50 protein-coding genes (2 of these 50 cut by a window edge) are annotated in these 57,115 nt (G+C 71.7%); 22 read left to right on the top strand and 28 right to left on the bottom strand.

The window, feature by feature from the left end; genetic code table 11:
- Together NR112_RS14365 and NR112_RS14370 are read right to left on the bottom strand one after the other, a co-directional pair.
- A protein-coding gene (locus tag NR112_RS14365; RefSeq protein WP_256794989.1) for an HNH endonuclease signature motif containing protein crosses the window boundary here: on the bottom strand, positions 1-105 show its 5' end (the start). Its footprint begins 495 nt before the window's first position; 105 of the gene's 600 nt are visible here — the first part of the coding sequence; its start codon is at positions 103-105; the stop codon falls past the left edge of the window.
- Complete coding sequence (locus NR112_RS14370; RefSeq protein WP_256794990.1) at positions 27-971, bottom strand: DUF222 domain-containing protein; 945 nt, start codon at positions 969-971, stop codon at positions 27-29. Before NR112_RS14370 ends, NR112_RS14365 begins: the two co-directional genes overlap by 79 nt.
- A gap of 144 nt (positions 972-1,115) precedes the next feature.
- On the opposite strand from NR112_RS14370, the gene NR112_RS14375 reads away from it, so the two are divergent.
- A complete protein-coding gene (locus NR112_RS14375) occupies positions 1,116-1,991 on the top strand; it encodes a phosphatase PAP2 family protein (protein ID WP_256794991.1) in 876 nt (291 codons plus the stop codon).
- On the opposite strand, the gene NR112_RS14380 is transcribed toward NR112_RS14375, so the two are convergent.
- The 4 genes from NR112_RS14380 to NR112_RS14395 form a co-directional block, all read right to left on the bottom strand.
- Entirely contained in the window at positions 1,992-2,900 is a 909-nt protein-coding gene (locus tag NR112_RS14380) for a carbohydrate ABC transporter permease (protein WP_256794992.1), read from the bottom strand. It lies immediately after the preceding gene.
- Complete coding sequence (locus NR112_RS14385) at positions 2,897-4,021, bottom strand: carbohydrate ABC transporter permease (RefSeq protein ID WP_256794993.1); 1,125 nt, start codon at positions 4,019-4,021, stop codon at positions 2,897-2,899. Before NR112_RS14385 ends, NR112_RS14380 begins: the two co-directional genes overlap by 4 nt.
- A gap of 82 nt (positions 4,022-4,103) precedes the next feature.
- Positions 4,104-5,357, bottom strand: coding sequence for an extracellular solute-binding protein (locus NR112_RS14390; protein WP_256794994.1), 1,254 nt, complete (start codon positions 5,355-5,357; stop codon positions 4,104-4,106).
- A gap of 50 nt (positions 5,358-5,407) precedes the next feature.
- Positions 5,408-6,532 carry a substrate-binding domain-containing protein gene (locus tag NR112_RS14395; RefSeq protein ID WP_256794995.1) on the bottom strand — a complete coding sequence of 375 codons (1,125 nt, stop codon included), beginning with the start codon at positions 6,530-6,532 and terminating at the stop codon, positions 5,408-5,410.
- 217 nt (positions 6,533-6,749) lie between these two features.
- Between NR112_RS14395 and NR112_RS14400 the strand changes: the two genes are divergently transcribed.
- Positions 6,750-8,861 (top strand): glycogen debranching N-terminal domain-containing protein, encoded by a 2,112-nt coding sequence (locus NR112_RS14400; RefSeq protein ID WP_256794996.1) that lies wholly within the window; start codon positions 6,750-6,752, stop codon positions 8,859-8,861.
- A gap of 46 nt (positions 8,862-8,907) precedes the next feature.
- Positions 8,908-10,593: an FAD-dependent oxidoreductase gene (locus NR112_RS14405; protein ID WP_256794997.1), complete on the top strand. Its 1,686-nt coding sequence runs from the start codon at positions 8,908-8,910 to the stop codon at positions 10,591-10,593.
- Positions 10,594-10,615: 22 nt separating this feature from the next.
- On the opposite strand, the gene NR112_RS14410 is transcribed toward NR112_RS14405, so the two are convergent.
- From NR112_RS14410 to NR112_RS14430, 5 genes are all read right to left on the bottom strand, one after another.
- Positions 10,616-10,909 (bottom strand): hypothetical protein, encoded by a 294-nt coding sequence (locus NR112_RS14410; protein ID WP_256794998.1) that lies wholly within the window; start codon positions 10,907-10,909, stop codon positions 10,616-10,618.
- 89 nt (positions 10,910-10,998) lie between these two features.
- On the bottom strand, positions 10,999-11,622 hold the full coding sequence (locus NR112_RS14415; protein ID WP_256794999.1) for an FMN-binding negative transcriptional regulator: 624 nt from the start codon (positions 11,620-11,622) through the stop codon (positions 10,999-11,001).
- Between the two features lie 86 nt (positions 11,623-11,708).
- Complete coding sequence (locus tag NR112_RS14420; protein ID WP_256795000.1) at positions 11,709-11,981, bottom strand: hypothetical protein; 273 nt, start codon at positions 11,979-11,981, stop codon at positions 11,709-11,711.
- Positions 11,978-12,847, bottom strand: a complete 870-nt coding sequence (locus tag NR112_RS14425) for a DUF4097 family beta strand repeat-containing protein (RefSeq protein ID WP_256795001.1) — start codon at positions 12,845-12,847, stop codon at positions 11,978-11,980. Before NR112_RS14425 ends, NR112_RS14420 begins: the two co-directional genes overlap by 4 nt.
- An 80-nt stretch (positions 12,848-12,927) precedes the next feature.
- Entirely contained in the window at positions 12,928-13,488 is a 561-nt protein-coding gene (locus tag NR112_RS14430) for a toxin-antitoxin system HicB family antitoxin (RefSeq protein WP_256795002.1), read from the bottom strand.
- A 106-nt stretch (positions 13,489-13,594) separates the two neighbouring features.
- Here NR112_RS14430 and NR112_RS14435 point away from each other — a divergent pair, with 106 nt between their 5' ends.
- Together NR112_RS14435 and NR112_RS14440 are read left to right on the top strand one after the other, a co-directional pair.
- The gene (locus tag NR112_RS14435) at positions 13,595-14,911 is read left to right on the top strand and encodes an MBL fold metallo-hydrolase (RefSeq protein WP_256795003.1); all 1,317 of its coding nucleotides are present in this window, start codon (positions 13,595-13,597) and stop codon (positions 14,909-14,911) included.
- Between the two features lie 103 nt (positions 14,912-15,014).
- Positions 15,015-16,112, top strand: a complete 1,098-nt coding sequence (locus tag NR112_RS14440) for an MBL fold metallo-hydrolase (RefSeq protein ID WP_256795004.1) — start codon at positions 15,015-15,017, stop codon at positions 16,110-16,112.
- Between the two features lie 27 nt (positions 16,113-16,139).
- Here the strand turns inward: NR112_RS14440 and NR112_RS14445 are convergent, their stop codons facing one another.
- The 4 genes from NR112_RS14445 to NR112_RS14460 form a co-directional block, all read right to left on the bottom strand.
- Positions 16,140-16,634: a GtrA family protein gene (locus tag NR112_RS14445; protein ID WP_256795005.1), complete on the bottom strand. Its 495-nt coding sequence runs from the start codon at positions 16,632-16,634 to the stop codon at positions 16,140-16,142.
- A 23-nt stretch (positions 16,635-16,657) separates the two neighbouring features.
- Complete coding sequence (locus tag NR112_RS14450) at positions 16,658-18,700, bottom strand: glycosyltransferase family 39 protein (RefSeq protein WP_256795006.1); 2,043 nt, start codon at positions 18,698-18,700, stop codon at positions 16,658-16,660.
- A 189-nt stretch (positions 18,701-18,889) separates the two neighbouring features.
- Positions 18,890-20,632: a HAMP domain-containing sensor histidine kinase gene (locus tag NR112_RS14455; protein WP_306217196.1), complete on the bottom strand. Its 1,743-nt coding sequence runs from the start codon at positions 20,630-20,632 to the stop codon at positions 18,890-18,892.
- A complete protein-coding gene (locus NR112_RS14460) occupies positions 20,610-21,347 on the bottom strand; it encodes a response regulator transcription factor (RefSeq protein WP_256795007.1) in 738 nt (245 codons plus the stop codon). The genes NR112_RS14455 and NR112_RS14460 overlap by 23 nt, the downstream gene beginning before the upstream one ends.
- Before the next feature lie 140 nt (positions 21,348-21,487).
- Between NR112_RS14460 and NR112_RS14465 the strand changes: the two genes are divergently transcribed.
- On the top strand, positions 21,488-22,270 hold the full coding sequence (locus NR112_RS14465; protein WP_256795008.1) for a hypothetical protein: 783 nt from the start codon (positions 21,488-21,490) through the stop codon (positions 22,268-22,270).
- Here NR112_RS14465 and NR112_RS14470 read toward each other — a convergent pair whose 3' ends face one another.
- A complete protein-coding gene (locus NR112_RS14470) occupies positions 22,271-25,465 on the bottom strand; it encodes a response regulator (RefSeq protein ID WP_256795009.1) in 3,195 nt (1,064 codons plus the stop codon). It lies immediately after the preceding gene.
- A gap of 162 nt (positions 25,466-25,627) precedes the next feature.
- On the opposite strand from NR112_RS14470, the gene NR112_RS14475 reads away from it, so the two are divergent.
- The 3 genes from NR112_RS14475 to NR112_RS14485 all read left to right on the top strand — a co-directional run bounded on the left by NR112_RS14475 (position 25,628) and on the right by NR112_RS14485 (position 29,985).
- Positions 25,628-26,377: a VIT family protein gene (locus NR112_RS14475; RefSeq protein ID WP_256795010.1), complete on the top strand. Its 750-nt coding sequence runs from the start codon at positions 25,628-25,630 to the stop codon at positions 26,375-26,377.
- A gap of 244 nt (positions 26,378-26,621) precedes the next feature.
- A complete protein-coding gene (locus NR112_RS14480; protein WP_256795011.1) occupies positions 26,622-28,808 on the top strand; it encodes a DEAD/DEAH box helicase in 2,187 nt (728 codons plus the stop codon).
- Positions 28,809-28,935: 127 nt separating this feature from the next.
- Entirely contained in the window at positions 28,936-29,985 is a 1,050-nt protein-coding gene (locus NR112_RS14485; protein ID WP_374512467.1) for a zinc-dependent alcohol dehydrogenase family protein, read from the top strand.
- A 13-nt stretch (positions 29,986-29,998) separates the two neighbouring features.
- Here NR112_RS14485 and NR112_RS14490 read toward each other — a convergent pair whose 3' ends face one another.
- Positions 29,999-30,499, bottom strand: a complete 501-nt coding sequence (locus NR112_RS14490; RefSeq protein ID WP_256795012.1) for a GNAT family N-acetyltransferase — start codon at positions 30,497-30,499, stop codon at positions 29,999-30,001.
- Between the two features lie 10 nt (positions 30,500-30,509).
- A complete protein-coding gene (locus NR112_RS14495; protein WP_256795013.1) occupies positions 30,510-32,552 on the bottom strand; it encodes an NAD(+) synthase in 2,043 nt (680 codons plus the stop codon).
- Between the two features lie 138 nt (positions 32,553-32,690).
- Between NR112_RS14495 and NR112_RS14500 the strand changes: the two genes are divergently transcribed.
- Positions 32,691-33,119, top strand: coding sequence for a pyridoxamine 5'-phosphate oxidase family protein (locus NR112_RS14500; RefSeq protein WP_256795014.1), 429 nt, complete (start codon positions 32,691-32,693; stop codon positions 33,117-33,119).
- A 146-nt stretch (positions 33,120-33,265) separates the two neighbouring features.
- Here the strand turns inward: NR112_RS14500 and NR112_RS14505 are convergent, their stop codons facing one another.
- Complete coding sequence (locus tag NR112_RS14505) at positions 33,266-34,459, bottom strand: glycine C-acetyltransferase (RefSeq protein WP_256795015.1); 1,194 nt, start codon at positions 34,457-34,459, stop codon at positions 33,266-33,268.
- 143 nt (positions 34,460-34,602) lie between these two features.
- Between NR112_RS14505 and NR112_RS14510 the strand changes: the two genes are divergently transcribed.
- The 4 genes from NR112_RS14510 (at position 34,603) to NR112_RS14525 (ending at position 39,468) form a co-directional block, all read left to right on the top strand.
- A complete protein-coding gene (locus NR112_RS14510; protein WP_256795016.1) occupies positions 34,603-35,094 on the top strand; it encodes a pyridoxamine 5'-phosphate oxidase family protein in 492 nt (163 codons plus the stop codon).
- Positions 35,095-35,201: 107 nt separating this feature from the next.
- Entirely contained in the window at positions 35,202-35,438 is a 237-nt protein-coding gene (locus tag NR112_RS14515) for an SCO4226 family nickel-binding protein (RefSeq protein ID WP_256795017.1), read from the top strand.
- Between the two features lie 127 nt (positions 35,439-35,565).
- A complete protein-coding gene (locus tag NR112_RS14520; RefSeq protein ID WP_256795018.1) occupies positions 35,566-36,393 on the top strand; it encodes a caspase family protein in 828 nt (275 codons plus the stop codon).
- 3 nt (positions 36,394-36,396) lie between these two features.
- Positions 36,397-39,468, top strand: coding sequence for a CHAT domain-containing protein (locus tag NR112_RS14525; RefSeq protein WP_256795019.1), 3,072 nt, complete (start codon positions 36,397-36,399; stop codon positions 39,466-39,468).
- On the opposite strand, the gene NR112_RS14530 is transcribed toward NR112_RS14525, so the two are convergent.
- Positions 39,458-40,027: a dihydrofolate reductase family protein gene (locus tag NR112_RS14530; RefSeq protein WP_256795020.1), complete on the bottom strand. Its 570-nt coding sequence runs from the start codon at positions 40,025-40,027 to the stop codon at positions 39,458-39,460. The genes NR112_RS14525 and NR112_RS14530 overlap by 11 nt on opposite strands.
- Positions 40,028-40,170: 143 nt before the next feature.
- On the opposite strand from NR112_RS14530, the gene NR112_RS14535 reads away from it, so the two are divergent.
- Positions 40,171-40,551 (top strand): hypothetical protein, encoded by a 381-nt coding sequence (locus NR112_RS14535; protein ID WP_256795021.1) that lies wholly within the window; start codon positions 40,171-40,173, stop codon positions 40,549-40,551.
- A gap of 19 nt (positions 40,552-40,570) precedes the next feature.
- On the opposite strand, the gene NR112_RS14540 is transcribed toward NR112_RS14535, so the two are convergent.
- The 3 genes from NR112_RS14540 to tdh are packed head-to-tail and all read right to left on the bottom strand — an operon-like array spanning position 40,571 to position 42,631.
- Entirely contained in the window at positions 40,571-40,948 is a 378-nt protein-coding gene (locus tag NR112_RS14540) for a YrdB family protein (protein WP_256795022.1), read from the bottom strand.
- A complete protein-coding gene (locus tag NR112_RS14545; RefSeq protein ID WP_256795023.1) occupies positions 40,945-41,592 on the bottom strand; it encodes an alpha/beta fold hydrolase in 648 nt (215 codons plus the stop codon). The genes NR112_RS14540 and NR112_RS14545 overlap by 4 nt, the downstream gene beginning before the upstream one ends.
- A 1-nt stretch (position 41,593) precedes the next feature.
- Complete coding sequence (gene tdh / locus NR112_RS14550) at positions 41,594-42,631, bottom strand: L-threonine 3-dehydrogenase (RefSeq protein ID WP_256795024.1); 1,038 nt, start codon at positions 42,629-42,631, stop codon at positions 41,594-41,596.
- 32 nt (positions 42,632-42,663) lie between these two features.
- Here tdh and NR112_RS14555 point away from each other — a divergent pair, with 32 nt between their 5' ends.
- On the top strand, positions 42,664-43,164 hold the full coding sequence (locus tag NR112_RS14555) for a transcriptional repressor (protein ID WP_256795025.1): 501 nt from the start codon (positions 42,664-42,666) through the stop codon (positions 43,162-43,164).
- Between the two features lie 7 nt (positions 43,165-43,171).
- On the opposite strand, the gene NR112_RS14560 is transcribed toward NR112_RS14555, so the two are convergent.
- From NR112_RS14560 to NR112_RS14575, 4 genes are read right to left on the bottom strand one after another with little or no spacing between them, the layout of a single operon-like run.
- Complete coding sequence (locus tag NR112_RS14560; RefSeq protein WP_256795026.1) at positions 43,172-45,373, bottom strand: alpha-galactosidase; 2,202 nt, start codon at positions 45,371-45,373, stop codon at positions 43,172-43,174.
- Position 45,374: 1 nt separating this feature from the next.
- Positions 45,375-46,292 (bottom strand): carbohydrate ABC transporter permease, encoded by a 918-nt coding sequence (locus tag NR112_RS14565; protein ID WP_256795027.1) that lies wholly within the window; start codon positions 46,290-46,292, stop codon positions 45,375-45,377.
- 1 nt (position 46,293) lies between these two features.
- The gene (locus NR112_RS14570; RefSeq protein WP_256795028.1) at positions 46,294-47,187 is read right to left on the bottom strand and encodes a carbohydrate ABC transporter permease; all 894 of its coding nucleotides are present in this window, start codon (positions 47,185-47,187) and stop codon (positions 46,294-46,296) included.
- Positions 47,188-47,203: 16 nt separating this feature from the next.
- Positions 47,204-48,556, bottom strand: coding sequence for an ABC transporter substrate-binding protein (locus NR112_RS14575; protein WP_256795029.1), 1,353 nt, complete (start codon positions 48,554-48,556; stop codon positions 47,204-47,206).
- Positions 48,557-48,918: 362 nt separating this feature from the next.
- Between NR112_RS14575 and NR112_RS14580 the strand changes: the two genes are divergently transcribed.
- The 6 genes from NR112_RS14580 to NR112_RS14605 are packed head-to-tail and all read left to right on the top strand — an operon-like array spanning position 48,919 to position 56,794.
- The gene (locus tag NR112_RS14580; protein ID WP_256795030.1) at positions 48,919-50,916 is read left to right on the top strand and encodes a beta-galactosidase; all 1,998 of its coding nucleotides are present in this window, start codon (positions 48,919-48,921) and stop codon (positions 50,914-50,916) included.
- Between the two features lie 2 nt (positions 50,917-50,918).
- Positions 50,919-51,695 (top strand): DeoR/GlpR family DNA-binding transcription regulator, encoded by a 777-nt coding sequence (locus NR112_RS14585; RefSeq protein WP_256795031.1) that lies wholly within the window; start codon positions 50,919-50,921, stop codon positions 51,693-51,695.
- The gene (gene galT / locus NR112_RS14590) at positions 51,695-52,822 is read left to right on the top strand and encodes a galactose-1-phosphate uridylyltransferase (protein ID WP_256795076.1); all 1,128 of its coding nucleotides are present in this window, start codon (positions 51,695-51,697) and stop codon (positions 52,820-52,822) included. Before NR112_RS14585 ends, galT begins: the two co-directional genes overlap by 1 nt.
- The gene (gene galK / locus NR112_RS14595) at positions 52,819-54,003 is read left to right on the top strand and encodes a galactokinase (protein ID WP_256795032.1); all 1,185 of its coding nucleotides are present in this window, start codon (positions 52,819-52,821) and stop codon (positions 54,001-54,003) included. The genes galT and galK overlap by 4 nt, the downstream gene beginning before the upstream one ends.
- 26 nt (positions 54,004-54,029) lie before the next feature.
- Entirely contained in the window at positions 54,030-55,358 is a 1,329-nt protein-coding gene (locus tag NR112_RS14600) for an MFS transporter (protein ID WP_256795033.1), read from the top strand.
- On the top strand, positions 55,355-56,794 hold the full coding sequence (locus NR112_RS14605) for an aminotransferase class V-fold PLP-dependent enzyme (RefSeq protein WP_256795034.1): 1,440 nt from the start codon (positions 55,355-55,357) through the stop codon (positions 56,792-56,794). The genes NR112_RS14600 and NR112_RS14605 overlap by 4 nt, the downstream gene beginning before the upstream one ends.
- Before the next feature lie 72 nt (positions 56,795-56,866).
- Here NR112_RS14605 and NR112_RS14610 read toward each other — a convergent pair whose 3' ends face one another.
- Positions 56,867-57,115, bottom strand: partial view of a superoxide dismutase gene (locus NR112_RS14610; RefSeq protein WP_256795035.1) — the final stretch only. Its footprint extends 372 nt past the window's final position; 249 of the gene's 621 nt are visible here — the last part of the coding sequence; the start codon falls outside the window, past its right edge; its stop codon occupies positions 56,867-56,869.

The following is a 57,115-nucleotide window of genomic DNA, read 5'->3' on the forward strand; positions in this document are numbered from 1 at the left end:
GACCGGGGTCAGGGTCCCGTCACAGGTCAGCTGGTTCGTGATGTGTTGGGGCAGGCGGGGGCGGCCGGTGAGCCAGCCGCCGTCGGTGTCGAGGTGGACCTGCACCCGGTACCGGGCCCGCCGGGCTGCACCACCGGAACGGCCCGCACCGTCGGCGCTGCTTGTGGCGGCGTCGAGGGAGCGGGTGGCGAGCACGATGAGGGCGTCGGCCCAGGTGACGCGGGGCCGGCCGCCGTCGACCTCGGTCCAGCTCGGGTGCAGCACGTCGCCGTTGAGCAGCTGCCGGTCGGGCTCGACTCCCTCGGGGGACCCATGGTGCTGAGGGTGTGGAAGAGGTGGTCCTTGGCCTCGGCGAGGGCGGACTCGACGAGGGCGCCGACCTCGGCCGGGGCGTCGTAGCGCAGCCGGAACCGCCCGTCGGCGTCCAGGCCCATGGACAGGTGGGCCGGTTCGACCGGCTCCGCCCTCACCGGTCCCACGTCGCTGATGGTGGCCTCGCCGGGCAGGGCGCGGCCGCGGTCGTCGACGCTGTCGGGTTGGAGGGTGAAGTCGTAGCGGGTGACGGTGCGCTGCAGCTGGGTCACCGTCGCGTGCTGGGCGAACTGCGCGACCGTGGTGTCGAACGCGGCCGGGGTGTGCCGGGCCACGACCGCGGCCGGGGTGTGCCGGGCCACGACCGCGGCCTGGTCCAGGCTGATCCGTCCCTCCCGCAACGCCGCGACGGTCGCGGGCAGCTCCGCGGCGCGGCGCGCGAGCAGCACCATCGCGCCCGCCTGGCCCCGCGAGAGCCCGGCGCGGAGCATCAGCCAGTGCTCCGGCGACCGCAGCCCGGCGGCCTGCCAGGACCCGTCGGCCAGGACCGCGACGACGAGGTCGACGAACCGGGCGTGCGCGTCGTGCAGGTCGGCGGCCAGGGACGCGACGTGGTCCCAGTCCTGCTCGATCTGCTGCGTGCTCCGGCTCTGCTCCATATCCTTGATCGTACAGGTGTTCGAACAACCGGACAAGACTTGTCCACATGAAAACGTCTGTCCCGCAATGGTTTACGTCTCAACGTGACGCGCCGGACGGCATACCTCTGCGGCTGGACGGCCGCTCGTGGGTAAGGATGGGGCATGCCAGAGCCCACGCGCCCGCAGACCCCCGACGACACCATCGGGGCGCGCGACCTCACCACCTGGCACACCCGCTTCGGCCGGTGGCTCGTCGCCCTCTTCGCCGGCCTGGCCCGCGTCTCACGCCCGGCCGCACGGCGCGTCGCCTCGTGGTCCTCCGCCCACATCGCTTTCGTCGTCTTCTCCGTCATCGCGCTCATCGTCATGGTCGCCCTCGTCGAGGGCATCGAGACCATCTACGAGGGTGTCGTCGGGCGCGACGGGTTGACCGCCGTCGACCAGCCGGTCCTCGATTCGGCGATCACGCTCCGCTCCCCCGGGCTCGACTCCGCCGTCACGGCCTTCACCGATGTCGGCGGTCCGGTCGGCATGCCGATCCTCGCCCTCGTCGCCGTGGCGATCATCACGTGGCGTCGTCGCCGGTGGACGCCGATCGTCCTCACCGTCATCGCCGCGGCCGGGTCACTCGCCATGACGATCGTCGGCAAGAACTTTGTCGACCGCGCCCGCCCACCGGCTTCGCTCGCCGTGCCACCGCTCGAGATCTCGCCGTCGTTCCCGAGCGGCCACACCCTCAACGCGACCGTGCTGACGACGATCGTCGTCTACCTCGTCCTCATCGAGACGACAGCAGCCTGGCAGCGGGCTCTCGCGATCACGCTCGGCACGATCTTCGTCCTCACGATGGGGCTCTCCCGTGTCTTCCTCGGGCACCACTGGCTCACCGACGTGCTCGCCGGCTGGCTCATCGGCCTGGCCTGGGCCCTCGCCGTCATCACCGCGCACCGCCTCTGGCTCACCCTGCGCGAGCGACCCGAGACGGCGCGCGGCGACGCCACCGACGCCCCCGACGCCCCCGACACCGCTGTCGCGTGACTACTCCTTGACGGCGCCCTCGAGCGAGCCGGAGATGATCCGCTTCTGGAAGACGAAGAACATCAACGCCACCGGGATCGTCATGAGCACCGCCGCGGCGAGCTTGAGCGGGTAGCGGTTGCCCGCGCCCAGCGCTCCCGTGAGGAGCCCGGCGACACCGGTGGTCAGGGTGTTCGTCTCGGGCGAGGCCCGCGACACGAGGAAGTGCGGCAGCTCGTTCCACGACGACTGGAACGCGATGATCGTGATGGTGATGAGCGCCGGCTTCGCGACGGGCAGCACGACCGACCAGAAGGTCCGGAAGACGCCGGCCCCGTCGAGCTTGGCGGCCTCCTCGAGGCTGACCGGGATCGACTCGAAGAAGTTCTTCATGATGAAGACGCCGGCCGCGTCGGCGACGAGCGGCAGGATCATGCCGCTGTACGTGTCGTACATCCCGAGCTGCTTGATGATGAGGAACTTCGGGATGAGCAGCACGACGCCCGGCACCGCCAGCGTCACGACGATCGCCAGGGTCACCGCCCCGCGGCCGCGGAACCGCAGGCGCGCCAACGCATACCCGGCGAGCGAGTCGAAGAAGACGCGTCCCGCGGTGACGAAGAGCGCGACGACCACCGAGTTGGTGAACCACAGCCCGAAGTCCTGCTGGAAGAGCTGCTGGTAGGCCGCCGTCGTGAAGTTCGACGGGATGGGGTTGAGCGGGTTCGCCGTCGCGTCCGAGTCGGTCTTGAAGCTCGTGCCGATCTGGATGATGAACGGGAAGAGGTAGAGCAGCGCGAAGACCGTCAGCGCCGAGTAGCCGAGGGCCTTGAGGATCGCCGTCCGGGTCGCGTGCGGCCGCGGAGCAGCCTTCGGCGTCTCGGGGTCGGGGGCGCCGACGTGGCGGTCGGTCAGGGTGGTCTGGCTCATGTCGTCGGTCCCGTCGTCGACGTCGGGTGCTGGGGTGGTGCGGCGATGGGCTGGCTGCGGAGCCGCCCGAAGAAGCCGCGAGTGCTGGCGTCGCGGTCACGCAGGACGAGCGACTGGATCGCGGTGAAGACGATGATGATCCCGAAGAGCACGAACGACATGGCCGTGCCGGATCCCCACTGCCCGTTGTTGATCGACTGGTCGTAGCTGAGGAAGGCCGGGGTCAGGGTCGTCTTGCCCGGGTTGCCCTTGCTCATGATGTAGACCTGATCGAAGACCTGCCAGGTCCCGATCAACCCGAGCGTCAGCACCGTGAACAGGGTCGGGCGCAGGAGCGGGATCGTGATCGACCGCATCGTCCGCCACCGTGACGCGCCGTCGATCGACGCGGCCTCGTAGACGTCGGCCGAGATGTTCTGCAGCCCCGCGAGGAAGAGGAGCATGTAGCCGCCGGCCGACACCCAGATGACGAGCGCGATGATCGTCAGCATGGCCACGGACGGGCCGGAGAGCCAGTCCCACCAGGTCAGCCCGAGGAAGTCGCGCGACGTCAGCGCCGCCGGACCAGCGCCGTCGGCGCCACCGCCGATCCCGACCCAGCCGAGCATGATGTGGAGGACACCGCGGGGGTCGGCGAACCACTGGGGACCGTCGATGCCGAAGATCCCGAGCAGGGCGTTGACCGAGCCGCCGCCGGCGAAGAGGAAGAGGAAGACGGACGCGATCGCGACCGAGCTCGTCACCGAGGGGAAGTAGTACGAGGTGCGGAAGAAGCTGAGCCCCTTGAGCCGCCGCTGGTTGAGCAGTAGCGCGAGAGCGAGCGCGAGCACTGTCTGGATCGGCACGACGATGAGCACGTAGTAGAAGTTGTTGCGCAGCGACGTCGCGAAGTCGCTCCGCGTCAGGGAGTCCTCGGTGAGCAGCTGTCGGTAGTTGTCGGCGCCGACGAAGGAGACGCCCGAGCTGAGCGGTGATCCGCGGCCGTTCCAGTCGCTGACACTCACCCAGAAGGCGATGACGATCGGTGCGACGAGGAACAGCCCGAGGACGATGATGACGGGGCTGACGAAGAGCCAGCCCGAGCGGGTCTCTGACGCGCGTGCGGATCCGCCTCTGCGCATGGTGGTGCCCTCCTGGTCAGAGGAGCGGCGTGGGGGCCGGGATGGGGGCCGGCCGCCACGCCGGGGGTGGGGTCGGGAGGACTTACTTGAGGACGGCGTCGCCGTTCTTCTGGAGGCGGGCCAGCATGGCCTTCGGGTCGGCGCCCGGGAGGCCCTGCAGCTGCGTGTCGAAGTCCTTGAGCACGGGGTCCATGCCGGCGACGGTGACCGGGCCCTGGGCGTACTCCGCTCCGGCGAGGAACGCGGCCTCGTCGGGGAAGGCGGCCTTGTAGCCGTCGCCTGCTGACTTGAGCGACGGCATGACGCCGAGGCCCTTCGCGAGCGCGAGAGCCGGCTCGGCGGTCGAGAGGTACTTGACGAGGTCGACGGCCGCGGCCTGGTTCTTGCTCGCGGAGGCGACGCCGTAGCACTGCGTGAACGACAGCGTGCCCTTGCCCTTGGGGCCCTCGGGCAGCTCGAAGGCCTTCCACTTGAGGTCGGGGAAGTCGTTCTTGACGGCGCCCTTGATCCAGTTGCCCTCGATCGTCATGGCGGCCTTGCCCTTGCCGATGGCCTCGCCGCCCCAGCCCGAGTCGACGCCCTTCGGATAGGCGGTGGAGCCGCTCGCCAGCAGCTTCTGCACCTCCTGAAGACCGGCGAGGTTCTCGGGGGTGTCGGCCGTCATCTGGGTCTGGTCGGCGTTCGTGATCCAGCCGCCGGCCTGCTTCATGAAGGCGCCGATGCGGTCACGCGTGTCGCCGATGACGAGGCCCTTGACCCCTCCGGTCGTCAGCTTCTTGGCGACCGTCTCGAGGTCGGCCCACGTCTTGGGGACGTCGGCGTCGGTCAGCCCGGCCTTGGTCCACAGGTCGGTGTTGACGATGAGGGCGAGCGTCGAGAAGTCCTTCGGCGCACAGTAGAACTTGTTGTCGTACGTGAAGGTCTTGACGAGGCCGTCGTAGAAGTCGCTCTTCATGTCGAGCTGGTCGCCGTAGGCGAGCATGTTGCCGGCCTTGGCGTACGTCGGGAAGACGTTGGCGTCGGTGAAGAAGACGTCGGGCGGCGAGCCGGCCGCGAAGCCCTGGGTCAGCTGCTGGTTGATGTCGGAGGCGGCGACGACCTGGACCTTGTTGCCGGTCTTGGTCTCCCAGGCCTTGACGGTGTCCTGCTGGAGCTTGACGTCTGCCGGGCCGTTCGAGGTGATCATGAACGTGATCGTGACCGGGCCGCTCGCGGGCGGCTGCGTCGCGCCGCTGCCGCCGCTGTTGTCGAAGCCGCCTCCGCCGCCGCACGCGGCGAGCGCGAGCACTCCGGTGAGGCAGGCTGCGACGGCCGCCGTGGTGGTCTTGCGTGACATCGGTGTCTCCTGTTTCGGGTGGTGGTGGGTCAGCAGCACGTGCCCCTGGATCAGGGGCGTATGCCGGGTGGTTCGTCGTCGGGCCGCGCTTGCTTGGCGGTGGGTCGGGTGCCGGCACGCGCGGGGGCGGCCGGCTCGCGCACGCTCGAGGCGCGCACGGTCAGGGAGGGCTCGAGCAGCACCGGGCCGGGTGACGTCGTGGGGTCGACGAGCATGTCCCAGGCGGTGCGAGCGGCCTCGGCCACGGGCTGATGGACGCTCGTCAGCTGCATGGCGGCGGCGACGTCGGTGTCGTCGAAGCCGACGACACCGACGTCGCGCCCGGGCTCGAGGCCACGATTGCGGACGGCGCGCAGGACACCGAGGGCGAGCAGGTCGGAGGCGCAGACGACGGCCGAGTCGGGGCCGAGCCGGTCGAGCAGACGTGCGGCGGCGTCGGTCGCCTCGTCGAGGTCCTGCACCGCCTCGGCGGTCGGGGCATCGCCCGTGACGCCGAGCTCGGCGAGGCCGTCGGACCAGCCCTGCCGGCGGTTGTCACCGACTGGTGAGCCGGTGGGCCAGCCGAGCCAGCCGATCTGGGCATAGCCGGCCTCGGCGAGGTGCCGCACGGCCTGGAGCACCCCGGCGTGGCCGTCGACGTCGACCCAGCGCGTCAGCTCGGGCAGGTCCCACACCCGTCCGAACGACACGAACGGCACGTGCTGCTCGAGCAGCCAGGGCGGGCGGGGGTCGGCGTGCCGTGTGTCCGCAAGGACGAAGCCGTCGACGAGACCGCTCGCGAGGGTCTGTCGGTAGCCGGCGATGACGTCGTCCGGGTCGGGCGCGAAGGCGACGAGGTGGCTGGCGTGGGACGGCGCCGACACGGTGAGCTCGACGAGGAACTCGTCGAGGATGTGGCCGAGGCGGCGGTGCCCGGACGGGTTCACCTCGAAGCCGTAGGCCGAGGCGCGTCGGCGCCGGAGCTGCTGGGCGGAGACGTGCGGGGTGAAGCGCAGCCGCTCGATCTCCCGGAGCACCCGCTCGAGGGTGTCGGGGGCGACCTTGTGCGGTCGGTTGAGGGCGTTGCTCACCGTCTGACGGGACACACCCGCGGCCTCGGCGACGTCGACGATCGTCGGGCGCGACGGGGTGGCGACAGCGTCACGCCCGGCCTCTCGGCTCTCGTCGGTGGTCACCCGTCACGCTCCCTTGCGCTTGGTCCCGGTCCCTCGCGGGCCGTGTTGATCGTTCAAAACGGAACGGACTTGAACGTTCATACGAGAGGGAGCATGCTCTGGTCTGCCCCGATGGTCAAGCATGCTTGACCGTTCCGTGACAGGTTTGGTCGGGCGCCTCCGGCGTCCCCCAGCTCCTCTCCGGCAACGACCCCTGCTCCCGACGGAAGGCCCCTCGGTGTCCGAGCGCGACGCGCCGCTCCCCCCTCGCCAGCCCTGGCTGCACGAGCTGTCCATCGTCGTCGACGGGAACGCGACGGTGCTCTCGGACCGCTCGGGTGACGTGCTCCCCGGCACGAGCCAGGGACTCTACGTCGACGACCGACGCATCCTCGGCACGCTGCGCCTCGAGGTCGCCGGCGAGACGCCCGCCTTCGTGGCCGAGCGCGCGTCGGGTGCCGCCGCCGACTACGCCGCCGCCGCGCGCGGGCTGGGCAACCTCGGACCCGACCCGACCGTGGAGGTGCTCCGGAGCAGGCGCCTGCTCGGTTCGGGCACCCGCACCCTCACCGAGCAGGTCGCCATCACCTCACGGGCCGCGCAGACGGTGCACGCTCCCGTGAGACTCGTCGTCGCCGGTGACGGTCTCGACATCGGGGCCGTGAAGTCCGGCCACCTCAAGGGTCCTGCCACCGCGGCCGCAACGACGGCCGACGGTGTCGTCCTCACCGACGACTGGCACCGCACGACGGTCACGCTCGAGAAGCTCCCCCCGGGCGCCACGGTGGCCCTGCGGCCCGGCGACGACGGGTGCGTCGCGCTCGAGACGACGCTCGTCGTCGAGCCCGGCCGGACCACCTCGCTCTGCCTGCGTGTCACCACCGAGCGGCTGCAGGCCTCCGCCTTCGACGCCGACCCAGGCGCCGACGCGCTGGCCTGGGACGACGTGCGCGTCACCGCCCAGGACCACCGCCTCGCACGTGCCGTCGAGCACGGACTGGACGACCTGCGACATCTCGTCCTGCGCGACCCGCTGTCGCCCGAGCAGGTCTTCGCCGCAGCCGGAACCCCTTGGTACCTCACGCTCTTCGGCCGCGACTCCATCTGGACGGCACGCATGCTGCTGCCCTTCGGCACCGACCTGGCCGAGGGCACGCTGCACGCTCTCGCCCGACGCCAGGGCCGGACGCACGACCCTGTCACGGGCGAGGCGCCCGGGAAGATCCCGCACGAGCTGCGCCGCCACGTGCACCGCGACACGACAACGGGCATGACGCTGCCGCAGGTCTACTACGGCACCGTCGACGCGACCGCCCTCTGGGTCTGCCTTCTCGCCGAGGCGTGCGACTGGGGGCTGCCGCCCGAGCGCGCCCGCACCCTGCTGCCGGCCATGCGGGCAGCCGTCGCCTGGCTCACGGGCGACGGGCAGCCCGACGACGACGGCCTGCTCAAGTACCTCGACACGTCCGGCACCGGTCTCGCCAACCAGGGTTGGAAGGACTCGGGCGACTCGATCCGGTGGCGCGACGGCACGGTCGCCGACGCCCCGATCGCGCTCGTCGAGGCGCAGGCGTATGCCGTCGAGGCCCTCCGCGCCGCCGCGCGCCTCCACCGGGCGCTCGGTGACGACCACGCCGAGGCCGACGCCGCCGACGCCGCGGCGACCGCTCTCGAGGGGCGGATGCGCGACCGCTTCTGGGTCGACACCGACGCGGGCCACCACCTCGCCATCGCCCTCGACGGCGCGGGCCGGGCGGTCGACGGGCTCGGCTCCAACATGGGCCACGTGCTCGGCACGGGGGCCCTGACCCCGGGTGAGGCCGCGGCCGTGGCAGCGACCGTCACGGGTGACGAGCTGCTCGACGACTTCGGCGTGCGCACCCTCGGCGCCGGCAACGGCGGCTTCAACCCCATCGGCTACCACACCGGCTCGATCTGGACCCACGACACCGCGATCGCGGCGATCGGCTTGTCCCGTGAGGGATTCGGCGCCGAGGCGAGCACGGTCGCACGGACCCTGCTCGCGTCGGCCGAGGCCTTCTCCTACCGCTGGCCCGAGCTCTACTCCGGTCTCGCCCTCGCCGGTGCGCCGACGCCCTACCCGGCGTCGTGCCGGCCGCAGGCCTGGTCGGCGGCGTCCGCCGTCGCGCTGCTCACCGTGGCCCTCCGCCCCCGACCCGACGCGGCCACCCGCACGCTGCGCCTCTCTCCGGTGCGACCCGCCCCCTACGGTTCGCTGCGGGTCGAGGGACTGCGATTCTGCGGCGGTCGCGTCGACCTCGCCGTCTCGGCCGACGGTGCCGTCGAGGTGCTCAGCTCCCCCGACGACGTCACGGTCGTCACCGACTGAGGCGACGGCATACTCCAGGAGGGCGGGGGCTCCTAGGATCGGCAGGGTGAAGCCGGCGATCATCCTCGTGTCCGAGACCCGCTGCGACGAGCTGCTCGACGAGTTCGGGCGCTACGCCCGCGACTACGAGCTGCCCACCGCGACCTCCGCCCACGAGGCGAAGCTGGCCGCGAAGCGCGTCGTCGCCGAGGGCGGCCAGGTGGCGATGTTCGTCACCGAGTCACGCCTCCCCGACGCCGAGGTGCTCGAGGCCTTCCACTGGTGGCGCTCGAGCGTGCCGACCGCGCGACGCGTCATCGCCGCCCACGTCTCGAGCTTCCGCGAGGACGCCGAGCGACTGCGCGGCGGCATGGCCAAGGGCAAGTACGACGCCTACCTCCTCGCGCCGCGGGGTGCCCGCGACGAGGAGTTCCACACCGCCATCTGCGAGCTGCTGTCCGACTGGGGCTCGACGGTGGCCGAGCCCGAGGTCGTGGCGGTCGCCATCGTCTCGCCCGTCGAGGACGCCCTGACCCTGAGCATCCGCGACTACCTCGATCGGATGGGGCTGCCCAACCGCGTCTACGCCCCCGAGAGCGAGAAGGGCCGCCACGTCCTCTCGCTCGTCGCCGCTGAGGGCGGCGAGCCGGAGTTCCCGCTCTTCATGGACCTCAACCAGCGGGTCGGCAGCGCCCGGAGCATCCGCGACGTGGCGTCCGCCATCTACGGGCGCCCCGCCGACGTCGACGTCGAGCGGGTCGTCGACGTCGCGATCGTCGGCGCCGGACCGGCGGGCCTCGCCGCCGCCGTCTACGCGTCGTCCGAGGGGCTGACCACCGTCGTGCTCGAGGCGGAGGCCGTGGGCGGACAGGCCGGTACGTCGTCGATGATCCGCAACTACCTCGGTTTCCCGCGAGGCATCAGCGGGATGCGGCTGGCCCAGCGCGCGCGCAACCAGGCGATCCGCTTCGGCACCCAGTTCTTCTCCGGCTGGCCGGTCACGTCGCTCGTGCCCGGCGAGGTGGACGCCGACGGCGTGCTGGCGCCGCACCGGCTCTGCACCGAGGGTGGCGACCTGCTCGCCCGGGCCGTCGTCGTGTCGGCAGGCGTGAAGTACCGCCGGCTCGACGCGCCGGGCATCGAGCGACTCGTCGGCCTGGGCGTCCACTACGGCAGCGCCATGACCGCCGCCCGCGAGATGGAGGGCGCCGACGTCGTCGTCGTCGGTGGTGGCAACTCGGCGGGGCAGGCGGCGATCCACCTGGCCCGCTTCGCCCGATCGGTGACGATCCTCGTGCGGCGCGAGTCGCTCGCCGAGACGATGTCGGACTACCTCGTCGGCGAGATCGCCTACAACCCGCGGATCACTGTCCTCGCCTGCTCCGAGGTCGTCGCGGGCGGCCCCGGCGAGGACGGACGGCTCGGGTGGGTCACGGTGCGCAACACCGCCGACGGCACCGAGGAGCGACGTGAGTGCCGCGGCCTCTTTTTGCTCATCGGTGCGGCCCCGCACTGCGACTGGCTGCCCGACGCCGTGGTTCGGGACGCGCGCGGCTTCGTCCTGACCGGCCGCGACGTGCCGCAGGACCGGTGGCGCGACGGCCTGCCGCCCGAGAGCCTCGAGACGACGGTGCCAGGCGTCTTCGCAGCGGGCGACATCCGGGCGGGCTCGATGAAGCGCGTGGCGTCCGCGAGCGGCGAGGGCGCATCGGTCGTGCCGCTCGTGCACGCCTGGCTCGACCCGGCCCGCTGAGGCGGCACGCCGGGATGGGGCCTCAGAGCCGGATGAGCTGCCCGTCGCGGAACGAGTAGCGGTAGGCCGTCGTCGTGGCCGCCGGCAGGTTGGCCGGGTGAGCCGCCTGGTTGCGGTGCGGGTGCGGCATCGGCGCGGACGCGGTGCCGACGGGAGTCAGACCCCCGGCGACGCCTGCGGCGTGCGCCTCCCCGGCGCCCAGGGCCGTGGTGCCGACGAAGGCGACGGCGACGGCAGCGCCGGCGGCGCCGAGGCCACGACGGAGCGTGGCACGGAAGGTCGAGGGAGCGGTTCCGGGGCGGGGTGTCGTGTCCATGTCCCCACGTTCGCGCCGGCACCTGTGGCGCGTCTGTGCCCGCATGATGCGTTCGGCATGGGCTGGGCAGCCTTGTGTCGCAGAGACGTTCACTCCCGGAGGACGCGCTCCATCTCGTCGGCAACCACGAGAGAGGCACCCGCGCCTTCGGCACGCATCCCCGCGATCGCTCCCTCGCGGTCGGCATCCGACCGGTTCTGGCTCAGCTTGGCCTTGCCCTCGACCGACTCGACGACGACCTCGATGCCGACGATGGCCCGCAATCGGCCGCGGACGTACTTCGGCGGGGCGTCGTCGACGGACCACGGCAGCTCGCGCCCGGACTCGTGGCGCTCGGTGAGCCTGGTGACGACGTCGAGCACCCAGTCGGGGTCGTCGTGGACGGTGACGGCACCACGTAGCTGGACCTCGGTGTAGTTCCACGTCGGCACCACGCGTCCGTGCTCGGCCTTGGTGGCATACCACCCCGGGGAGACGTACGCGTCGACACCGCCCACGACGACGAGCCCCGGCGACCCCGGCGCGATGCGCGCCCAGTGGTCGTTGGCTCTGGCGAGATGGCCGACGACGCGGTCGCCGTCGACGATGACGGGCAGCAGGGTGGAGTCCGGACGACCGTCGGGCCCGACGGTCACGAGGCGTGCGGCCGGATGGGTCGCGAGGAAGGCCGTGACGTCGGGGTCGGCCATGGCGTTCGCCCTTGGCAGGTACATCGTCCGATGGTGCCACGGACCCGCTGGGCGTGGATGCACGGAGCCCGCCGACCGGTGTCGACGGGCTCCGTGGTGAGGGGAGGGGTTCAGCTGTGCCGGTGCGGGGCCCGGCGAGGTGCAGCGCTCCACGGACGCGGGCTGCCGGCGTGCGGCGCGGGCACGACGTGCAGGTCCGCACGCCCGCGACGCTCGGCGGTCGGGTCGAGCCGCTCGGCGAGGCCGCGCAGCAGGAGCGCGGCCCGGACGTGCCGGCGGGTGCGACCCACCTTGGGGGCGTGGTGGCGGGCGGCGACGCGCTCGACGATGCGGTCGCGGGCGATCGCCTCCTGCGGCGACAGGCTCAGGGTCCCGGTGCTCATGCGAGGCTCACCTGCGCCCGCTTGACCCGGATGTCGCCGCTGCCCGAGTGGACGACGAGGCGCGCCTGGGCCTCGGAGTCCCCGGGTCCCGACGTCTCCTCGAGGTCGATGTCGACGTCGCCGGTGACGGTGTTGAGGTCGAGGTAGGCCGCGACGCCGTGGGCGACGGCGATGGTGACGTCGCCCGTGCCGGTCCTGGCCCTCACCTCACCGCCGTGCACACCGTCGAGGCTGACGTCACCCGTGCCCGTCGTCAGCTCGAGGTCGCCGGTGGAGGCGCCGATGTGGAGGTCGCCGGAACCCGTCTTGGCCTTGACCGTGGCGTCCGACCGGCGGAGGGAGATGTCGCCGCTGCCCGACGTGAGGTCGAGGCGCCCGCCACCCGTGCCGACGGTGATGTCGCCCGAGCCGGTCTTGGCGTCGAGGTCGCCGCTCGCCGACTGGAGCGTGATGTCGCCGGAGCCGGACTTGAGCCGGGCCGCGCCGACCTCGTGGAAGGTGAGGTCGCCGGCGCCGGTGGCCGCGCGGACCTCCCCGAGCAGCCCGGCCGCCGTGATGTCGCCGGCGCCGGTCTTGGCATCGACCGTGCTCGACGCGGGCAGCTCGACCTCGACGTCGACCGAGCCCTTGGTACCGAGGGAGAAGAAGCTGTCGCGCAGCTTCGGTGCGAGGACGGACACGTCGTTGCCGTGGGCCTCGACCGTGAACTTCTCGGCGATCTCGGCGCCGTGCTTGCCGTGCGGGTGAAGGCGGACGGTCGTCGTCGGACCGGTGCCGACGGTCAGCGTCAGGTCGCCGACGAGGAGCTCGGCCTTGAGGGTGATGGGACCCGTCGTGTCGAAGCGGGTCTCGAGGGTGCTGCCCATGGGAAATCCCCTTTGCTCTGTGGTCGTGAGGGTGGCGGACGTGCGGTCGGCGCGCTGGCTGTGGAGCGGGTCGGTGCCGGTCATCGGACCCACCCCTGCACGCGCTTGTTGGAGGAGCGGTTGCGGCCGGGGGCGCCGGGCCCGAACTGCGGGCCGGGCGGCATCGGCGGGAAGCCGGGCATCGGCGGCACGCCGCTCCCGGTGGCGGCGCGGACCGCGTTGACGATCCACGTGTTGAGCGACTGGCCGCGGCTCGTGGCGAGCTCCTCGGCCCGGACCTTGAGGGCCTCGGGCAGCCGGAGCGTGATCCGCGACGTCTCGACGCCCTCGTCCTCGGTTGACACCACCGTGGTGTCAGCGGTGTCGATGGCCTGGGTGTCGTCGGCGAGGGCCGACGGGCCGGCCCCGACGACGACGAAGACGGGCTCACGGCCCTGGAGGCGGACCTCGACGGACGTGCCGTCGAGCTCGTTGGTGATCTCGGCTGCAGCGTGCGAGAGGGCGTCCATGAGAGCCAGGCGTGCTGACGAGTCGAGCGCGAAACCGATCCGCTCGGCGGCCTGCTCGGTCTCCGGACCCATCGCCCTGGCCGCCTGGGCGAGATCCCGACGCAGTGCGTCGACGTACTCGGTGATGTCCATGTGCATCACTATGACACCACTGTGGTGTCACGTCAACACCATGATGACGCCGACTTGTGGCGGGGTACGTTCACCCCACTCCTCCACCCTCGCTGAAAGGTGCCCGATGCGCAGCCTCGGAACCTCCGACCGTCCGTCCGTCCGCGCGGTCTCGTCTGCCATCGAGAAGGTCTCCTCGCGCACCCGGGCACGCCAGTTCGTGCGGGTCATGAACCGGATGGGCGCCTCGCCCGCGGCGATCCTGCCGTTCGTCCAGGACTCGCCGAACTTCACGAACCGCCGCTTCGAGGGCGAGGAGCCGTCCCTGCGTCCGCGGGTCAAGGCCCAGACGAGCGCCCTGCTCGCGGCGATCCGGGTCAGCGGCCGTGGCCGGCCGGCGGGCACCGTGCCGGTCGTCAGCGCGAAGCCGCCCCGGCAGCCGGGCGATCTCGCCGTCACGTGGTACGGCCACGCCACGAGCGTCCTCGAGATCGACGGCGCCCGCTTCCTCATCGACCCCGTCTTCAGCGAGCGTGTCTCGCCGATCCGGCACTCCGGACCCAAACGGATGCACCCGGTCCCCGGGTCGATCGCCGACCTGCCGAGCATCGATGCCGTCCTGATCAGCCACGACCACTACGACCACCTCGACCAGCCGTCGATCGTCCGCCTCGAGGAGACCCACCGCCCCCACTACGTCGTGCCCCTCGGCGTCAACGCGCACCTGCTCGCCTGGGGCGTGCCCGAGTCGCGCATCACCGCTCTCGACTGGCGCGGCGAGACCGAGGTCGCCGGCATCCGGCTCACGTGCACCGAGGCGCGGCACAACTCCGGGCGTGGGCTCGTCGACAGCCAGACGCTGTGGGCGGGCTGGGCCCTGCGCGGCCCACGGCACACGGCTTACTTCGCCGGGGACTCGGGCACGTCCAAGCGCTTCGCGGCCATCGGCGCGGACCTCGGCCCGTTCGACGTGACCCTCATGCCGGTGGGGGCCTACGACTCGTTCTGGCCCGACATCCACATGGACCCGGAGCAGGCCCTCGCCGCCCACCGCGACGTCAACCGCATCGGCGACGAGGCGCACGCCCTCACCGAGGACGCGGCAGGCGTGGCCGACGACTTCATCGAGGGCGACCAGCGCATCGACACACCGGGCGGGACGCACGAGGAGGGCGATCCCACCGAGACGACCCGCACGGTGCAGACAGCCGCGCGCGCGTCGCTCCTCATCCCGATCCACTGGGCCACCTTCAACCTCTCGATGCACTGGTGGGCCGAGCCCGTACGCCGCACCCGCAGGGCCGCGGTCGAGGCGAAGGTCCCCGTCGCCTTCCCCCGCGTCGGCGAGCGCGTCGACCTCACGACCGGTGACGCCGTCAGTGTCGCCGCCGCCCACGCAGAGCCGTGGTGGGAGGAGTGCGCCGCCCCCGAGGACCGCGACTGACGGTCGGGAACTCGGGCGGCCCGCCCGACGCTGGACGAGAATGACGGCAGCCCGCACCCGCGTGGCCGCCCGAGCCGTGAGGCACGACAGGCAGGAGAAGCCCGTGCAGCTCCCGATCCTCCGACGGATGGGTGCGTCGACCGCCACCCAGCGTCAGCGCGCGACCGCGTCGCCGAACTACCGCGACGGCGAGTTCCGGTCCCACGAGCCCACGCACGTCGTCGCGACGTCCGAGGCCGAGGGGCCGGGCAGCCTGCTGACGACGATGGTCCGCGAGTTCGGCCGCGGCCGACCGCGGGGCCCCGTCCCGCTCGTGACGCCCCGGCACCCGCACGAGGCCGCCGACCTGGCGGTCACGTGGTACGGCCACGCCACGAGCGTCGTCGAGCTCGACGGGCGACGATTCCTGCTCGACCCCGTCTTCGGCAAGCGGGCCTCGCCGTCGGTCGTCGCGGGCCCGAAGCGCCTGCACCCCGTCCCGGGTCGCATCGCCGAGATCCCGCACCTCGACGCGGTCGTCATCAGCCACGACCACTACGACCACCTCGACGAGCCGTCGATCAGGCAGCTCGAGCGCACCCATCGCCCGCACTACGTCGTGCCGCTCGGCGTCGACGCCCACCTGCTGGCGTGGGGCGTGCCCATCGGGCGCATCACGAGCCTCGACTGGCGCGAGGAGACCGAGATCGCGGGCATCCGCATCACGTGCTCCGAGGCGCGGCACTTCTCCGGCCGCGGGTTCGTGCGCAACCAGACGCTCTGGGCCGCGTGGTCGCTGCGCGGCCCGCGCCACGCCGTCTTCTTCGGGGGCGACTCCGGGCCGACCCACCGCTACGCCGACATCGGGGCCGACCTCGGCCCGTTCGACCTCACGATCATCCCGATCGGCGCCTACAGCGTGCACTGGCCCGACATCCACCTCAACCCCGCCGAGGCGATCGAGGCGCACCTCGACGTCAACAAGGGCGAGACCGGTGCGGTCCTGTTGCCGATCCACTGGGCCACCTTCAACCTCGCGACGCACTGGTGGAGCGAGCCGATCCGCTGGGCGCGACGGGCAGCCGCCGAGCGCGGGGTCAGGATGGTCGCCCCGCGCGTCGGGACGCGGATCCAGCTGAGCGACAACGACATCGATGAGGTCGTCGCCGCGCACCAGGATCCGTGGTGGGAGTCCTGCGCCGCGGCCGAGGACCACGACTAGGAGCCCACACGTCCCGACGGACCGCCGTCAGCGTTCGCCCTGCGGGCTCTCGAGCACACCACTGCTCGCGTATGCCGGGTCGTGGCGGTCCGTCGGCTCGCCCGGCGTGCGGAAGATCCACCGGCGCATCGCCACGAACCTCGCGGCCGTCGACAGGACGTTGGCCACGGCGACGACGAGGGTCTGGGCGAGCGTCCCCGCGGAGGGAACGAGCGCGCCCAGCACCGCGAGCGCGACGGTCGTGGCGGCATACGTGATCGCGAAGATGACGAGCGCCTGGCCGTGGTGCGTCACGAGGTTGCGGCGCCCCGACACCCCGAAGGTCCACGCCCGGTTGAGGCCGGTGTTGACGACCGTGGCGATGACGAGGGCAACGCCGTTGGCCAGCTGGGAGGGGGCACCGCCCCGCACCAGTGCCGCGAAGAGGCCGAGGTGCAGGGCGGTGGAGACGACTCCGACGCCGGCGAAGCGGATGACCTGCTGCGAGAGGCGGGCTCGGGACTGCGACGTGGAGTCCGACATGCTCGTCACGGTCGTCGCCGTCCTCACTGGAGGGGCTGGGTCAGGTCGTAGAACGTCGAGGCGTCGATCGTCACCGAGGTGAAGTTCGCCTGCACCCACGAGCTGATCTCCGACGCGGCGCTGCTGCCACCGTTCTGGTTGCCGAACCCCCTTCCGCCACCGGCGAAGTAGTGGATCTGGCCGTTCGCGACGTACTGCTGGAACTGCGCGAGCGTCGGGCTCGGGTCGGAGCCGTTGAAGCCTCCGATCGCCATGACGGGCAGCTGCGTGCCGAGCTGGAGCCCGGCCGCCGTCTGGGACCCGACTGCTGCGGCGACCCACGTGTAGCGTCCGGCATCGGCCGAGAGGGCCGCGACGACTGCGGTGCTCGGCGTCGAGGCGTCGAGCAGCCCACCCATGCCGCCACCGGTTCCACCCGTCTGCGGACCGCCCTGTGTCGTGCCGTTGGCGCCCCGCGGCAGCGTGCCGCCCATGCCGCCACCGGCACCGGGGCCGCGGCTGGAGCCGGCGGGGCCCGCTGTCACGATGGACCCGCTGTGGCCCTGGGCGGTGGTCGAGACGGCATACGCACCCGGGCCGGCGAGGCCTGCGACGAGGGCTGCGGCGAGCACGAACGGGACGGCGCGGGCGTGCATCCAGCGGGTCGCGAGGATGAGCAGGGCGGCAGCCATGCCGACCGCGAGGACCGAGATGCGCAGCCAGTCGCCGTAGGCCGTCGTCCGTGACAGGAGGATGAAGCTCCATGTCGCGGCGGCCGCGGTCGCGGCGGCGAGGGCGATGGTGCCGACCGCGCTCGAGCGGCGCTGCCAGGCCTCGACCGCACCCATGCCGACGACGGCACCGATCGCAGGGGCCAGGGCCACGGTGTAGTACTCGTGGAAGATGCCGGCCATGAAGGAGAAGACGAGCATCGTGACCACGAGCCAGCCTCCCCAGACGACGTAGGCGGCACGGCGCAGGTCGGTGCGCGGGCGACGGCCCCGCAGCCAGAGGCCGGCCGCGAGCAGGATCAGCGCGCTCGGGATGAGCCACGAGACCTGGTCGCCGACACTCGAGGAGAACATCCGGAAGAGACCCGTCGAGCCCCACATGCCGCCACCTGCGGTCGCGCCGCCACCGCCGACCGAGCCGGTCTCGTCACCGCTGAGACGCCCGAGACCGTTGTAGCCGAAGGTCAGCTCGAGGAACGAGTTCGTCTGGCTTCCTCCGATGTAGGGACGGGCCGAGGCCGGCACGAGCTCGACGATCGCGACCCACCAGCCGGCCGAGAGCACCATGGTGCCGACGGCGAGCAGCGAGTGGACGATCCTCTTGCGCAGCGTCGTCGGGGCGGCGACGAGGTAGGCGAGCCCGAAGAAGGGGACGACGAGCAGGACCTGGAGGGTCTTGGTGAGGAAGCCGAGGCCGATGAAGACGCCGACGATCATCATCCACTTCGGCGAGGCCTGCGCCATCGCCTTCATCGTGGCCCAGGCGCCGAGCGCCATGAGGAGCGTCAGGAGCGCGTCGGGGTTGTTGAAGGTGAACATCAGGGCCGCGACGGGCGTCAGCGCGAGGACGACACCGGCGATGAGTCCGGCCGCCGCACCGAAGTGGCGCTTGACCGTCGTGTAGACGACGCCGACCGTCGCGACGCCCATGAGCGCCTGCGGCAGCAGGATCGCGAGGGAGCTGAGGCCGAGGAGCCGCACCGAGAGGGCCATCACCCAGAGGGAGGCCGGCGGCTTGTCGACGGTGATCGAGCTCGCGGCGTCGGAGCTGCCGAAGAAGAAGGCCTTCCAGCTGTCGCTGCCCGCCTGGACGGCCGCGGAGTAGAAGGAGTTCGCGTAGCCGCTCGCCGTGAGGTTCCACGTGTAGAGCACGAGCGTGACGAGCAGGAGGCCGAGGAGCGCGGGCCGCGCCCAGGACGGGTCGGCGTCCGCTCCGCGCCACAGTCGCTGGAGTCGGCCGGGACGACCCGCACGGCTGGCCGGCTGCGAGGTCTGGGGGCGGGCGTCCGCCGGCCCGACGGGCGCCGGTGCGGTGCTGCTCGCCGGGCCCGTGGTGGTGAGGGTCATCGTGTCCATGGCTCAACGTTCGGGTGGGCGGCTGTGCCGTTCCTATGACCCGACTTTGGTGCCGGCATGAGGTCCGGGTCGCACTCCGGGCTCAGGCCGGAAGCGCGCCATGGCGCACTTCCGCTGGCGTCGAAGCCGGGAGGACGGCGGGAAGTGCGCCACGGCGCGAGTCGGCCGGGTGGGTCCCCCGGGGCGCAGTCAGGGGGCGGCGGGCAGGAGCACGCTGAAGGTCGTGTCGCCGGGCCGGCTGTCGAGCTCGACACGACCGCCGTGCGCCTTGCTGACCGCGGCGACGATCGAGAGACCCAGACCGGTGCTGCCACCGCCCCGCACGCGCGCGTCATCGCCACGGGCGAAGCGTTCGAACACGTTGGGCTGCAAGGCATCCGGCACACCCGGGCCGTCGTCGTGGACGGCGACCCGCACCCACTCACCCTCGGGGCGCACCGACGTCGTGACGCGGGTGCCGTCCGGAGTGTGCGTACGCGCGTTGGCGAGCAGGTTGGCCACGACCTGGTGCAGGCGGGCACCGTCACCCGTCACCTCGACGGGCTCGGGGGGCAGGTCGAGGTCCCAGCGGTGGCCGGGTGATGCCGCGTGGGCGTCGCTCACGGCGTTGATGACGAGCATCGACATGTCGACCGGGGCCTGCTCGAGGGGGCGACCGGCGTCGAGACGCGCGAGCAGGAGCAGGTCCTCGACGAGCGAGCTCATCCGGTCCGCCTCCGACTCGATGCGGCCCATCGCGTGGGTCACCGTCGGCGGGACGGGGTCGGGCTCGCGACGCGACAGCTCGGCGTAGCCCTTGATCGAGGCGAGCGGCGTGCGCAGCTCGTGGGAGGCGTCGGCGACGAACTGCCGCACCCGCTGCTCGCTCTGGTGGCGGGCGTTGAGGGCATCGTCGACGTGGTCGAGCATCTCGTTGAAGGCCGCACCCACCTGGCCCACCTCGGTGCGGGTGTCGGTGTCGATGGGGTCGACCCGGGCCCCGAGCGCGACCTTGCCCGAGTCGAGCGGCGTCTGTGAGACCTTCGTGGCCGTGGCCGCAAGCCGACGGAGCGGCTCGAGGTTGCGGCGCACGAGCCACGTCCCGATCAGGGCCACGAGGATGAGGCCCGCCGCGACCGTGCTGATCGCGAGGACCACCATCTGCTGGACGGTGCGCTGCTGCTGCGCCATCGGCAGTCCGACCACGAGGACGCCCGGCGACGCGTCAGGTGACGTCGGAGGGCTCCCCCTCGGCCGGAGCGTCTGGTACGTCGCGATGACGCGGTAGGTCCCGAGGTTCCCACCGAGGTCGATGTCCGTGGCGTTGGGACCGAGCCCTGCTCCGGCAAGGAGCTGCAGCTGCGATGCAGTGAGGTTGGTCGGCTGCTTGTCCAGGGAGGTTGCCTTCCCGACGTCCGTCGGGAACAGACTCGTCGGTGCCGTGGGGAGGAAGGCGTTGAGCCCTTCGTCGCCGGGGCCCCCGAAGCGCCGCTCGTCGTCCCCGCTCACGCTGAAGTCAGGGAGGGGGCCCCCGCTCAGGATGCGCGAGAACGACTCGTGGAGCTGGTCGTCGACCTGTCCGGTCAGCTGGCGGTCGAGGGCGACGACCGTGAAGGCTCCGGTCGCGAGACTGAGGACGGTGAAGAGCGCGAGCATCGAGGCGACGAGCTTGGCGCGCAGCGTCCACGCCGACCACGGACGCACCTGGTCACGCGCGTCAGCGAGCCGCCGGCCCAGCGGCACCCGGACCTCGGCGTCGCCGTCCAGACCGGCCTCGGGACGCGGCGTGGCAACAGAAGGTGCCGGGACCGCATACGTCATCGGGTCGTCGCCCTCGTCGCGGAAGCCGACGCCCTCGGGGAAGATGTCGAGCGCGCCCGCACCCTCGTCGTCGGGCAGGTCCGCGCGGTCCGGCAGCTCGGTGCCCGCCTCAGGCGGCCGGCTTGAGGACATACCCAGCTCCTCGCATGGTGTGGATCATCGGCTCGCGACCGGCGTCGATCTTCTTGCGCAGGTAGGAGATGTAGAGCTCGACGACGTTGGCCTGGCCGCCGAAGTCGTAGTTCCACACGCGGTCGAGGATCTGCGCCTTCGACAGGACCCGCTTGGGGTTGCGCATGAGGTAGCGCAGCAGCTCGAACTCCGTTGCGGTCAGGTGGATCTCCTCGTTGCCGCGCATCACCTCGTGGCTGTCCTCGTCGAGGCTGAGATCACCGACGACGAGCACCGAGTCGGACGCCGACACGGCGATGGTCGTGCGTCGCATGAGGGCACGGACGCGTGCGACGACCTCCTCGAGCGAGAACGGCTTCGTGACGTAGTCGTCGCCGCCCGCGGTGAGACCCGAGACGCGGTCCTCGACGGCGTCCTTGGCGGTGAGGAAGAGGACGGGCACGTTGCTGTTGTCGGCACGCATGCGTCGCAGCACCTCGAGGCCGTCGAAGTCGGGGAGCATCATGTCGAGCACGACGGCGTCGGGGTCGAACTCGCGGGCCGCGCGCACGGCCTCCATGCCGGTGCCGGCGGCGCGCACCTCCCAGCCCTCGTAGCGCAGGGCCATGCCGAGCAGCTCGGTGAGGTTGGCCTCGTCGTCGACGACGAGCACCCGCACCGGGGAGCCGTCGAGTCGCTGGAGTCGCGCCGCTGCGGGCTTGGTCTTCTCGCTCATGTCATCCAGTGAAGCCCCTGGGCCTGTGCCGTGACCAGTACCTTCCTGTGCGAATCCTGTGGAGTGACTGTCCCGAAGTCCCAGCGGCTCGATGGCTGCGCCACAGCACCCGCACAGGCAGCCGCCCGACCGTTGGCCTCATGAGCCACGAGTCCACGCCACAGGTCCCGGCGTCGCAGCCGACGCCCGCGCTGCCGCAGTTCGACCCGAACGCGCCGGCCGCCCACCCCACCGACGACACCCAGCTGCTCCCCTCGGCGACGACGACCGAGATGCCGGTGACGCCACCGGCCACGCCGTACGCGTATGCCGTGTCGCCGAGGGCCGCGACCCCGCTCGCCGGTCCGGACGTGCCGCTCTCACCCACCGGCCTGCCGGTCCGCGAGAGGGCGGTCCGCGCGAGGGCGGTCCGCGAGAAGCCGGCCGGCGTCGCGGCGAACGGTGACGGCCCCCGCTGGAACGCCAAGAAGACCGCGGTGACCGCCGGGCTCGCGCTCGTGCTGACGTCGGCGGGCGCCATCGCTGCCGCGGCCGCCATGCCGGCCGGGTCGACGGGCGGCGACACGGGCTTCCGCGGTCCGGGTGGCGGCCGCGGCTTCCAGTTCCCAGGAGGCCAGCAGGGCCTACAAGGTCAGCAGGGTCAGCAAGGCCTGACGAACCAGAACCCCAACCAGCAGGGCACGACCCCGCAGCAGCTGCCCAACCTCCAGAACGGCGTACCGGGCGGCGGACTGAGCGGCGGACTGAGCGGCATCGACCCGAACCAGCTCGGCCAGCTCGACCCGCAGGACCTGCTCCAGCAGCTCGGTCAGGGCGTCGACCCGTTCTCCGGCCAGGACCCCGGCCAGGACCCCGGCCAGGACCCCGGCCAGGACCCGGGTCAGGACGACTCGAGCACCTCTGGAAGCACCACGACGACCTGATCAGCCACGCAGCGCTGCCGCGTACTCCTCGAGCGCCCTCGTCGCCCGGTCGACCTCGTCCTCGACCCGGGCGGCGAGGGCGTCGTCGGCGAGGCGTCCCGCGGCCCCGAGGTCCTCGACCTGCTGGCACAGGTCGGCCAGGACCGAGGCCCCGAGGTTGGAGGCGGTCCCCTTGAGCCCGTGGGCGATCCGGCCCTGCGTCTGGGCGTCGCCCTCGGCGCGTGCGTCGATGAGGTCGGAGAACCGCTGACGGGCACCCGAGCCGAAGCGGTCGATGAAGCGCAGCAGCATCGACGGGTCGCCGGGGTCGAGGTCGCGCAGCTCGTCGAGGCGGCTCAGGTCGAGCACGTCGGAGCCGGCCGCCGGTGAGGCAGCCGTCACGGAGCGCGGACGTGGCACGGGTCCCGAGCCGGTCCAGCGCTGGAGGGTCGATGCGAGCAGGGCCACGTCGATGGGCTTCGTCAGGAAGTCGTCCATGCCCGCCTGCAGGCAACGCTCCCGCTCGCCGGCGATGGCCGACGCGGTCATCGCGATGACCGGGAGGCGGTGGCCCGGCTTCTCCTTGGCCCGGATCGCCCGGGTCGCCTCGTAGCCGTCCATCTGGGGCATCTGGCAGTCCATCAGGACGGCGACGACGTCGTCACCCCGTGCGGCATGGGCGGCGACGCCCTCGACACCGTTGCGGGCCAGCACGACGGAGTAGCCGAGGCTCTCGAGGACGCCCTGCGCCACAAGCTGGTTGACCTCGTTGTCCTCGACGACGAGGACCGTGCCGAGGTGCCCGTCGGAACCCGGCGGCGCGACGACGGACCTGGCCGTCAGGGGCTCGGGCACGAGGTGGCGACCGGCGACGTCGGCCATCGCGTCGAAGAGCGAGGACGGCATGACGGGCGCCGTGAGCGTCGCGTCTACGCCGGCCTCCTTGAGCGTCGCCACGTCGGGAGGTGGCACGTGCGCGCAGACGAGCACGACGCGTACGCCCGCGAAGCGTTCGTCGGAGCGGATCATCCGCGCGACCTGCAGTCCACCGGCGCCCGAGCCGGGGTCGTCGAGCACGACGACGTCGAGCGGGGTGCCGCCGCGGTCGGCCCGGTCGAGCTGGACGAGACCGTCGACGCCGGAACCGGCCGACGTGACCGACATCGACCACGCGGAGAGCTGCTCTTCGACGCGGACGCGGTGCGGCACGTTGGAGCCGACGACGAGCGCCCGGAGCCCCGACACGGCCGCGGCCTGCGACTCGGAGCGGCCGACGCTGCGGGCCGACGCCGGCTCGAACGCCGCGGTGAACCAGAAGGTGCTGCCCTCCCCCGGCTCGCTCTCGACGCCGATCTCGCCGCCGAACGCCGTGACGATCTGCCGGCTGATGGCCAGGCCGAGCCCGGTGCCGCCGTACTCGCGGGTCGTCGACGAGTCGCCCTGGGAGAAGGACTCGAAGAGCCGGGACCGTACCTCGGGTGCGATGCCCGCCCCGGTGTCGGTGACCTCGACCCGGAGCACGGGTCCGGTGTCGGTCAGGTGGTCGAGCGTGAGGTGGATGACGACGCTTCCCGAGTCGGTGAACTTCACGGCGTTGGTCGTGAGGTTGGCGACGACCTGCCCGAAGCGCACCGGGTCGCCCGAGACCATGAAGGGCACGTCCGGACCGTGGGTCACCGACAGGTCGAGCGACTTGGCCCGGGCCCGCTCGGCGAGCAGGGCGACGCCGCGCTCGAGCACCGCGGCCGGGTCGAAGTCGACCGACTCGAGCTCGAGCCGGCCGGCCTCGATCTTGGAGAGGTCGAGGATGTCGTTGACCAGCTCGAGCAGCACGTGGCCCGCCTGGTCGATGCCGTCGGAGAGCCGTCGCTGGTGCGGGGTCAGCTCGGTGCGTCCGAGCAGCTCGCTCAGGCCGATGACTCCGTTGAGCGGGGTGCGGATCTCGTGGCTCATCGTCGCGAGGAACTCCGACTTGGCGCGGGAGGCCTCCATGGCGGCGTCGCGCGCGTGGGCGAGCCGCTCGGCCGTCCACTCCCGGTCGGCCACCCGGGCGAAGAGGGCGGTGATCTGGGAGATCGTCACGGCGTCCGACTCGACGGGCGGCGCTGCGCTGCGCATGTCGAGCACGACGACGCAGGCCACGCGGTCCTCGTTGACGACGGGCACAGCGACGATCGTCGACCCCTCCGGTGACGGCTGCGCCACCACCGACCGGCTGGCCGCAGCACGCGCGGCGAAGGCGAGGCCGAGCTCGACCGGCAGGGTGCTCGACTCGATGCCCTCACCCGCCAGGACGGGGACCCCGAGGGTGCCATCGCCGTCGGCTACCGCGGCGAGCACGGGACGCCAGGTCGTGTGCCGGGCCACCTCGGACAGGACGGCCGGGAGCGCCTCATCGAGCGTCGCCGCCTCGTTGGCCGCGGTCGCCATCGCAGTCACGAGGCCGAGGGCCTGCTCGGCGTCCTTCATCTCGGTGATGTCCTGCGTCGTGCCGCCCATGCGGATGGCACGACCCTCGGGGTCGCGCGTCACGAGCCCGCGGCCGCGGATCCACCCCACCTCGCCGTTGGCCCGCACGACACGCGCGTCGAACTCGAACGAGTCCTCCGACACCACTGCGGCCTCGACGGCGCGGGCGACGTCCGCGCGGTCGTCAGGATGGATGCGGGAGAGGAAGCCGTCGTAGGTGGGGGTCAGGTCGGTGCGGTCCAGCCCGTAGATGCGGTAGAGCTCGTCGGACCACGACACCCGGTCGTCGGCGACGTCCCACTCCCAGCTGCCGATCTTGGCGATCGACTGCGCCTCGGCCAGTTGGTCGAGCAGCTTGCGCTGGGCGCTGTGCTCGCTGACCCGGTGCATCCAGCCACGCCGCTCGCCCGAGTCGTCGAGGAGCGGGGTGTGTGACACGAGCGCCCAGAAGCGGTTTCCGTGGGCGTCGAGGAGGCTGCATTCGAGGTTGTCGCCGGGCACGCCCTGGGCGGCGAGCTCGGCGAGGTGGTGGCGGAACTGCTCCTTGCCGACGTCGTCGACGGCGTCGAAGACCGAGAAGCCGATCATGTCGTCGGGGTCGCGACCGAGCAGCTCGGCCATCCGCGCGTTCGCGAAGAGCGTGCGCCCCTCCCCGTCGAAGACCCACAAGCCGTCGGGCGAGGCGGCCACCATCCAGCGGAAGAGGTCGTCCCCCGCCGCCTCGCCACCAACGGCAATGCCCGACATGTCCCGATCCTCGCGCATGTCGGGCCGTGGCGCCCGGATGGCGCGCTCTTTTCGGCGAGGGAGGCCCCGCGAGCCGCAGGTGAGCCTCGCCTTCGGTGACAGCGTCCCCGGCGGGTGCCACGATCGACGGGCACCGCCCCACCGTCGATCGGAGCACCACCCATGTCCGACGTGCGCGCGTCCGACGAGCCCACGCCCGTCGACAACGGCCACGACCGCGAGGAGCCGCACGACGCCAACGTCGGCGCGCGCCTCAACTGGCTCCGGGCCGGCGTCCTCGGCGCCAACGACGGCATCGTGTCGACCGCCGGGGTCGTCGTCGGCGTCGCGGGTGCGACAGCCGACAAGGCCGCGATCATCCTCGCGGGCATCGCCGCGCTGTCCGCCGGCGCCATGTCGATGGCTGCCGGCGAGTACGTCTCGGTCAGCACCCAGCGTGACTCGGAGCGGGCGCTCCTGACGCTCGAGCGCAAGGAGCTGCACGAGGACCCCGAGGGCGAGCTCGAGGAGCTGACCCAGCTCTACGAGGCCAAGGGGATGCGCCGCGAGCTGGCCGCCGAGGTCGCGCGCGAGCTCACGGCCCACGACGCGCTGACCGCGCACGCCGAAGCCGAGCTCGGCATCGACCCGACCGACCTGACCAACCCGTGGCACGCCGCCGGCGCCTCGATGATCGCCTTCGTCGTCGGCGCGATCCTGCCGATGCTCACCATCACCTTCAGCCCGGCCTCGATCCGGATCCATGTCACGGTGGTCAGCGTCGCCGCGGCCCTCGCCCTGACCGGCGCGGTCAGCGCCCGCCTCGGACGCAGCCCGGCCACCCGGGCGGTCCTGCGCAACGTCGCCGGCGGCCTGCTCGCCATGGGCGTGACGTATGCCATCGGCGCCCTCGTCGGGGTCAACATCGGCTGAGCGCGCGGCCACTTCACGGCCAGCACGCGGCATACGACCCGATCAGCGCCCGCCGGGCTGTAGAGTCGAGGTGTCCCAAGCGCCCGTCCGTGGCGCAACCGCCGGTCCGGCGCTCGGGGCACAGGGCGCGCGATGCGCGTCCACCGGGACTCGAGCCGAGTCCGCCGCCGACACCGACCCAGACAGGCACGGTGTCGTCCGGGGGCCCAGCCCGCTCGACGTCCTCCGCGTCATCAGGAGGAACATGGCAACGCGCGTCCGCCGCCGACCGACCGACGGCCAGGGCCCCCAGCAGGGGCAGAACGGCCAGAACCACGGTCAGCGGAAGGCCACCCAGCGCAAGGACGACCCTGCGCCGCTCATCCCCGTGCTCGCACGGCGGGTCCGCGAGGTCGAGTCCCGCGTCTCGAGCAAGGGCAAGGCCAGCCCGACGAACCGGACCAAGTTCCTCGTCGTGGCCACGCTCATGCGGTCCGAGCGCGCCCGGGTCCGCGAGGACGCGTCGATCCCGTCGGCCACGCGGGCCGACCTGCTCAAGCGGCTCGACGGCATCGCGACGATCCTCGCGCAGATCGCGGCCCGCGACACGAGCCTGCTGACGCTGCTCGACGCGAACGCCAAGCCCGGGCCTGCGGCCCAGCAGATGCGGCGCGACTGGCTCCTCGAGTCCGGCGCCGAGCTCGCCGAGGAGGACCTCGTCATCCAGGCGCCCGAGCCCCCGCGGCCAGTCGTCCCGCCGCAGATCGCGGCCCGCCAGGTGATGCCCCAGTCGGTGCCGTCGCGGGCGCTCGCCAACCCGTTCTTGACGCCTGACGTCGGTCGCGCCCAGAGCGACTACCTCCCCAACCGGCTCGCCGGCTGGGACCTGCTCAGCCCGCTCTACCGCGCCTTCGAGCAGGGCGCGGGCGGGGAGGCAGCGTCGATGGACCTGCCGCCGACGCCGCAGATCGACCGCTTCTCCCCGCCCGGGTCGCAGCTCATGGTCCACCAGTCCCGCTTCCTCCAGAGCGTCCAGGAGGGCCACCGCACCTTCCTGCTCGCCGACGAGCCCGGTCTCGGCAAGACGGCGCAGTCCGTCATGGCCGCCTCGATCGCCGGCGCCTACCCGATGCTCGCCGTCGTCCCGAACGTCGTGAAGATCAACTGGGCCCGAGAGGTCGAGCGGTGGACACCGCAGCGCCGGGTCACCGTCATCCACGGCGACGGCAACGACGTCGACGCCTTCGCCGACGTCTTCGTCGTCAACTACGAGATCCTCGACCGGCACTTCGGCTGGCTCTCGAACTTCGGCTTCCGCTCGATGGTCGTCGACGAGGCCCACTTCATCAAGAACCTCCAGTCGCAGCGCTCGCAGCAGGTCCTCGCCCTCGGCGACCGGCTGCGATCGACGACGCCCGGCGGCGACCCGCTCCTCATGGCCCTCACCGGCACGCCGCTCATCAACGACGTCAAGGACTTCGACGCGATCTGGCGCTTCCTGGGCTGGATCAAGGACGGCAAGCCGACCGCCGAGATCGTCCGGCGCCTCGACGACACCGGCCACACCCCTGCCGATCGCGCCTTCTACCCGGAGGCGCGTCGCGCAGTCATCGACATGGGCATCGTGCGCCGCCGCAAGGTCGACGTGGCCAAGGACCTGCCGGACAAGCGGATCGCCGACATCACCGTCGAGCTCGACGACGACCTCGGTCGCTCGATCCGCGAGGCCGAGCGCGCTCTCGGCCGCCGCCTGGCCCAGCGCTATCGCTCTCTGCTCGCTGCCGGCGACGGCCGCGAGGAGGACGGCGAGCCCGACACCGCGCTCATGCGTCGGGTCGCCGCCGCGGAGCTGCGCGCCGCGTCGGCCGAGAAGGGCACCGACAACGTCTTCTCGCTCGTGCGCCGCATCGGCCAGGCCAAGTCGACCCTCGCCGCCGACTACGCCGTGCAGCTGTCGCACTCGGTCGGCAAGGTCGTCTTCTTCGCCAAGCACATCGACGTCATGGACGCCGCCGAGCGCGTCCTCGCGTCGGCGGGGCTGCGCACCGTGTCGGTGCGCGGCGAGCAGACCTCGAAGCAGCGCCAGGAGGCGATCGACGCCTTCCAGAAGGACCCCGAGGTCGCCGTCGCGGTCTGCTCGCTCACTGCCGCCGGCGTCGGGCTCAACCTGCACGCCGCCTCCAACGTCGTGCTCGCCGAGCTGTCGTGGACCGCGGCCGAGCAGCAGCAGGCCATCGACCGGGTGCACCGCATCGGCCAGGACGAGCCCGTCACGGCCTGGCGCATCCTCGCCTCCGGCACCATCGACTCCAAGATCGCCGAGCTCATCGACGCCAAGCAGGGGCTCGCCGCGCGCGCCCTCGACGGCAGCGACGAGGACATCACGTCGGGCGACACGCTCCAGCTCGACGCCCTCGTCGAGCTGCTGCGCCAGGCCCTCGTCGAGCCCTGACGCCCAGCTGACTCGGGACCCTGGTCCCGTCCCGGCAGCCCCGGGGCGGGACGTATGGCCCTACCTCCCCACCGGTCCCCGCGATGGACTGGACCCGCGCCGCTGACCTGCGGCCCGAGGAGGAGACATGAGCACCATGCACGCGATCGTCTACCACGGCCCCGGCCGGAAGACCTGGGACGAGGTCCCGAAGCCGACGGTCCAGGCCGACACCGACGCCGTCGTCAGGGTCGACAGCGTGACCATCTGCGGCACCGATCTGCACATCCTCAAGGGTGACGTCGCGGCCGTCACCGACGGTCGGATCCTCGGCCACGAGGCGGTCGGCACCGTCGAGGAGGTCGGTCCGGGTGTCAAGAACGTCAAGCCCGGCGACCGCGTGCTCGTCTCCTGCATCACCGCCTGCGGCGCGTGCCGCTACTGCCGCGAGAGCAGCTACGGCCAGTGCATCGGCGGCGGCGGCTGGATCCTCGGCCACACGATCGACGGCACACAGGCGGAGTACGTCCGCGTCCCCTTCGCGGACACGTCGACGTATGCCGTCCCCGAAGGAGTGACTGACGAGGAAGTACTCATGCTCGCCGACATCGGGCCCACGGGCTACGAGGTCGGTGTGCTGAACGGCCGGGTCCGTCCCGGTGACGTCGTAGCGGTGGTGGGCGCCAGCCCGGTCGGGCTCTCCGCCATCATGGGTGCCAAGCTCTTCAGTCCGGCGCACGTCGTGGCCATCGACCTGGCCGATGCCCGACTCGAGGCGGCCAAGCAGTTCGGGGCCGACATCACGGTGAACCCCTCCCGCGAGGACGCCGTCGCGATCGTCCGGGACCTGACGCAGGGTCTCGGCGCCGACGTCGCCATCGAGGCGGTGGGGGTGGCATCGACGTTCGAGCAGTGCGCGGCTCTCGTGCGCCCGGGTGGCACCGTCGCCAACGTGGGCGTCCACGGCGGCCCGGCCACCCTGCACCTGGAGGAGCTCTGGATCAAGAACGTCACCATCACGACGGGTCTCGTCGACACCTACTCGACGCCGACCCTGCTCCGGCTCCTGGCCACCCACCACATCGACCTGGCGCAGTTCGTGACGCACCGTTTCCCGATGGCCGACTTCCTCGACGCCTATGACACGTTCGCCCGCGCGGCGGACACCGGAGCCCTCAAGGTGGTGCTGACGCGCTGAGGGGCGCGCGACGTCAGAGGTCGACGTGCATGATCCGCAGGCCCACGCGCTCCCCGGTCGGGAGCTCGTGGGCCCGCGGCACGGTGCCGACGACCGTGAAGCCGAGGCTCTCGTAGAGCCGCACCGCGCCGGTGTTGGTGGCGACGACGGCGTTGAACTGCATGGCGGCATAACCGGACTCGCGGGCCCAGTCGAGGGAGTCGACGACGAGCGCCCGCCCGGCGCCGAGACCTCGAGCCTCGGCCGACACCATGTAGCTCGCCGTCGCGACGTGCGATCCGGGGCCGGGACGGTTGCGCCCCATCTTCGCCGTGCCGAGGATGCGCTCGCCGTCGACCGCGACGGTGACGCGCCCGCCGGGTCCGTTCTCCAGCCAGATGCCGCGCGCCTCGGTCTCCGTGAGGTCGGTCGGGAAGGGGAAGGTGTCGCCCGCGCGGACGACCTGCTCGATGACGGGCCACACGAGCGGCCAGTCGGCCTCGTCGAAATCCCGGACAGTGATGGTGGAAGCCACTCGGATCGCCTTACTTCTCAGGGACATTCGCGTCCAGCTCACTCAGCCACGCCACCGACGTCGCGTCGGACGGCATACGCCAGTCACCCCGCGGCGACAGCGAGCCGCCCGCCACGACCTTGGGCCCGTTGGGCAGCGCGGAGCGTTTGAACTGGTTGGCGAAGTAGCGCTTGACGAAGACCTCGAGCCAGTGCCGGATCGTCGCGAGGTCGTATGCCGTCCGGTCGGCCTCGGGGTAGCCCGCGGGCCACTCCCCCGCCTCGCTGTCCCGCCACGCGTTCCACGCGAGGTAGGCGATCTTCGACGGGCGGTAGCCGCGGCGTAGCACGTGGAAGAGCGTGAAGTCCTGCAGGGCGTAGGGCCCGATCATCGCCTCCGTGCTCTGCGGCTTCTCGCCCGCCTTGGCCGGCACGAGCTCGGGCGTGATCTCGGTGTCGAGGATCGAGGTCAGCGTGCCGGCGACCTCCTCGTCGAACTGGCTCGACGACACGACCCAGCGGATGAGGTGCTGCATGAGGGTCTTGGGCACGCCGGTGTTGACGCCGTAGTGGCTCATCTGGTCGCCGACGCCGTAGGTGCACCAGCCGAGGGCCAGCTCGGACAGGTCGCCGGTGCCGAGGACGATGCCGCCGCGCTGGTTGGCGATGCGGAAGAGGTAGTCGGTGCGCAGGCCGGCCTGGACGTTCTCGAAGGTGACGTCGTAGAGCTCCTCACCCCGGCCGAACGGGTGCCCCATCGCCTGGAGCATCTGGCTGGCCGCCGGTCGGATGTCGAGCTCCTCCCACGTGACCTCGAGCGACTCCATGAGCGCGATGGCGTTGCTCTTGGTGTGGTCGCTCGTCGCGAACCCGGGCATCGTGAAGGCCAGGATGTCGCTGCGGGGCCGGTCGAGCCGGTCCATGGCCTTGGCCGCGACGATGAGCGCGTGGGTCGAGTCGAGTCCACCGCTGACGCCGATGACGACCTTGGGCTGCCCGACGGCGCGCAGGCGCTGCTCGAGACCGGAGACCTGGATGTTGTACGCCTCGTAGCAGTCGAGCGCGAGGCGGTCCTCGTCGTCGGGCACGAAGGGGAAGCGGTCGACCTTGCGGAGGAGGCCGAGGTCGCCGGCCGGCGGCTCGAGCTCGAGCTCGACGGTGCGGAAGGCGTCGGTGCGCGCGGCGTGCGTGCGGCGGTTGTCGTCGAAGGTGCCCTGCCGCTGGCGCTCCTGGCGCAGCAGGTCGAGGTCGATGTCGGCGACCGAGGCCCGGGCACCTTCGGGGAAGCGCTCGCTCTCGGCGAGGAGGACGCCGTTCTCGTACACCATCGTCATGCCGTCCCACGACAGGTCGGTCGAGCTCTCGCCCTCGCCGGCCGCCGCGTAGAGGTACGCGGCGAGGCAGCGGGCCGACGCGCTCCGCGCGAGCAGGTGACGGTCCTCGGCGCGCGAGACGGTGATCGGCGAGCCGGAGAGGTTGGTGAGGACCGTCGCGCCGGCGAGCGCCGCCTCGTGGCTCGGCGGGACGGGGACCCACATGTCCTCGCAGACCTCGACGTGCAGGACGAATCCCGGCACGTCGGTGGCCCGGAAGAGCAGGTCGGGGCCGAACGGCACCCGGTCGCCCGCGACGTCGATGGTCTGGCCGCGCTGGTCGTCGCCCGGTGCGAAGTGCCGCCGCTCGTAGAACTCGCGGTAGTTCGGCAGGTAGGACTTCGGCGCGACGCCGAGGATGCGACCGGCGTGGATGACGACGCCGCAGTTGTAGACGCGCGAGCCCTTCTCCAGCGGCGCGCCGACGATGACGACGGGGCGGAGGTCGGCGGTGGCCTCGGCGATGCGGGCCAGGGCGTCGTCGACGGCGTCGAGGAGCGGGTCCTGCAGGAGCAGGTCGTCGATGGCGTAGCCCGACAAGCACAGCTCCGGGAAGAGGACGAGGCCGACGCCCTCGTCGTCGAGCGCGCGCAGCTGCGTGATGACGGCGTCGGCGTTGCGCTCGGGGTCGACCGCCACGATCGGCAGGGTGCACGCGGCGACGCGGGCGAAGCCCTGGGCCCAGGAGCTGTAGAAGTCCATGGGCACAGTCAATCGCACGCCCGTGCGGGCAGTGCATGTGACGCGGGACTCGCCGCGAGCGCGGGCGTGTCCGGGACCATCTCTACTACCATCAGTAGTAGCCGGACACTCGTCCGACGAGCAACCGAGGAGGTCACCATGTCGGACCAGAACCCGGTCCACGTCCTTCACCCGGAGGAGTCCTGGGGCTTCCTCCGCGCCCACGAGTTCGGCCGCCTGGCCTTCCACCTCGTCGGTGAGGTGCACCTGACGCCGATCAACTACGCCCTCGACGGCGAGCGCATCGTCTTCATGACGGCCGAGGGCAGCAAGCTCTTCGGCGTGACGGCCAACCCCGACGTCGCCTTCGAGGTCGACGAGATCGTCGATGAGCGCGCCACGAGCGTCATCTGCCGGGGGCGGGCGCGCACCCTCGAGGGACAGGCCGCCTACGTCGTCGAGCGGCTCCCGGTGCGGCCATGGGTCGACACCCCGAAGTCCGTCGTCGTCGCGATCGAGGTCGACGAGATCTCCGGACGCCGCTTCGACCTCACGAGGCCGTGGCTGCGAGACCTGCCCACCGGCTGACCGCCTGAACCGCGGGCGCCCGGGTGCTCACCGCAGGGGTGGGCGCTCCCCGCAGGGGTGGGCGCTCACCGCAGGAGTGCGCGTTGCAGCTCGCACTCCTCGCGGGAACCTGCACGTCTGCCGCGGGCGCGCACCCGCCCGAGCGCTCAGCCGACGGCGTCGCGGGCCGCGACGAAGGCGTCGACGCACGCCCGCACGTCGGCCTCCGAATGGGCGGCCGAGAGCTGCACGCGGATGCGGGCCTTGCCCCGCGGGACGACCGGGAAGCTGAAGGCGATGACGTAGACGCCGTTGCCGAGCATGTGGTCGGCGATCTGCGCCGCCTGGCGGGCGCCGTCCTCGCCGGGGAACATGACCGGACGGATCGGGTGCGTGCCCGGGAGCAGGTCGAAGCCGGCCTCGGTCATGAGCGAGTGGAAGAGCGCCGTGTTGGCCTTGAGCGTCTCGCGCTTCTCGGCCGAGCTCTCGACGAGCTCGAGGGCGGCCATGGAGCCCGCGACGACGGACGGCGCCACGGAGTTGCTGAAGAGGTAGGGACGCGAGCGCTGGCGGAGCAGGTCGACGATCTCCTGGTGCGAGCTCACGTAGCCGCCGGACGCCCCGCCGAGCGCCTTGCCGAGTGTGCCCGTGATGATGTCGACGCGGTCCATGACGCCGAAGAGCTCGGGCGTGCCTCGACCGCCGTCACCGACGAAGCCGACGGCGTGGGAGTCGTCGACGAAGACGAGCGCGCCGAACTCGTCGGCGAGGTCGCAGATCTCGTCGAGCGGGGCGTACGACCCGTCCATCGAGAAGACACCGTCGGTGACGACGACGGTCCGCCTCGCGTTGGCGTCCCGGGCCGCCTCGAGCTGCGCCCGCAGGTCGGTCATGTCGGCGTTCTTGTAGCGGTAGCGCATCGCCTTGGACAGCCGCACGCCGTCGATGATCGAGGCGTGGTTGAGCTCGTCGCTGATGATCGCGTCCTCGGCGCCGAAGAGCACCTCGAAGACGCCGCCGTTCGCGTCGAAGCAGGACGAGTAGAGGATCGTCGCCTCGGTGCCGAGGAACTCGCTGATCCGGGTCTCGAGGGAGGTGTGCAGGGTCTGGGTGCCGCAGATGAAGCGCACCGAAGCCATGCCGAAGCCCCACTCGTCGAGCGCCCGCTTCGAGGCCGCCACGACACCGGGGTCGTTCGCCAGTCCGAGGTAGTTGTTGGCGCAGAAGTTGAGCGCCTCCGCCTTCAGCGTCGTGACGTGCGCCGACTGCGGCGAGGTCAGCTCCCGCTCGTTCTTGTAGAGGCCGGCGTCCTTGATCTCCTGCAGCGTCGCGGCGATCTCGTCCTTGACTGAGCCGTACATCGGTGTCCTTCGCGGGTCGGTGGGCGTGTGGCGTCACCCAGCGTATGCCCGGCCACCTTTGCGAAATCGCGGACGTCCCGAGCGGCTGCGGAGGAGTCTGGAAGGAACCCGCGACCGCGGGTGTGAGACGAAGGAGTGAGGTCATGACGACACGACAGGGAAGCCTCGCGCTGCTCCAGGACGAGGTGGCGCAGCGGCTGCTGCAGTCTCCGCTACCCGCGCGACTCGCATACTCGTGGACCGACGGGACACCGCGGGTGGTGCCCCTCGGGTTCCACTGGAACGGGGAGGAGCTCGTGTTCGGAACGCCTCCGGATGCGCCGAAGATGAAGGCCCTGACGGACGGAGCTCGCGCAGCGGTGTCCATCGACACGGACGAGATGCCCTACAAGGTCCTCCAGATCCGTGGGCGGGTGCGCACCGACACGGTCCAGGGCGTCGCGCCGGAGTACGAGAAGATGACGATACGCACCCTCGGTGAGGAGCAGGGCAACGCGTGGCTCACCACTCTCAGGGCGATCACGACCCACATGAGCCGCGTCTTCGTCACTCCCGAGTGGGTGGCGGTCCTCGACTTCGAGACCCGTTTCCCCAGCGCGATCGAGCGGGCCATGGAGGCCGCGGCGAGAGCCTGACCGCACCTCGGCGAAAGTGACTGCCACGGGACACGACCCGGCGTAGCGTGGAGCCACCATTCCTCGGGGGATCGACGATCTAGCGAGGCAGTCACATGCCAGAGTTCATGGACGTTCACACCAACATGCCCGGTGTGACGTCGGAAGCACTGATGGAGGCCCACCAGGCCGACCTCGACATCCAGGACGACGAGGGCGTGGTGTTCAAGCGCGCCTGGGCCGACCCCACCAGCGGCCACGTGTTCTGTCTGTCCGAGGGACCGAACGCCGACGCCGTGAGGCGCATCCACGAGCGCACCGGTCATCCGGCGGACGAGATCCACGAGATCACCGTGACGGCCTGAGCGGACAGGCCCCGACGACCAGCCCCAGACGTTCCTCCTGAACCGGCTGTATCAGCAGCCCCTCAGGAGAACACTGGATCCCAGGGGCCGTCGCGCCCACGCGCGGCCCGGGTCGAAGGAGTCCACCATGTCCAAGCGCGCGCTGCTCATCGGGGTCAACGAGTACGCGATCCCGGGGGCGAACCTCCGCGGCTGCGTCAACGACGTCCACCACATGGCCGGCGCGCTGAGCGAGCTCTACGGCTTCGCGGAGTCCGACATCACGATGCTCCTCGACGGCGCCGCGACGAAGGCGGCGATGACCCAGGGCATCGCCGACCTCGTCGACTCGGCCGAGCCCGGTGACGTCCTCTACCTCCACTACTCGGGCCACGGATCCAACGTCCCCGACACCAACGGCGACGAGACGACCGACCACCGCGACGAGATCCTCTGCCCGCACGACCTCGACTGGAACGACCCGCTCACCGACGACTGGCTCCGCACGACGTTCGACCGGCTCGACCCGGGCGCATCGCTCACCGTCGTCATGGACTGCTGCCACTCCGGCAGCAACACCCGCGAGCCGGTGCTCCTCGGTGGCCCGCCGCCGGAGGTCGTGTCCCGCTTCCTGCCCAACCCCGACGACGAGGCCCGCGGCGGCGGCTTCACCGGGACGCCACGACGCGTCCGCCGCCGTCGCCGCGCGGAGGACGTGCACGTCGTCGACATCGCCGAGACCCTCGTCAGCGGCTGCCGCGACGACCAGACCTCCGCCGACGCGCACATCGACGGCGACTACAACGGCGCGCTGACCTACTACCTCGTCCGCGCCATGCGCGAGGACCCGCAGTCGACCTACCGGGCCCTGCATGCCCGCACGCTGTCCGGTCTGCGCGGCAACTACGACCAGGTGCCGCAGCTCGAGGGCCGCGCCCCGCGTCTCGACCAGACCTTCCTGTCGGGGGTGGGCTGAGCCGTGTCGACCCTCGTGGGCGCCACGCCCCCCGCAGACCACGAGCCGTATGCCGTCCCGACCGACGGGCACGCGCCCGTCCTCCCCGAGCAGCCGCTGCCCGACCCGCCGAGCGCCCAGCCCACCGAGCCGGCCCCCGAGCACGTGGTCGCCCCGCCACCGGAGCCGAAGCCGACCGCCGACCTCGCGCCGGACGCCGGCCCTGACCCCGACCCCGCCCCCGACGCCGACCCGTCGCGGCCGCTGACCCGCGTCCGCATCTCGCACGGCGACCTGCGCTTCGCCCGCCACCACGTCCTCGTCGGGCACTACCCGGGCAGCACTCTCGTGGGTGGCGAGGGCGCCCTCGACGAGCTGCTCGACGGGAGGCTCTCGCGGGCCGCCCTGCTCGGCATCTACCCCGGGCCGATCGAGACGTGCCAGGTGTTCACCGACCCCGACGAGTGGACCCGCCCACCGGGTGCGGTCGTGGCCGGACTCGGCCCCATCGGAGGCCTGAGCGCCGCCTCACTGGCGCGCGCGACCGCCCACGCGGTGCTGACGTCGGCCCTCGGCCACCTCACGGCCGGGGCCTCGGCGACGAGCACCGAGGTGCGGCAGCTGAGGCTCTCCAGCCTGCTCATCGGCACCGGCCAGGGCGGCCTCCCGGTCCGCGACAGCGTTCAGGCCCTGCTGACCGGGGTGCAGCGAGCCAACGACCGCCTCGCCGACACCGACCTCGGGGTCCACATCGCCGAGCTCGAGATCATCGAGCTGTGGCAGGACCGCGCGCTCCAGGCGGTCGAGGCCCTCGGGTCGTCGCTGACGAGCGGCGAGCTCGCCGACTCCTTCACGGCTGACCTGCGCCTCGAGGAGCGTCCGGGGCGCCAGCGTCGGCTGCTCTTCCAGGAGCCGACCGGCTGGTGGCAGCAGGTGCGCGTGCGCAGCGAGCCCGACGGAGGGCTGTCGTTCGAGGCGTCGATGCGACGGGCGGGCACGCCGACGCGCACCGTCCCGACGCAGCGGGCCCTCGTCGACCGGCTCGTCGAGTCGCTCGTCGACTCCCCGTCACCCGACCCGTCGGCGTCCCGGACGCTCTTCGAGCTGCTCTTCCCCAACGACCTCAAGGCGCAGGCGCCCGACACCGACAACCTCGTCCTGCTCGTCGACCGCGGCTCGGCGCACTACCCGTGGGAGCTGCTCGACGATCACGGCACCGAGGAGGACCGAGAGCCCCTCGGCGTCCGGCGCGGTCTCGTCCGCCAGCTCGAAGGCTCGTCGATGCGAAGCCACGTGCTCTCCGCGACGAGCAGCCGAGCGCTCGTCGTCGGCGACACCGCGAGCGGCCTGAGCGCCCTCCCGGCCGCCCAGAGAGAGGCCCGGGGGGTCGCAGATGCCTTGCGACAGAACGGTTTCGAGGCCGAGCCGCTCATCGCGGAGAGCGGTACCAAGGTGATCCAGGCCCTCTTCGCGACGTCCTACCGCGTCGTCCACCTCGCCGGTCACGGCGTCTTCGAGTGGCCGCTCGGCGACGGGACGGACGCCACGGTCACCGGCATGGTGCTCGGCAACGGGATGTACCTCACGGCGGGTGAGGTCGGCCAGATGCGGCAGGTGCCCGAGCTCGTCGTCGTCAACTGCTGCCACCTCGGGTCGATGGGACCGAGCACTCCCGTCGGCCCGGCAGCCCCGGGTGCGCCGGGTCTGCCCACCGAGCGCGCCGGCAACTACCACCGGCTCGCCGCGAGCTTCGCGACCGAGCTCATCGACATCGGCGTGCGGGCCGTCGTCGCCTGTGGCTGGGCCGTCGACGACGCCGCGGCCTCGACCTTCGCCGCGACGCTCTACGACCGGTTGCTCTCCGGGCTGACGTTCGGCGAGGCGATCGCCGCAGCCCGCTGGCAGACGTGGAACGACCATCCGGCCGTCAACACGTGGGGCGCCTACCAGTGCTACGGCGACCCGGACTACCGCTTGGCCCCCGACGCGGTCGTGCATCGCGCGACGACGGTGCGACGGGCGCCCGCGAGCGCCGAGCAGGCCAGGGTCGAGATCGAGAACCTCGGACAGTCGGTCGACGTCAGCCGCAACACCCGCTTCGGGCTCGACCGGCTGAGCGAGCTCTACGAGGCACTCTCGCCCGAGGACCGCGAGGACGACGCGCTCCAGGTGCTCATCGCCCGGACGTACAACAAGTTCGGCGACTTCGGGCACGCGACGCAGTACTTCGAGCAGACCCTCGAGCGGGGCGGGACGGCCCTGACGGTGCGCGACTTCGAGGTCTGGATCGACCAGGTCGTCCGGGCGGCGGCGACGAGCGACGACCCCGTCGACGACGCGGTCGCCACGATCGAGTCCGCCATCGACCGGCTGCGCACGCTCCTCGACAACCCCGCATCCCTCGTGCTCGGCTCGCACGCACCCGAACGGGTCGCCTTCCTCCCGGGCCAGGCCCCCGGGGCGTCGGGTGGCGTCGGCATCGACCGGCTGTGGCGGGTCGCGAGCGCCTACAAGCGGCTCGCCCTCGTCACGTGTCCCGAGCGCCCCGGCTCGACCCGCAGCGGCGACTGGACGCGCACGCACGACGCGCTGGCGAAGATGTCCGACTGGTACGCCGCGGCCCGGACCGCCTCGGGAGCGACCGACCGGCGTCGTCACGGCGCGCTCGCCAACTGGCTCGCCGCCGAGCTGGCCCTGCGCTGGCGACCGGTCGAGGGGCGCACCGGGCTCGACCGGTCCGAGGCACGCCGCCTCATCGAGGAGTCGATCGGAGCCGCCCGCGAGGAGGCCTACCTCGCGCCGACCTTCTGGACGGTCGCGGTCTACGGCGACCTGCTCGTCCTCGACGCGCTGTGGAGCCCCCGGGCCACCGACGCCGAGGCCCAGCACGTCCTCGACCTCTACCGGCGCGCGAGCGATCTCGGCAGCGAGGAGCAGCTGCGCCAGGTGCGCGACCAGGTGGACTTCCTCATCGTCATGGCCGGCACGGAGGCGCAGCGACGCGCCGAGTTCCTCCAGACCCTGCGCGACGGTCTCGTGGCCCTGGACGCGCCCCCGCCCGGCACGGACGAGAGGGACGGCACGGTCACCGCGTGACGGCATACCTCGCGTACGTCGTGCCGCCGGCGAAGCGGCGGTGCTCGATCAGCTCGAGGTCGAGGCGTATGCCGTCCGGCAGGATCCGCGTGCCGCCGCCCACGACGACGGGCACCGTCAGCAGGCGCAGCTCGTCGACGATTCCGGCGCGCAGGGCCTCGGCCGCGAGGGTGGGACCGCCGATGCTGACGTCGCGGTCGGCCGAGGCCACGAGCGTCGCGACGGCGGCGGGGTCGAAGTCGCGCTCGAGCCGCGTCCGCGGGCCCGACACGGCCTCGAGGGTGCGCGAGTAGACGACCTTCTCGGCCGCCTGCCAGATGCGTGCGTAGTCGTGCTCGACGGCGTCGTCCGGATCGTCGGAGTCCTCGGTGGGCACGGTCTGCCAGTAGACCATCACCTCGTGGAGGCGGCGTCCGCAGAGGTAGGTGCCGATGTCGCGCTCGAGGTCGTTGACGAAGGAGTGCACCTCCCGGTCGGGTGCGGCCCACTGGAAGCCGCCGGCGGCGTCGTTCACGTAGCCGTCGAGCGAGGCGATGGTCGTGTAAATGAGGCGGGCCATGTGTTGACTCTGTCACTCACGCACGCTCAGGGCACTTCGTCCGAGTGGGTCCTGCGCCCGCCCGAGGTCTAGCATGACCGGGGTTTGCGCCCGGTCACCCCGGGCCGATCACCCTCGATCCCCCATCCTCAGGGAACGCCCTCGTGCTCCGACGCCTCACCCTCGCCTGCGCCACGGCCACCCTCGCCCTCGCCCTCGCCGCCTGCGGTGGCAGCTCGCCCGCCTCGTCCCCCGAGGCCGCCGCGCACCCGGACTGGGCCGCCGTCACCGAGCTCGTCTGCCCGTCGAGCGGCGACACGCAGGGGTCGCTGGCCGAGCACAGGATCACGTGCACGGACGCGCAGGGCAAGCCGCTCGAGGCGGCCTTCTACGACCAGGCCGTCGAGCTCGACCGGCGGGTCAGCACGTTCGAGTGCAAGGGCGGCGTGAAGTCGGTGGCTGGCACGACCTGGATGGTCCCCGCCGTCACCGACGAGAAGGTCGTGGCCAAGCTGCTCGACGCCGGCGGCATCAACCTCTGCTGAGCCCGTGCGCCCCGGCACCTCAGGCCGACGGAGGAGCCGCATCCCGCCGCGCGAAGGGGCCGAACCATGTCAGCACCGTGTTGACGGCGACGACCACGGCGACGACGACGGCCCACGGGAGCGGCAGGACCGCGAAGCCCGCGAGCGCAGCGCCCCCGAGCACGACCACCTTGGTCAGGACGCCGAGCACGGGCACCTGCACGACGGCCCGGGGCGCCGCGAAGAGTCCCCAGAGGATGACGGCGGCCGCGGGTACGAGGACCCCGCCGAGCACGTGGGCGGCGGTGGTGGCCCCGAGCGTGGCTCCCCAGACCGCGAGCAGGACGACGGCCAGCACCTCGACGCCGAAGGCGACGACGTCGTTGGCGTTGACGCCGGCGACGGAGCGCGGGGTCACGGGTCCGGCTCGTCGAGGAAGGCGTGCGTGAGGTCTGCGAGCTCCCGCGCCGACTCGGTGTTGACGAGCGCCCCGGCACCGTCGATGACCTGCAGGCGCGCCGTCGGCAGGTGCTGCGAGAGCTCCTGCGCCGCGACGATCCCGGCCTTGTCCCTCGACCCGGCGACGAGGAGCACCGGCGCCGTGACGGCGCGCAACGACTCCGTGCCGTCGAAGCCCTTGAGCGCGTCGAGGACCGCGAGCATCCTCGGCCGTGACACCCCGGCGTCGACGAGCCTGCTCTCCGGGACGAGCCGCATCGCGAGCCGCTGCATCCGCAGGGCTCCCCGGCCCGGGCGCACGAGCGCACCGCCGAGGACGAGACGCCCGACGAGCTCAGGCCGCTCGACGGCGAGGCGCAGCGCGACGCTCGCACCGACCGAGACCCCGACGAGGTCAGCCTGCTTGACGCCCTGGAGCTCGAGCTCGTCCGCGACACCCGACGCCGCGTCGCCGAGGTCGAAGCCGACGGGGTCCTTGGGCTTGAGCCCCTTCATCCAGGGGGCCGTCATCGGGCGGCCGGCGCCGTAGGCCGACACGAAGTCCTGCCACGCGATCGGCGACTGGCCGAGACCGTGCAGCAGGACGAGCGGGCGAGGAGCCACGTCAGCTCCAGTCGAGGACGACCTTGCCGCACTGGCCGGACCGGGCGGTCTCGAAGGCCTCCTCCCACTGCTCGGCAGGGAAGCGGTGGGTGATGACCTGGGCGACGGCGGAGCGGAAGCGCTCGGACGTCGCGATCATCTGCGACATGGCGTACCACGTGTCGTACATCTCGCGGCCGTAGATGCCCTTGAGCGTGATCATGTGGGTGATGACCTTGCCCCAGTCGAGCTCGTAGGACTGGTGCGGCAGGCCGAGGAGCGCGATGCGACCGCCGTGGTTCATGTTGGCGATCATGTCGGTGACGGCCGGCGCGGCACCGGACATCTCGAGCCCGATGTCGAAGCCCTCCTTCATGCCGAGGTGGGCCTGCGCGTCGGCGAGGCTCTCGCGCGTCACGTTGATGGTGAGGTCGGCGCCCGCGTGCTCGGCGAGCGCGAGGCGGTAGTCGCTCGCGTCGGTGACGACGACGTAGCGGGCTCCCGCGTGGCGCGCGATCGCGGCCGCCATGACGCCGATGGGCCCGGCGCCGGTGATGACGACGTCCTCGCCGACCATCGGCCACTGCAGCGCGGTGTGAGTGGCGTTGCCGAGCGGGTCGAAGACGGCCCCGAGGTCGGGGTCGAGGTCGGCGGGCTGGATCCACGCGTTGCTGGCGGGGATGACGACGTAGTCGGCGAAGGCGCCGTCGCGGTTGACGCCGATGCCCTCGGTGCGGATGCAGAGGTGGCGCCGGCCGGCGCGGCAGTTGCGGCAGCGGCCGCAGACGATGTGGCCCTCGCCCGAGGCGCGGTCACCGACCGAGATGCCGGTGACGTCCTCGCCGACCTCGACGACCTCGCCGTAGAACTCGTGCCCGATGACGAGGGGCGGGGTGACGGTCGAGGCCGCCCAGTCGTCCCAGCCGGCGAGGTGCAGGTCGGTGCCGCAGAGGCCCGCCCGCAGGACGCGGATCTTGACGTCGGCGGGCCCGCACTCGGGCTCGGGACGGTCGACGAGCGAGAGGCCGGGGCCTGCGGTCAGCTTGGTGAGTGCGCGCACGAGGAGAGTCTGCCACTGCCGATAATGGGAGCGTGCCCCCCTCTGCCGAGAGCCCCGCCCCGAGCCCCCGGGTGGCCACCGCCGTCGCCCGGCTGCGGTCTGCCGGTGAGCGCGTCACCCCGGCGAGGTATGCCGTCCTGCACGTCATCGACGCCGCCGACCTCTCCGACGAGCACCTCACGGCCGAGCAGATCGGCACGCGCGTGGCCGACGTCGAGCCGAGCGTGCACCGAGCCACCGTCTACCGCACGCTGACCGCGCTCGTCGAGACCGGCGTCCTCTCGCACGTGCACCTCGGCGGCACGGCGACGGTCTACCACCTCACCGAGCCGCCACCGGCGCGGCAGCACGAGCACGACGCCCACGACCACGGACACGCCCACGTCCAGTGCCACGTCTGCGGGCGTGTGCTCGACGTGGCACCGGACGTGTTCGACGAGGTGGCCGCGCGGCTGCGCGCCGACCTCGGCTTCACCCTCGACACCGGTCACGCGGCCCTGCTCGGCACGTGCCGCGACTGCCGGACCCCCTGACCAGCGGTCAGACGGCGCGCAGGTCGAGGAGGTAGCCCTGGGCCGGGCCCATGATCGGAACCGGCAGGCCGACGGTCGTCAGGACCGACCCCGGGACGACGACGCCGTCCTCGACGAGGGCCGGCTCCCACCAGCCCGGCGGGGTGTTCTGCACGACGGCGGGCAGGCCGGCCTCGGGACGGAGCCGGACGGCATACGACCGACTGGGGTCGAGGCCCGGAAGGGGGAGCGCCCCGGTCGTGGCGTCGCGACCGGTCACGAGACGGGCCACCGTGTAGGCCGCGCGGCTGCGGTCGGCGTCGACGGTGCCGGTGACGATGACCGTGCCGTCGGGGCTCTCGGAGCGCACGAGGTCGCCGGTGTGGAGCAGCGGCCGCAGCTCCCGCGCGAGCGCGGTCCACCCCGTCAGCGCCTCGAGCTCCTCGTCGGAGCACTCGGTGATGTCCCACTCGAGACCGGCGTGCCCCTGGAGCGCCATGAGCGTGCGGAAGCCGAGGTCGACGGTGCGGTGCGTCGTGTGGGCCGTGGCCGGCCCGACGTGGGTGCCCATGAGCTCGGCCGGCACGAGAAGGCTCGTCCAGCGCTGGATGTTCGCCCGCTCGAGCGCGTCGTTGCAGTCGCTCGTCCAGATGCGGTCGGTGCGGTCGAGCACGGCCAGGTCGACGCGCGCGCCACCGCTGCTGCACGACTCGATCTCGAGCTGCGGGTGACGCGCCCGGAGGTCGTCGAGCAGGCGGTAGAACGCGAGCGTGTGCGCGTGCACGGCAGGGGCGTCGACGAGGTGCCCGGTCGGGCCGTCGACGGTGTGCACGGCCTCGAGCAGGTCCCGGTTGTGGTCCCACTTGATGTAGTCGATGCCGATGTCGGCGACGAGGCCGCTGATCCGCTCGAGCAGCTGGGCGTAGGCGTCGTCGTCGGTGAGGTCGAGCAGCTGCTGCCAGCGCCACTCGCGCGGTGAGCCGGCTACCGGGCGCAGCACCCACTCGGGGTGCTCGCGCACGAGGTCACTGTCCTCGTTGACCATCTCGGGCTCGAACCACAGCCCGAACTCGAGACCGAGGTCCTTGACGTGGTCGACGAGCGTGCCCATGCCCTCGGGCCACACGTCGGTCGAGACGACCCAGTCGCCGAGGCCTGCGCGGTCGTGCCGACGGCCGCCGAACCAGCCGTCGTCGAGGACGAAGCGCTCGACCCCGATGCGGGCGGCCGTGTCCGCCAAGGCTTTCAGGTGCTCGAGGTCGGTCTCGAAGTAGACGGCCTCCCACGTGTTGAGCACGACGGGACGCGGCCGCGACGGGTGGCCGACGCGGGCACGGAGGCTGCGGTGGAGGCGGCGCGAGAGTCCGTCGAGCCCCTCGGTCGAGTGCACGAAGACGACGGTCGGCGCCGCATACGACTCCCCCGGCGCGAGGCGCACCTCGCCGGGAGCGAGCAGCTCACCTCCGCCGATGACGGCGTGGTGGCGACCGGCGCCCTCGGGCAGCGCCTCGACGAGGTGCTCGTGGTTGCCGCTCCAGGCCGTGTGCACGGCCCAGACCTCGCCCGAGCGCCAGTCGAACCCGGCCGTGCCGGCCATCATGAGCAGCGTCGCGTCGTGGCCGGTGCGGCCGCGGCGGCTGGCGCGCAGGTGGGTGCCGTGGTCGAGGCGACTGCGCTGCGGCGACCGCTCGCGGCACCAGCGGCCGGTGAGGTCGAGCACCTCGTCGGCGCGCAGGGGCAGCGGCAGGATCGCGCGCAGTGCCGAGACGTCGAGCGGGGCGGTGTCCCCGCCCGTGTTGGTCACCGACGCGTCGACGCGGAGCACACCGTGCTCGTCGAGGGCGTGCCGCAGCTCGAGACGTATGCCGTCCGGCGAGCTCGCGCGGGTCACGACCGCGCCGTCCGCGACCTCGGTGGTCACGTCGTGCCAGCGCACGGCGCCCGCGGACCCGGCGCGGTGGCCGGCCCAGCCGGGCGTGCCCGACCAGCCGTCGGCCTCGCCGGGCAGCACGGTGAGCGGCCACGGCACGTCGAGTGCGCTGTGGCCGACGGGCGCCAACGTCAGCGCGGGAAGGGCGGCATACGTGCTCGCCCCGCCCTCGAGCGCGGGTCCCCAGTGGATGACCTCGGGCAGCCCGGAGCCGCCGGGGCGCGGCTCGAGCACGAGCGCGGTCCCGGCGGACTCCAGGTGGACGGTGGACTGGATGGACTGGTCGGTCAGGTCGGTCACGTCATCCCTTGGTCGCGCCGAGCGTCAGGCCGGCCACGAAGTGTCGTTGGAGCACGAAGAAGATCACGAGGGTCGGGATCGCGACGATCATCGACCCGGCTGCCACGAGGTTGTTGTCCGTGAAGAACTGGCCCCGCAGGTTGTTGAGCGAGCTCGTCACCGGGAACTTGTCGCCCTGCTGGAGCAGCACCGTGGCCCAGAAGAACTCGTTGTAGATCCACGTCGTCTGGAGCACCGCGAGCGCGGCCAGGGCCGGGCGGCAGAGTGGCAGCGTGATCTGGAAGAACTGCCGCGTCACGCTCGCCCCGTCGATGACGGCCGACTCGTAGAGCTCCTTCGGCAGTGCCTTCATGTAGTTGCTGAGCACGAAGGCGCAGAAGCCGATCTGGAAGGCCATGTTGACGAGGATCAGGCCGACGAAGCTGTTGAGCAGGGTGCCCGAGTCGCTGATCCACAGGGGCACCTCGATGGCGCGGAACATCCGGTAGACCGGGATGAGCAGCGCCTGGGGCGGCAGCAGGTTCGCGGCGAGGAAGAAGCCGAGCAGCGCGAGGTTGAACCGGTACGAGAAGCGCGCGACGACGAAGGCCACGCAGCACGACAGGAACAGCGTGAGGATGACCGCGGGGATCGTGATGATCGCCGAGTTCGTGAAGTGCAGCCCGAAGTCCGCCTGCTGCCACGCGTTCGTGTAGTTGTCGAGCGTGAAGCCACCCCACGACACGTAGCCGTTCTTCGCCGTGAAGGCGTAGTCGCGGAACGAGTTGACGAGCGCGAGGAGCAGCGGGAACAGCCAGATCAGCGAGATCAGGGCGAGCATGACCGGCAGCAGCCAGCGACGGCCCGACTGCGGGCCCCCCTCGTGCGGCTTGAGCAGCGCCTCGCTGCGCTCCTGCACCGGGTCTGCGGCGAGGGACATGTCACTCCTCCTTCATGGCGATGCGCAGGTAGATGAAGACGAGCACGCTCGAGATGAGCAGCATGATCGTCGCGAGCGCCGACCCGAAGCCGATGCGGCTCGCCTCGCCGACGACGTTCTGGGTCACGAGCGTCGAGATCAGCTCGAGGCCGTTGCGGCCCTTGTTGATGACCCACACGAGGTCGAAGGCGCGCAGCGACTCGATGAAGGTGACGACGAGGACGATGATGTTGATCGGCCGCATCACCGGGAAGACGACCTTGAAGAACGTCTGCGACTCGCTCGCACCGTCGATCCTGGCCGCCTCGCGCAGCGAGGGGTCGACGCCCTTGAGGCCGGCCAGGTAGAGCAGCATGATGTAGCCCGCGTGGCGCCAGCTCGCGGCCACGAGCGCGGCCCACAGGTTGACGTTCGGGTCGCCGTACCAGTCGGTCGTGCCGCCCGTGATCGCGTTGATCAGGCCCTGGTCCCGCGAGTAGATGAGCTGCCAGATGAAGCCGATGAGGGCCAGCGACAGCACGACCGGCAGGTAGATGCTCGTCTGGTAGAACCGCGTGCCCGCGACGCCCCGGTCGACGAGCACGGCGAAGAGCATGCCGAGCGGCGTCGCGACGAGGAACATCACGGCGAGCCAGATCAGGTTGTGCTGGATGGCCGGCCAGAACGGCGGGTAGATCGTGGCGATGTCCCGGTAGTTCTGCAGCCCCACCGACTTGATGCCGGAGAGCGGCCCGATCCCGTCCCAGTTGGTGAAGGAGAGCAGGACCGAGCCGATCGCCGGCAGCCAGACGAGCCACAGGACGATGAGGGTCGGCACGATGACCATTAGCGACACCACGACCTTGTCGCGTGTCGACAGCTGGTCGATACCTCTGTACTTGCGCTTGCTCGCCATGGCGGCTCGCCTCCCGTCAGGAACCGAAGATGCTCTTCTTCTGGGCCTCGATGCTCGTGAGGAGACCGTCGATGTCCTTCGGGTTCTTGATGAAGCTCTGGATGGCCGGGATCATCACCGTCGACGCGAAGTCGGGGCGGGTGTCGCGGTCCATGAACTGCGCGATCGACTTGGCCGACTTCACGTACTCCAGCGACTTCTTCTGCAGGGCCGTGTAGCCGCTCGTGTCAGCCGTCTGGTTGGTGGCGATGACGCTCGGGTCGGCCTTGAGGGCCAGCAGCTGCGCCTCGGGCTGGGAGATGTACTGGAGCAGCTTCTTGGCGCCGCCCTCGTTCTTCGGCTTGGCACTCATCATGTAGCCGTCGATGGGTGCTTCGATGGCGTCGGTGCCGATCGTCGAGTCGATCTCCGGGAAGGTGAAGAAGTCGAGGTCGTCCTGCTCGGCGCCCTTGCTGAACTGCTGGGCGAGGAACGAGCCGAGGACGTACATGCCGGACTTCTTCTGCTGGAGCGACTGTGCCGCCTCCTGCCACGTGCGACCGAGCGAGTCGGCCTGGTGCAGGGGGAGGATGCCGGCCCAGGTGTCGAAGACCTTCTTGACCTTGGGGTCGGTCCAGGACTCCTTGCCGGCCATCAGGCTGACGTGGAAGTCGTAGCCGTTGACGCGGAGGTTGATCTGGTCGAACGTGCCCATCGCGGGCCAGCCGTCCTTGTCGCCGAAGGCGATCGGGGCCAGTCCGTCCTTCTTCATCTGGGCACCGAGGGCGTTGAGGTCGTCGAGGGTCTTGGGGACCTCGTAGCCCTTCTCCTGGAAGACGCTCTTGCGGTAGAAGACCGCCCACGGGTAGTTCGTGATCGGCACGAAGTACTGCTTGCCGTCGGCCGCGGTCGAGGCCTTCTTGAGGGCGTCGGACATGCCGGTGATGTTCTTCCACACGTCGGAGATGTCGCCGACGAGGCCCTTCTCAGCGAAGAACTGCATGCGGTAGCCCGCGAACCACGTGAAGACGTCGTCGGGCGAGCCCTGCAGGTAGTTGTTGATGTTCTCCTGGAAGGAGTTGTGGTCAACGGTGTTGATCTTGACCGTCGTGCCGGGGTTGGCCTTGGCGAACGCGTCCATGTAGGACTGCACCGCGGCCTTCGGCACGGCGTCCGACTGGTTGGAGCCGACGGTCACGGTGCCGGTGACGGCCCCCGTCGGCACGCCGGTGCTGCCCGTGCTGTTGGAGCTGCACGCGGCGAGGCCGCCCGCTCCGATCAGGGCGCCGACGCCGAGCGCGCCACGCAGCAGGGTCCGACGGTCGACGCCGCGGACGGAGGGGGGAACCATGCGGGCCAGGTACTCGGCCTCGCTCGAGGGGCGGGTCATTGCGGTCTCCTTTGACGCTGTGCCGGGTTCGTTGTCGAGAGGAAGCGACAGAGTCGAACATCTGCCACCAGAAACCTTCAACAACAAACAGAGGATGTCGGCGCCCGGTGTCGCTGTCAAGGGATTCGTCGAGACCCACAGCCGCCTGCGACCGAACCGAGACCTCGAGTCGGCCCTGACCTCGGCTTTTACACCGTTGTAAAGAGATTCATGGGCGGACGGCACCCCCGTCGGACGGTCTGGGCAGCCGGCTCGTCCGCGGTCCCACGCATCGAGACCACCGGTCGACAGCCGGACACGGACACGTCCGATGTGTTTGAAAATGTTGACATCGCGGCGAGCAAAGCGACACCCTGTGTCCCATGCGCTCATGGCCGACGAAGACCCTGGCACTCGGTGGCGACTACAACCCCGAGCAGTGGCCCCGCCCCGTCTGGGACGAGGACATCGATCTGATGCGGCGCGCCAACGTGTCGTTCGTCAGCCTCGGCATCTTCTCGTGGAGCTGGCTCGAGCCGGCCAAGGGCGAGTACGAGTTCGAGTGGCTCGACACGATCCTCGACAAGCTGCACGCCGGCGGCATCGCCGTCGACCTCGCGACGGCCACCGCCACCCCGCCCCCGTGGCTCTCGGCCGCCCACCCCGAGATCCTCCCCGTCGACGTCGACGGCCACACCCTCTGGCCGGGCAGCCGGCAGACGTGGTGCCCCACGTCGCCCGTCTTCCGTGAGTACGCCGTCGCGCTCACCCGGCAGCTGGCGACGCGATACCACGAGCACCCGGCCGTCGCGATGTGGCACGTCTCCAACGAGTACGCGTGCCACAACCTGCCCTGCTACTGCGACGAGTGCGCGCGCCACTTCCGCACCTGGCTGCAGCGTCGCTACGCCGGCCTCGAGACGCTCAACGACGCGTGGGGCACGGCCTTCTGGAGCCAGCGCTACACCGACTGGGACCAGATCCTGCCGCCGCGCCGGTCCACGACGTTCAACAACCCGACCCACGTGCTCGACTACAAGCGCTTCAGCTCCGACGCGCTCCTCGACCACATGCGGGCCGAGCGCGCCGTCCTCGACGAGCTCTCTCCCGGCGTCCCCGTGACGACGAACTTCATGACGCTCGACCACTTCCGCCACCTCGACTACTCGCAGTGGACGCCCACCGTCGACGTCGTCAGCACCGACCACTACATCGTCGACGCGCTCCAGCACCCGCGCGCCGAGCTCGCCTACAGCGGCGACCTGACCCGCGGCCTCGCAGGAGGTGCGCCGTGGATGCTCATGGAGCACTCGACGAGCGCGGTCAACTGGCAGCCGACCAACCACGCCAAGGACTTCGGCCAGACGATCCGCGACGCCCTGGCTCACGTGGCTCGCGGCGCCGACACCATCGGGTGGTTCCAGTGGCGCCAGTCCCGCGCGGGTTCGGAGAAGTTCCACAGCGCCCTCGTCCCGCACGCCGGTGCCGACAGCGCGCGCTTCCGCGAGGTCGAGGAGCTCGGGCGGATCGCCGGTCGCCTCGGCGAGCTCGTCGGCAGTCGCGTCGAGTCCCGGGTCGCGATCCTCCATGACTACCAGGCGATCTGGGCCGCCGAGGGTCCGTGCATGCCGAGCTCCGAGCTCGACGCCCTGACCGCCGCGCAGGCGATCCACCGTGCACTCCACGACCGCGGGGTCACGGCGGACGTCGTGCACCCCTCGGCCGACCTCACGGCATACGCCCTCGTGGTCGTGCCGCAGCTCTACCTCGTCACCGACGAGCACGCGGCGGCCGTCGCCGCGGCTGCCGAGGCGGGAGCCGAGGTGCTCGTCACGTACTTCTCCGGCATCAGCGACGAGAACGACCACGTGCGCCTCGGTGGCTACCCGGGTGCGTTCCGCGACCTGCTCGGCGTCCGCGTCGAGGAGTTCTTCCCGCTCGGCCCCGACGAGACCGTCGCGCTCGCCGACGGCACGGGGACGTGGTGGAGCGAGGACGTGACCGCCCTGCCCGGCACCGACGTGCTGACGACGTATGCCGCCGGGCCGCTCACCGGACGCCCCGCAGTCACGCGTCGTCGGGCGGGCACCGACAACGCCGGATCCGCTTGGTACGTCAGCACGCTCCCCGACGACACCACCCTCGGCGCGCTCCTCGACGACGTCCTCTCGGCCGCGGGCGTCGAGCCGACCGTCGCGGGCCTGCCCCGCGGCGTCGAGACGACGCGCCGCCGTGGCGACGGCTCGTGGCTCTTCCTGCTCAACCACACCGACACCGAGCAGACCATCGCCGCAACTGGGTACGACCTCGTCGCGGACGCCCCCGTCGACGGCAGTGTCCGCCTCGCCCCCGGTGGCGTGGCCGTGCTCAGGGAGGACTGACGATGCTCGCCAGCCAGCGGCGCTCCGTCATCCTCGAGCTCGTCGAGGAGTCCGGGGCCGTCAAGGTGTCGGACCTCGTCGAGCGGCTCGGCGTCTCCGACATGACGATCCGCCGCGACATCGAGCGACTCTCGACCGACGGGCTGCTGGAGCGCGTGCACGGCGGCGCCCTGGCCCTCGGCGGCACCCGGAGCAGCGAGGAGCCCGGCTTCTCGGCCAAGTCGCTGCTCCAGCTCGCCCAGAAGCAGGCCATCGCCCGGGCCGCCGCGCAGCGGGTCGAGGCGGGCAGCGCCATCGGCATCTCCGCGGGGACGACGACCTACGAGCTGGCCCGCGCCGTCAAGGACATCCCGCAGCTGACCGTCGTCACCAACTCGGTCCCCGTCGCGCAGCTGCTCCACGAGTCGGGCGCACCCGGCCAGACGGTCGTGCTGACCGGCGGCGTGCGCACCCCGTCCGACGCGCTCGTCGGCCCGGTCGCCGTCTCGGCCCTGCGCTCGCTGCACGTCGATCTGCTCTTCCTCGGCGCGCACGGCGTCGACGGCCGCACGGGCCTCACGACGCCCAACCTCGTCGAGTCCGAGACGAACCGCGCGCTCGTCGCGTCGGCGCGCCACGTCTGTCTCCTCGCCGACTCCTCGAAGTGGGGCACGGTGGGCCTCAGCACCTTCGCCGACCTCGCCGACGTCGACCTGTTCGTCACCGACGACGCCTTCCCCGAACGGGCCCGCGAGGCCGCCCGCGAGAGCGTCGGCTCCCTCGAGATCGTGGAGGCATGATGCCCACCGAGAGCCGGACGGCCGGCCGTTTCACGACGAGACACCTCGCCGACGGGCGCGAGATCATCTACGTGGACGAGCCGGGCACGCCCGAACGCACGGCCGAGGACCCGCGCCCCGTCGAGCCCCGCGTGCAGTCGGGCGAGCTGCGCCACGACGCGCTCGTCGACGACTGGGTCGCCGTCGCCGCGCACCGCCAGCACCGCACCTTCATGCCGCCCAAGGACGAGTGCCCGCTCTGCCCGGCCGGCCACGGGTCGGTGCCGTCGGAGATCCCGGAGCGCGACTACCAGGTCGTCGTCTTCGAGAACCGCTTCCCGTCGTATGCCGTCACCTCCGTCGGTGCCGACGTCCCCGACCCGACGGGGATCTTCGGCACGCGCCCGGCCGTCGGGCGATGCGAGGTCGTGTGCTTCACGAGCAACCACGAGTCGTCGTTCACGGACCTCCCCGTCGAGCGCGTGCGCACCGTCATCGACACGTGGGCCCAGCGCACCGAGGCGCTCGGTGCCCTGCCCGAGGTCGAGCACGTCTTCGCCTTCGAGAACCGCGGCCGCGAGATCGGCGTGACGCTCCCGCACCCGCACGGCCAGATCTACGCCTACCCGTACCTGCCCGACCGCACCAAGGCCGTGCTCGAGGCTGCGCGGCGTCATCACGGGCGCACCGGTCGGCTCCTCGGCGCCGACATCCTCGCCGCCGAGCAGGCCGACGGCTCGAGGGTCGTCGTGTCGGGGACGCACTGGACGGCATACGTCCCCTTCGCGGCACGCTGGCCCGTCGAGGTGCACCTCGCGCCGCACCGCGACGTGCCCGACCTCGCCGCCCTCGACGACGACGAGCGCGACGAGCTGGCCGTCGTCTACCGCGACCTGCTCGGGCGCCTCGACCGCTACTACGTCGACGCGGACGGGGCACCTGTCAAACTGCCCTACATCGCGGCTTGGCAGCAGGCCCCGGCCAAGACCGGGCGTGACGTCTCGCGGTTGCACCTGCAGCTCATGTCGGTGCTGCGTGGCCCGGGCCGCCTGAAGTTCCTGGCCGGGTCCGAGTCCGGCGTCGGCGGCTGGGTCAACGACGTCGCCCCCGAGAAGGCGGCTGCGCGCCTGCGCGAGGTCGCCCCGTGAGCGACCGCACCGCCGACGAGGTCGTCGAGTCGGTCTCGGACGCCTTCGCGCGCACCTTCGGCAGCGCCCCGGCGGGCGTGTGGTCGGCGCCGGGCCGGGTCAACCTCATCGGCGAGCACACCGACTACAACGGTGGGCTGTGCCTGCCGATCGCGTTGCCGCAGCGGACGTATGCCGCCGTGTCCCGACGCGACGACGGCGTCCTCAGGATGGCATCGGCCCAGCAGGACGGCGTCGTCGAGGTCGCCCTCGACGACATCTCCCCGGAGCAGCCCGGCGGCTGGGGCTCCTACGTCGCGGGCGTCCTCTGGGCGCTGCGCCGCGACGGCCTGCCCGTCGACGGGCTCGACGTCGTCGTCGACTCCACCGTGCCGTTCGGTGCCGGCCTGTCGAGCTCGGCCGCCCTCGAGTGCGCCGTGGCCGCCGCCGCGAGCGACCTCTTTGATCTCGGTCTGCTCGCCTCGCGCGAGGGACGGTCCCGGCTCGCCGCACGCTGCGTCGAGGCCGAGAACGTCATCGCCGGCGCGCCGACGGGCGGCATGGACCAGTCGGCCTCGCTGCTCTGCGACGACGCCGCGGCCCTGCTGCTCGACTGCCGGTCGGGTGAGACGCGGCAGGTCCCCTTCGACCTCGACGCCTCGGGCTACGTCCTGCTCGTCACGGACACCAGGGCCGAGCACGCCCTCGTCGACGGCCAGTACGCCGCCCGACGAGACGCGTGCGAGGCTGCCGCCCGCGACCTCGGCGTGGAGACGCTCCGCGAGATCGAGCCCGCCGGGCTCGACGCCGCGCTCGGGCAGCTCGGCTCCGACGAGGTGCAGCGCCGCGTCCGCCACGTCGTCACCGAGATCGAGCGCGTGACGCTCGCAGTGACGGCCCTCGAGGCGGGTGACCTCGACGAGGTCGGCCGGCTCTTCGACCTCTCGCACGCCTCGCTGCGCGACGACTACGAGGTCTCCTGCGAGGAGCTCGACGTCGCGACGGCGACCGCTCGCTCGCACGGCGCCCTGGGCGCGCGGATGACCGGAGGCGGCTTCGGCGGCTCGTGCATCGCGATCGTCCGGGCGGGCGATGCGGAGGCGGTGGCCGACGCCATCGCGGCCGCCTTCGAGGCGGCTGGCTTCACAGCCCCGGTGTCGTTCACGGTGACCGCGTCCGGCGCGGCCGACCGCGACCGCTGACGCCCCGCGCTCACTAGGGTGCCTCCATGACCTCGGCGACGCCGCCCGCCCCCGGCACGACTCTTCCCGCGGCCGTGCGCCGGGGCTACGGCCTCGGTTCGGTCGCCACAGGGTCCTTCGGCACGGTGCCGGGACTGCTCCTGCTGCCCTACCTCACCGACCGGCTCGGTGTCCCGGCCGCGGCAGCCGGCGTCATCGTCTTCGCGCCCAAGGCCTGGGACGTCGTGCTCAACCCGATCGCGGGCCGCATCAGCGACCGGTCGACGCACCCCGACGGACGGCGGCGCCCCTTCCTCATCCGCGCGGGGCTGCTCCTCGCTACGGCCTTCGCGCTCCTCTTCCTCGGGCCGACCGCGCCGCAGTGGCTCGCCGCCGGCTGGGTGGCCGTGGCCTACCTCGCGTGCGCGACGGCCTACAGCTTCTTCCAGGTGCCCTACGTCGCGATGCCGGCCGAGATCACCGACGACTACGACGAGCGCACCCGGCTCATGACGTGGCGGGTCGCGATACTCGCCCTCGCGATCCTCGTCAGCGGCGGCGCGTCGCCGGCCATCCGGGACGCGTTCGGGCCCGTCTGGGGCTACCGCGTCGTCGGCTTCTTCGTCGCCGCCCTCATCGCCCTCGGGGCCTACGGTGCATGGCGCGGCACCCGGTCGGCGCCGGTCCGGGCCGGCGTCGCGACGAGTGCCACGTTCGGCGACCAGCTGCGGATCATCCGCTCCGACCGGCCGTTCCGCCTGCTGCTGACGACCTTCGTGCTCCAGGCTCTCGCGACCGGTGCGATGCTCGCAGGGGTCGACTACGTCTCCCGCTGGGTCATCGGGACCCCGCTCTCGGCGACGTTGCTCTTCGTCTGCTTCGTCGCCCCCGCGCTCGTCGTGACCCCGCTGTGGCAGCGCTTCGGCACGGCCCGCGACAAGAAGGTCGGCTACCTCGTCGCGTCCCTCCTCCTCGGCGGAGGCGCGCTCGCCCTCGTGCTCGTGCGTTCTCTTCCCGAGGGTGTCGTCTACGCCTGCGTTGCCGTCGTCGGCGTCGGGTATGCAGGGGCGCAGATGTTCCCGCTCGCGATGCTCGCCGACGTCGCGAGCGGCACGCACGAGGCGCGCACGCGCGTCGGCCTCTACACGGGCGTGTGGACCGCCGGAGAGACGCTGGGCCTCGCACTCGGACCGGCCACGTATGCCGCCGTGCTGGCTCTCGGAGGCTACGTGTCCTCGACGGGATCGACCGTGCCACAGTCGGACTCGGCCCTGACCGCGATCGGCATCGGCTTCTCGCTCGTGCCTGCCGCCCTCGTCGCGCTCTCGTTCCTCTCGCTGCGCGCCTTCCCGTCGACCCGAAAGGACGCACCATGACGATGGACCACGACGAGATCCGTGAGGCGCTGACGGCGATGCGCGCCCGGGACCTGCCGACGCATGGCGGGCGCACCCTCGCCTACGTCTACGACTCCGGTCTGGCATCGGCCGACGCCATCGGTCGAGAGGCCCTCGCGGCGTTCGCGTCGACGAACGGTCTCGACCCGACGGCCTTCCCGTCCCTGCTCCGGATGGAGAACGACCTCGTCGGCATCGCGGGGCGGCTCGTCGATGCCCCATCGGGATTCGCGGGGGTCGTCACGTCGGGTGGCACCGAGTCGATCCTGCTGGCTGTCCTGGCCGCCCGTGACGCGCGGCCCGAGATCACGGCTCCCCGGATGGTCCTCCCGACGACGGCGCACGCGGCCTTCCACAAGGCCGCCCACTGGCTGCGGGTCGAGCCGGTCCTCGTCGACGTCGATCCCGTGACGAAGCGCGCCGACCCCGAGGCCATGGCCGCCGCCATCGACGAGCGGACCGTCCTCGTCGTCGCGTCGGCGCCGTCCTACGCCCATGGCGTCATCGACCCCGTCGGGCCGATCGCCGCCGCGGCCGCGGCCGCCGGGGTGCGGTGCCACGTCGATGCCTGCATCGGCGGCTGGGTGCTGCCCCACCTGCGCGACACCGAGCCGGCCCAGCCGCCGTGGACGTTCGCTGCCCCGGGCGTGACGAGCCTGTCGCTCGACCTGCACAAGTACGCCTACACCCCCAAGGGCGTGTCGGTGCTGCTGCACGCCTCGGCCGACCTGCGCCGGACGCATCTCTTCGCGTCGGCCCGGTGGCCGGGCTACACGATGCTCAACACGACGGCGCAGTCGACGAAGTCCGGCGGTCCGGTGGCCGCGGCCTGGGCCGTCGTGCACCACATCGGCGCCGAGCGCTACACGTCGCTCGCCCGGGACGCGCGCACCGCCACGCTCGATCTGGCGGCCGCGGTGGACGGCATACCCGGGCTGTCGGTGGCGGCACCCCCGGACTCCACGCTCCTCTCCCTCGTCACCGACGACTCGTGCGACGTCTTCACGATCAGCGACGAGATGCTCGACCGTGGGTGGTACGTCCAGCCGCAGATGCGTTTCCGCGACCTGCCGGCCACGCTGCACCTCACGTTCAGCGCGGCGACGGCCGCGTCGTCGGACCTCATCGCGACGGACCTCGCCGACGCCACGGCGGCGGCCCGCGTCTCCGGGCCGGCCAGAGCATCGGGCGAGCTCGTCGCGATGGCGTCGGCCCTCGACCCGACCACCCTCGACGAGGCGACGTTCACCGGGCTCCTCGCCGCGGCCGGGTTGGCCGGGGGCGACGGCGGGCTCGTGCTGCCCGATCGGATGGCTGCGGTCAACGCCTTGCTCGACGCACTGCCGCCGGCCCTGCGCGAGGTGCTGCTCCTCGGTGTCGTCGACCGCCTCGCCCGCCCGACCCCATCGGCCTGACCGCCGGCGGCGACCGGGTACGCGCAAGGGCGGGCACCTCTCGGTGCCCGCCCTTCGTCGTGTCGGTGTCGCTCAGCCGGGGATGATGAGTCCCTTGGTGGCCTTGGCGCGCTCGAGGCGAGCGGAAACGTCCTCCCAGTTGACGAGGTTCCACCAGGCCTTGACGTAGTCGGCCTTGACGTTCTCGTACTGCAGGTAGAACGCGTGCTCCCACATGTCGAGCTGGAGCAGCGGGATCTGACCCACCGGGATGTTGCCCTGCTGGTCGAACAGCTGCATGATGTGCGGCCGCTCGGCGATCGTGTCCCACGCGAGGATCGA

This window comes from Terrabacter sp. Ter38, from assembly GCF_024519435.1.
In the GTDB taxonomy this organism is placed as follows: domain Bacteria; phylum Actinomycetota; class Actinomycetes; order Actinomycetales; family Dermatophilaceae; genus Terrabacter.

Excerpts from the sequence above, each read along its gene's own strand:
- NR112_RS14370 (WP_256794990.1), bottom strand. The coding sequence starts at position 971 with ATGGAGCAGAGCCGGAGCACGCAGCAGATCGAGCAGGACTGGGACCAC.
- NR112_RS14375 (WP_256794991.1), top strand. The coding sequence starts at position 1,116 with ATGCCAGAGCCCACGCGCCCGCAGACCCCCGACGACACCATCGGGGCG.
- NR112_RS14380 (WP_256794992.1), bottom strand. The coding sequence starts at position 2,900 with ATGAGCCAGACCACCCTGACCGACCGCCACGTCGGCGCCCCCGACCCC.
- NR112_RS14385 (WP_256794993.1), bottom strand. The coding sequence starts at position 4,021 with ATGCGCAGAGGCGGATCCGCACGCGCGTCAGAGACCCGCTCGGGCTGG.
- NR112_RS14390 (WP_256794994.1), bottom strand. The coding sequence starts at position 5,357 with ATGTCACGCAAGACCACCACGGCGGCCGTCGCAGCCTGCCTCACCGGA.
- NR112_RS14410 (WP_256794998.1), bottom strand. The coding sequence starts at position 10,909 with ATGGACACGACACCCCGCCCCGGAACCGCTCCCTCGACCTTCCGTGCC.
- NR112_RS14415 (WP_256794999.1), bottom strand. The coding sequence starts at position 11,622 with ATGTACCTGCCAAGGGCGAACGCCATGGCCGACCCCGACGTCACGGCC.
- NR112_RS14420 (WP_256795000.1), bottom strand. The coding sequence starts at position 11,981 with ATGAGCACCGGGACCCTGAGCCTGTCGCCGCAGGAGGCGATCGCCCGC.
- NR112_RS14425 (WP_256795001.1), bottom strand. The coding sequence starts at position 12,847 with ATGGGCAGCACCCTCGAGACCCGCTTCGACACGACGGGTCCCATCACC.
- NR112_RS14430 (WP_256795002.1), bottom strand. The coding sequence starts at position 13,488 with ATGGACATCACCGAGTACGTCGACGCACTGCGTCGGGATCTCGCCCAG.
- NR112_RS14435 (WP_256795003.1), top strand. The coding sequence starts at position 13,595 with ATGCGCAGCCTCGGAACCTCCGACCGTCCGTCCGTCCGCGCGGTCTCG.
- NR112_RS14445 (WP_256795005.1), bottom strand. The coding sequence starts at position 16,634 with ATGTCGGACTCCACGTCGCAGTCCCGAGCCCGCCTCTCGCAGCAGGTC.
- NR112_RS14450 (WP_256795006.1), bottom strand. The coding sequence starts at position 18,700 with ATGGACACGATGACCCTCACCACCACGGGCCCGGCGAGCAGCACCGCA.
- NR112_RS14455 (WP_306217196.1), bottom strand. The coding sequence starts at position 20,632 with ATGTCCTCAAGCCGGCCGCCTGAGGCGGGCACCGAGCTGCCGGACCGC.
- NR112_RS14460 (WP_256795007.1), bottom strand. The coding sequence starts at position 21,347 with ATGAGCGAGAAGACCAAGCCCGCAGCGGCGCGACTCCAGCGACTCGAC.
- NR112_RS14465 (WP_256795008.1), top strand. The coding sequence starts at position 21,488 with ATGAGCCACGAGTCCACGCCACAGGTCCCGGCGTCGCAGCCGACGCCC.
- NR112_RS14470 (WP_256795009.1), bottom strand. The coding sequence starts at position 25,465 with ATGTCGGGCATTGCCGTTGGTGGCGAGGCGGCGGGGGACGACCTCTTC.
- NR112_RS14475 (WP_256795010.1), top strand. The coding sequence starts at position 25,628 with ATGTCCGACGTGCGCGCGTCCGACGAGCCCACGCCCGTCGACAACGGC.
- NR112_RS14480 (WP_256795011.1), top strand. The coding sequence starts at position 26,622 with ATGGCAACGCGCGTCCGCCGCCGACCGACCGACGGCCAGGGCCCCCAG.
- NR112_RS14485 (WP_374512467.1), top strand. The coding sequence starts at position 28,936 with ATGAGCACCATGCACGCGATCGTCTACCACGGCCCCGGCCGGAAGACC.
- NR112_RS14495 (WP_256795013.1), bottom strand. The coding sequence starts at position 32,552 with ATGGACTTCTACAGCTCCTGGGCCCAGGGCTTCGCCCGCGTCGCCGCG.
- NR112_RS14500 (WP_256795014.1), top strand. The coding sequence starts at position 32,691 with ATGTCGGACCAGAACCCGGTCCACGTCCTTCACCCGGAGGAGTCCTGG.
- NR112_RS14505 (WP_256795015.1), bottom strand. The coding sequence starts at position 34,459 with ATGTACGGCTCAGTCAAGGACGAGATCGCCGCGACGCTGCAGGAGATC.
- NR112_RS14510 (WP_256795016.1), top strand. The coding sequence starts at position 34,603 with ATGACGACACGACAGGGAAGCCTCGCGCTGCTCCAGGACGAGGTGGCG.
- NR112_RS14515 (WP_256795017.1), top strand. The coding sequence starts at position 35,202 with ATGGACGTTCACACCAACATGCCCGGTGTGACGTCGGAAGCACTGATG.
- NR112_RS14520 (WP_256795018.1), top strand. The coding sequence starts at position 35,566 with ATGTCCAAGCGCGCGCTGCTCATCGGGGTCAACGAGTACGCGATCCCG.
- NR112_RS14530 (WP_256795020.1), bottom strand. The coding sequence starts at position 40,027 with ATGGCCCGCCTCATTTACACGACCATCGCCTCGCTCGACGGCTACGTG.
- NR112_RS14565 (WP_256795027.1), bottom strand. The coding sequence starts at position 46,292 with ATGTCCCTCGCCGCAGACCCGGTGCAGGAGCGCAGCGAGGCGCTGCTC.
- NR112_RS14570 (WP_256795028.1), bottom strand. The coding sequence starts at position 47,187 with ATGGCGAGCAAGCGCAAGTACAGAGGTATCGACCAGCTGTCGACACGC.
- NR112_RS14575 (WP_256795029.1), bottom strand. The coding sequence starts at position 48,556 with ATGACCCGCCCCTCGAGCGAGGCCGAGTACCTGGCCCGCATGGTTCCC.
- NR112_RS14580 (WP_256795030.1), top strand. The coding sequence starts at position 48,919 with ATGCGCTCATGGCCGACGAAGACCCTGGCACTCGGTGGCGACTACAAC.
- NR112_RS14585 (WP_256795031.1), top strand. The coding sequence starts at position 50,919 with ATGCTCGCCAGCCAGCGGCGCTCCGTCATCCTCGAGCTCGTCGAGGAG.
- galT (WP_256795076.1), top strand. The coding sequence starts at position 51,695 with ATGCCCACCGAGAGCCGGACGGCCGGCCGTTTCACGACGAGACACCTC.
- NR112_RS14600 (WP_256795033.1), top strand. The coding sequence starts at position 54,030 with ATGACCTCGGCGACGCCGCCCGCCCCCGGCACGACTCTTCCCGCGGCC.
- NR112_RS14605 (WP_256795034.1), top strand. The coding sequence starts at position 55,355 with ATGACGATGGACCACGACGAGATCCGTGAGGCGCTGACGGCGATGCGC.